Origin of the sequence: Nocardioides sp. J9 (assembly GCF_007829375.1) — a bacterium.
Lineage (GTDB): Bacteria > Actinomycetota > Actinomycetes > Propionibacteriales > Nocardioidaceae > Nocardioides.
On the sequence record NZ_VLJQ01000001.1, the window covers coordinates 114,632 to 167,224 of the forward strand.

At 73.0% G+C, this 52,593-nt stretch carries 50 protein-coding genes and 2 tRNA genes (1 of these 52 running past the window's edge); 30 read left to right on the forward strand and 22 right to left on the reverse strand.

Annotated elements, in window-relative coordinates; genetic code table 11:
* A protein-coding gene (locus L615_RS00500; RefSeq protein ID WP_145723740.1) for an alpha/beta fold hydrolase crosses the window boundary here: on the forward strand, window positions 1-676 show its 3' portion. 257 nt of this gene lie to the left of the window's left edge; only the last 676 of its 933 coding nucleotides appear in the window; the start codon falls outside the window, past its left edge; the stop codon is at window positions 674-676.
* Here the strand turns inward: L615_RS00500 and L615_RS00505 are convergent.
* Window positions 661-1,332 (reverse strand): heme oxygenase (biliverdin-producing), encoded by a 672-nt coding sequence (locus tag L615_RS00505; RefSeq protein ID WP_261376509.1) that lies wholly within the window; start codon window positions 1,330-1,332, stop codon window positions 661-663. The two genes, L615_RS00500 and L615_RS00505, sit on opposite strands and share 16 nt — an antisense overlap.
* Before the next feature lie 181 nt (window positions 1,333-1,513).
* Here L615_RS00505 and L615_RS00510 point away from each other — a divergent pair, with 181 nt between their 5' ends.
* The 6 genes from L615_RS00510 (at window position 1,514) to L615_RS00535 (ending at window position 8,530) form a co-directional block, all read left to right on the forward strand.
* Window positions 1,514-2,578 (forward strand): hemin ABC transporter substrate-binding protein, encoded by a 1,065-nt coding sequence (locus L615_RS00510; protein ID WP_145723741.1) that lies wholly within the window; start codon window positions 1,514-1,516, stop codon window positions 2,576-2,578.
* A gap of 92 nt (window positions 2,579-2,670) precedes the next feature.
* A complete protein-coding gene (locus L615_RS00515) occupies window positions 2,671-3,690 on the forward strand; it encodes a FecCD family ABC transporter permease (RefSeq protein WP_396954677.1) in 1,020 nt (339 codons plus the stop codon).
* Window positions 3,687-4,502: a heme ABC transporter ATP-binding protein gene (locus tag L615_RS00520; protein ID WP_051485326.1), complete on the forward strand. Its 816-nt coding sequence runs from the start codon at window positions 3,687-3,689 to the stop codon at window positions 4,500-4,502. The genes L615_RS00515 and L615_RS00520 overlap by 4 nt, the downstream gene beginning before the upstream one ends.
* The gene (locus tag L615_RS00525) at window positions 4,499-5,641 is read left to right on the forward strand and encodes a hypothetical protein (protein WP_145723743.1); all 1,143 of its coding nucleotides are present in this window, start codon (window positions 4,499-4,501) and stop codon (window positions 5,639-5,641) included. The genes L615_RS00520 and L615_RS00525 overlap by 4 nt, the downstream gene beginning before the upstream one ends.
* Complete coding sequence (locus L615_RS00530) at window positions 5,631-7,064, forward strand: PT domain-containing protein (RefSeq protein ID WP_145723744.1); 1,434 nt, start codon at window positions 5,631-5,633, stop codon at window positions 7,062-7,064. The genes L615_RS00525 and L615_RS00530 overlap by 11 nt, the downstream gene beginning before the upstream one ends.
* 41 nt (window positions 7,065-7,105) lie before the next feature.
* On the forward strand, window positions 7,106-8,530 hold the full coding sequence (locus tag L615_RS00535; protein WP_145723745.1) for an HtaA domain-containing protein: 1,425 nt from the start codon (window positions 7,106-7,108) through the stop codon (window positions 8,528-8,530).
* Between the two features lie 46 nt (window positions 8,531-8,576).
* Here L615_RS00535 and L615_RS00540 read toward each other — a convergent pair whose 3' ends face one another.
* From L615_RS00540 to L615_RS00560, 5 genes are all read right to left on the reverse strand, one after another.
* Window positions 8,577-9,152 (reverse strand): TetR/AcrR family transcriptional regulator, encoded by a 576-nt coding sequence (locus L615_RS00540; RefSeq protein ID WP_145723746.1) that lies wholly within the window; start codon window positions 9,150-9,152, stop codon window positions 8,577-8,579.
* A 109-nt stretch (window positions 9,153-9,261) separates the two neighbouring features.
* A complete protein-coding gene (locus L615_RS00545; RefSeq protein ID WP_028653943.1) occupies window positions 9,262-10,086 on the reverse strand; it encodes a purine-nucleoside phosphorylase in 825 nt (274 codons plus the stop codon).
* Between the two features lie 37 nt (window positions 10,087-10,123).
* Entirely contained in the window at window positions 10,124-11,707 is a 1,584-nt protein-coding gene (locus L615_RS00550) for a serine/threonine protein kinase (RefSeq protein ID WP_145723747.1), read from the reverse strand.
* Between the two features lie 54 nt (window positions 11,708-11,761).
* Entirely contained in the window at window positions 11,762-12,214 is a 453-nt protein-coding gene (locus L615_RS00555; protein WP_028653944.1) for a gamma-glutamylcyclotransferase family protein, read from the reverse strand.
* An 89-nt stretch (window positions 12,215-12,303) separates the two neighbouring features.
* A complete protein-coding gene (locus tag L615_RS00560; protein ID WP_186449656.1) occupies window positions 12,304-13,494 on the reverse strand; it encodes a S8 family peptidase in 1,191 nt (396 codons plus the stop codon).
* Window positions 13,495-13,611: 117 nt separating this feature from the next.
* On the opposite strand from L615_RS00560, the gene lpdA reads away from it, so the two are divergent.
* The 16 genes from lpdA to clpX all read left to right on the forward strand — a co-directional run bounded on the left by lpdA (window position 13,612) and on the right by clpX (window position 27,502).
* Window positions 13,612-15,012, forward strand: a complete 1,401-nt coding sequence (gene lpdA / locus L615_RS00565) for a dihydrolipoyl dehydrogenase (RefSeq protein WP_145723748.1) — start codon at window positions 13,612-13,614, stop codon at window positions 15,010-15,012.
* A 119-nt stretch (window positions 15,013-15,131) separates the two neighbouring features.
* Complete coding sequence (locus L615_RS00570; RefSeq protein WP_145723749.1) at window positions 15,132-15,872, forward strand: hypothetical protein; 741 nt, start codon at window positions 15,132-15,134, stop codon at window positions 15,870-15,872.
* A gap of 43 nt (window positions 15,873-15,915) precedes the next feature.
* Window positions 15,916-17,283: an NAD(P)H-quinone dehydrogenase gene (locus L615_RS00575; protein ID WP_145723750.1), complete on the forward strand. Its 1,368-nt coding sequence runs from the start codon at window positions 15,916-15,918 to the stop codon at window positions 17,281-17,283.
* Window positions 17,284-17,362: 79 nt separating this feature from the next.
* Complete coding sequence (locus L615_RS00580; protein ID WP_028653948.1) at window positions 17,363-17,866, forward strand: ribose-5-phosphate isomerase; 504 nt, start codon at window positions 17,363-17,365, stop codon at window positions 17,864-17,866.
* On the forward strand, window positions 17,866-18,723 hold the full coding sequence (locus L615_RS00585; protein ID WP_028653949.1) for an Fpg/Nei family DNA glycosylase: 858 nt from the start codon (window positions 17,866-17,868) through the stop codon (window positions 18,721-18,723). The genes L615_RS00580 and L615_RS00585 overlap by 1 nt, the downstream gene beginning before the upstream one ends.
* Window positions 18,720-19,769, forward strand: a complete 1,050-nt coding sequence (locus tag L615_RS00590; protein WP_145723751.1) for a PP2C family protein-serine/threonine phosphatase — start codon at window positions 18,720-18,722, stop codon at window positions 19,767-19,769. Before L615_RS00585 ends, L615_RS00590 begins: the two co-directional genes overlap by 4 nt.
* Before the next feature lie 111 nt (window positions 19,770-19,880).
* Window positions 19,881-19,951: transfer RNA gene (locus L615_RS00595), tRNA-Gly, on the forward strand.
* Window positions 19,952-19,989: 38 nt separating this feature from the next.
* Window positions 19,990-20,065, forward strand: a tRNA-Pro gene (locus tag L615_RS00600).
* Between the two features lie 163 nt (window positions 20,066-20,228).
* On the forward strand, window positions 20,229-20,978 hold the full coding sequence (locus L615_RS00605) for an Ig-like domain-containing protein (RefSeq protein WP_186449657.1): 750 nt from the start codon (window positions 20,229-20,231) through the stop codon (window positions 20,976-20,978).
* Window positions 20,979-21,102: 124 nt separating this feature from the next.
* Window positions 21,103-22,506 (forward strand): trigger factor, encoded by a 1,404-nt coding sequence (gene tig, locus L615_RS00610; RefSeq protein WP_145723752.1) that lies wholly within the window; start codon window positions 21,103-21,105, stop codon window positions 22,504-22,506.
* A 63-nt stretch (window positions 22,507-22,569) separates the two neighbouring features.
* The gene (locus L615_RS00615; RefSeq protein ID WP_036516328.1) at window positions 22,570-23,748 is read left to right on the forward strand and encodes a hypothetical protein; all 1,179 of its coding nucleotides are present in this window, start codon (window positions 22,570-22,572) and stop codon (window positions 23,746-23,748) included.
* 55 nt (window positions 23,749-23,803) lie between these two features.
* Entirely contained in the window at window positions 23,804-24,154 is a 351-nt protein-coding gene (locus L615_RS00620) for a hypothetical protein (protein ID WP_028653952.1), read from the forward strand.
* A gap of 89 nt (window positions 24,155-24,243) precedes the next feature.
* Window positions 24,244-24,726, forward strand: a complete 483-nt coding sequence (locus tag L615_RS00625; protein ID WP_145723753.1) for an SRPBCC family protein — start codon at window positions 24,244-24,246, stop codon at window positions 24,724-24,726.
* A gap of 131 nt (window positions 24,727-24,857) precedes the next feature.
* On the forward strand, window positions 24,858-25,463 hold the full coding sequence (locus tag L615_RS00630) for an ATP-dependent Clp protease proteolytic subunit (RefSeq protein ID WP_051485336.1): 606 nt from the start codon (window positions 24,858-24,860) through the stop codon (window positions 25,461-25,463).
* A gap of 15 nt (window positions 25,464-25,478) precedes the next feature.
* On the forward strand, window positions 25,479-26,084 hold the full coding sequence (locus tag L615_RS00635) for an ATP-dependent Clp protease proteolytic subunit (protein WP_028653955.1): 606 nt from the start codon (window positions 25,479-25,481) through the stop codon (window positions 26,082-26,084).
* A 137-nt stretch (window positions 26,085-26,221) separates the two neighbouring features.
* Window positions 26,222-27,502 carry an ATP-dependent Clp protease ATP-binding subunit ClpX gene (gene clpX / locus L615_RS00640; RefSeq protein WP_145723754.1) on the forward strand — a complete coding sequence of 427 codons (1,281 nt, stop codon included), beginning with the start codon at window positions 26,222-26,224 and terminating at the stop codon, window positions 27,500-27,502.
* A 559-nt stretch (window positions 27,503-28,061) separates the two neighbouring features.
* On the opposite strand, the gene L615_RS00645 is transcribed toward clpX, so the two are convergent.
* Both L615_RS00645 and valS read right to left on the reverse strand, forming a co-directional pair.
* Window positions 28,062-28,280, reverse strand: a complete 219-nt coding sequence (locus L615_RS00645; protein ID WP_028653957.1) for an amphi-Trp domain-containing protein — start codon at window positions 28,278-28,280, stop codon at window positions 28,062-28,064.
* 10 nt (window positions 28,281-28,290) lie between these two features.
* On the reverse strand, window positions 28,291-30,909 hold the full coding sequence (gene valS, locus L615_RS00650; protein WP_145723755.1) for a valine--tRNA ligase: 2,619 nt from the start codon (window positions 30,907-30,909) through the stop codon (window positions 28,291-28,293).
* Between the two features lie 59 nt (window positions 30,910-30,968).
* Between valS and L615_RS00655 the strand changes: the two genes are divergently transcribed.
* A complete protein-coding gene (locus L615_RS00655; protein ID WP_145723756.1) occupies window positions 30,969-32,120 on the forward strand; it encodes a SpoIID/LytB domain-containing protein in 1,152 nt (383 codons plus the stop codon).
* Window positions 32,121-32,150: 30 nt separating this feature from the next.
* Window positions 32,151-33,338, forward strand: coding sequence for a calcium-binding protein (locus tag L615_RS00660; RefSeq protein ID WP_145723757.1), 1,188 nt, complete (start codon window positions 32,151-32,153; stop codon window positions 33,336-33,338).
* Here the strand turns inward: L615_RS00660 and L615_RS00665 are convergent.
* Entirely contained in the window at window positions 33,278-34,495 is a 1,218-nt protein-coding gene (locus L615_RS00665; RefSeq protein ID WP_145723758.1) for a benzoate/H(+) symporter BenE family transporter, read from the reverse strand. The two genes, L615_RS00660 and L615_RS00665, sit on opposite strands and share 61 nt — an antisense overlap.
* Window positions 34,496-34,572: 77 nt before the next feature.
* Between L615_RS00665 and L615_RS00670 the strand changes: the two genes are divergently transcribed.
* Window positions 34,573-35,103 (forward strand): helix-turn-helix domain-containing protein, encoded by a 531-nt coding sequence (locus L615_RS00670; protein WP_028653960.1) that lies wholly within the window; start codon window positions 34,573-34,575, stop codon window positions 35,101-35,103.
* 347 nt (window positions 35,104-35,450) lie between these two features.
* Here L615_RS00670 and L615_RS00675 read toward each other — a convergent pair whose 3' ends face one another.
* Both L615_RS00675 and L615_RS00680 read right to left on the reverse strand, forming a co-directional pair.
* The gene (locus L615_RS00675) at window positions 35,451-35,735 is read right to left on the reverse strand and encodes a DUF4873 domain-containing protein (protein ID WP_145723759.1); all 285 of its coding nucleotides are present in this window, start codon (window positions 35,733-35,735) and stop codon (window positions 35,451-35,453) included.
* On the reverse strand, window positions 35,732-36,418 hold the full coding sequence (locus L615_RS00680; RefSeq protein ID WP_186449658.1) for a TetR/AcrR family transcriptional regulator: 687 nt from the start codon (window positions 36,416-36,418) through the stop codon (window positions 35,732-35,734). The genes L615_RS00675 and L615_RS00680 overlap by 4 nt, the downstream gene beginning before the upstream one ends.
* Window positions 36,419-36,472: 54 nt before the next feature.
* Between L615_RS00680 and L615_RS00685 the strand changes: the two genes are divergently transcribed.
* Window positions 36,473-37,378: a diiron oxygenase gene (locus L615_RS00685; protein WP_051485339.1), complete on the forward strand. Its 906-nt coding sequence runs from the start codon at window positions 36,473-36,475 to the stop codon at window positions 37,376-37,378.
* A gap of 27 nt (window positions 37,379-37,405) precedes the next feature.
* Here the strand turns inward: L615_RS00685 and L615_RS00690 are convergent, their stop codons facing one another.
* The 4 genes from L615_RS00690 to L615_RS00710 all read right to left on the reverse strand — a co-directional run bounded on the left by L615_RS00690 (window position 37,406) and on the right by L615_RS00710 (window position 41,827).
* A complete protein-coding gene (locus L615_RS00690; protein ID WP_145723761.1) occupies window positions 37,406-37,834 on the reverse strand; it encodes a type II toxin-antitoxin system PemK/MazF family toxin in 429 nt (142 codons plus the stop codon).
* A complete protein-coding gene (locus tag L615_RS00695; protein WP_036516330.1) occupies window positions 37,831-39,246 on the reverse strand; it encodes a PH domain-containing protein in 1,416 nt (471 codons plus the stop codon). Before L615_RS00695 ends, L615_RS00690 begins: the two co-directional genes overlap by 4 nt.
* A gap of 197 nt (window positions 39,247-39,443) precedes the next feature.
* Entirely contained in the window at window positions 39,444-39,929 is a 486-nt protein-coding gene (locus L615_RS00705; RefSeq protein WP_145723764.1) for a PH domain-containing protein, read from the reverse strand.
* 131 nt (window positions 39,930-40,060) lie between these two features.
* Window positions 40,061-41,827: an acetyl/propionyl/methylcrotonyl-CoA carboxylase subunit alpha gene (locus L615_RS00710; RefSeq protein ID WP_396954679.1), complete on the reverse strand. Its 1,767-nt coding sequence runs from the start codon at window positions 41,825-41,827 to the stop codon at window positions 40,061-40,063.
* A gap of 300 nt (window positions 41,828-42,127) precedes the next feature.
* On the opposite strand from L615_RS00710, the gene L615_RS00715 reads away from it, so the two are divergent.
* On the forward strand, window positions 42,128-43,327 hold the full coding sequence (locus tag L615_RS00715) for an acyl-CoA dehydrogenase family protein (protein WP_036516331.1): 1,200 nt from the start codon (window positions 42,128-42,130) through the stop codon (window positions 43,325-43,327).
* A gap of 23 nt (window positions 43,328-43,350) precedes the next feature.
* On the opposite strand, the gene L615_RS00720 is transcribed toward L615_RS00715, so the two are convergent.
* The 5 genes from L615_RS00720 to L615_RS00740 are packed head-to-tail and all read right to left on the reverse strand — an operon-like array spanning window position 43,351 to window position 49,020.
* Window positions 43,351-44,664 (reverse strand): hypothetical protein, encoded by a 1,314-nt coding sequence (locus tag L615_RS00720; protein ID WP_145723766.1) that lies wholly within the window; start codon window positions 44,662-44,664, stop codon window positions 43,351-43,353.
* Entirely contained in the window at window positions 44,640-45,239 is a 600-nt protein-coding gene (locus L615_RS00725) for a nucleoside triphosphate pyrophosphatase (protein WP_028653970.1), read from the reverse strand. Before L615_RS00725 ends, L615_RS00720 begins: the two co-directional genes overlap by 25 nt.
* 41 nt (window positions 45,240-45,280) lie before the next feature.
* The gene (locus L615_RS00730; RefSeq protein ID WP_261376510.1) at window positions 45,281-46,366 is read right to left on the reverse strand and encodes a DNA glycosylase AlkZ-like family protein; all 1,086 of its coding nucleotides are present in this window, start codon (window positions 46,364-46,366) and stop codon (window positions 45,281-45,283) included.
* 7 nt (window positions 46,367-46,373) lie between these two features.
* Window positions 46,374-48,044 (reverse strand): DUF885 domain-containing protein, encoded by a 1,671-nt coding sequence (locus L615_RS00735; RefSeq protein ID WP_145723767.1) that lies wholly within the window; start codon window positions 48,042-48,044, stop codon window positions 46,374-46,376.
* Window positions 48,045-48,054: 10 nt separating this feature from the next.
* Entirely contained in the window at window positions 48,055-49,020 is a 966-nt protein-coding gene (locus tag L615_RS00740) for a YafY family protein (protein ID WP_145723768.1), read from the reverse strand.
* A 108-nt stretch (window positions 49,021-49,128) separates the two neighbouring features.
* On the opposite strand from L615_RS00740, the gene L615_RS00745 reads away from it, so the two are divergent.
* Complete coding sequence (locus tag L615_RS00745; protein ID WP_145723769.1) at window positions 49,129-50,244, forward strand: epoxide hydrolase family protein; 1,116 nt, start codon at window positions 49,129-49,131, stop codon at window positions 50,242-50,244.
* A 111-nt stretch (window positions 50,245-50,355) separates the two neighbouring features.
* Here the strand turns inward: L615_RS00745 and L615_RS00750 are convergent, their stop codons facing one another.
* Entirely contained in the window at window positions 50,356-50,628 is a 273-nt protein-coding gene (locus tag L615_RS00750; RefSeq protein WP_145723770.1) for an acyl-CoA carboxylase epsilon subunit, read from the reverse strand.
* The gene (locus tag L615_RS00755) at window positions 50,625-52,229 is read right to left on the reverse strand and encodes an acyl-CoA carboxylase subunit beta (protein ID WP_028653976.1); all 1,605 of its coding nucleotides are present in this window, start codon (window positions 52,227-52,229) and stop codon (window positions 50,625-50,627) included. The genes L615_RS00750 and L615_RS00755 overlap by 4 nt, the downstream gene beginning before the upstream one ends.
* 70 nt (window positions 52,230-52,299) lie before the next feature.
* On the opposite strand from L615_RS00755, the gene L615_RS23970 reads away from it, so the two are divergent.
* The coding region (locus L615_RS23970) for a biotin--[acetyl-CoA-carboxylase] ligase (protein WP_396954671.1) at window positions 52,300-52,593 on the forward strand (294 nt) is incomplete at its 3' end.

The following is a 52,593-nucleotide window of genomic DNA, read 5'->3' on the forward strand; positions in this document are numbered from 1 at the left end:
CGCCGTCGACGCCGCGCGGAGGCTGCCCGGCGTCGACCCGGACCGCGTCGTGCTGTGGGGCGCCTCGCTGGGCGGCGGGCACGTCGTCTCCGCCGCGGCCGGGCGCACCGACGTCGCGGCGGTCGTGTCCGTCGTACCCATGGTGGACGGGGTGGCCGCCGCCCGGCTGGCGGCGAAGCACCACGCCCCGGCGCAGCTGCTCGCCTCCACCAGTCGCGGTGTGGCCAGCGCGCTGCGCCGCCGGGCCGGCCGCGGCCCGGCGATGATCCCGGTCGTGGCGCGGCCGGGGGAGCCGGGCGCCCTCACCCTCCCCGGCGCCTACGAGGACTACCTCGCCATCGCCGGCCCGACGTGGCGCAACGAGGTCGCCGCCGACGTCGTGCTCGAGCTCGGGACCCGCGCACCCCTCAAGGCGGCGGCGCGGCTGGGGGAGCAGGGTGTCCCGTGGCTGGTGCAGGTCGCCGACTTCGACCGGAGCGCCCCGCCGCACGCGGCGATGAAGGCTGCCGTCGCCGGTCGGGCCGAGGTCCGCCACTACCCGGGCGACCACTTCGACCTGTTCGCCGGCAAGCCCTTCCACGAGCCGGCCGTGCAGCACGCGCTGCACTTCCTGCGCCGGGCGCTCGGCCTCGCGCCCGCCGCTGCGCCGACGTCCGGGGCTCAGGCGGTCCGGTAGTCGTCCAGGTCCTGGCCCAGCTCGACGAACAGCGCCTGGTTGAGCGCGAAGACGGCCCTGACCTCGTCGACGACCCGCGCGACCTCGTCCTGCGAGAGCGGCAGTGCGTCGAGGGCGGCGCGGTAGGTGTCCTTGAAGAGCTTGGGCTTGGGGATCCCGGTGAACTCGTAGAACGCCGTGCCCCGGCCCTCGGGGATGTCGTAGGTGCGGCGCAGGATGCGGCCGATCACCTGGCCGCCCGAGAGGTCGCCGAGGTAGCGGGTGTAGTGGTGTGCGACGAGGGCGCCGGTCCACTCGGCGGAGGCGATGCGCTCGGCGTACGCCGTCGCGGCGGGGGACTCGATGGCGTCGGCGTCGACGCCCGGCGCCCAGTGGGCGAGGTCGGCGTCGATCGCAGCGAGGCGCTCGAGCGCCGGGTCGTGCAGGGGAGCGATGAGCTCGTCGTCGGCGTGCTCCGCGACGGCCTTCTCGAGCGCCGCGTAGATCCGCCGCAGGCGAAGGAGCAGGTCGGTGTGGGCCTGCGAGGTGAGCCTGCCCTCGAGCAGCTCGGCCATGAAGGACGAGTTCTCCGCGGCCTCGTGCTCGCTGCGCGAGCCCTCCCGCATGGCGACCGACAGCGGGACGGCGGCGGTCGGGGTCTCGGTCACAACGGTCACGTGCGCTCCTGCAGTCGGGAAGGTGTTGACAGATTGTCAGCAAGTTTGTGACAGGTTGTCAAGAAGAATCCTTGGATAGGCTATCCTAAGTAAGGATGTGCTACCTTCCTGCACGCCGGCCTCGGGACCCCGGCGAGCAAGCCTGCTGGCGTGAGCCCTGTCGCTGAGGAGCGAACCCTTCATGACCCACCCCCCGGTCCGTGGTGCGCGGGCGCTCGTCCCGCTGGTCGTCGCCGTGCTGGTGCTCGCGCTGGCCGGGTGCGGGCTGTCCGCGCCGGACTCGGGCAACGGCGGGGACCGGGAGGCCGGCAAGGCCGCGCCGCGCCTCGCCGACGTCGAGCCGGCGGTCGAGCCCGTCGCCTCGCCCACCCCGGAGCTGCCCGTCACCGTCACCGACAACCAGGGCACCGAGGTGACGGTGGAGGACGCCAGCCGGATCCTCGCCCTCGACGTCTACGGCACCCTCGCCCGCACCGTGTTCGAGCTCGGCCTGGGCGACAACGTCGTCGGCCGCGACACGACCACCCAGTTCGCCGAGGCCGCCGACCTGCCGCTCGTCACCCAGAACGGCCACGACCTCTCCGCCGAGGCGATCCTCGAGCTCGACCCCACCGTGATCCTCACCGACACCTCGCTGGGCCCGTGGAACGTCGTGCTGCAGATGCGCGAGATCGGCATCCCCGTCGTGGTGCTCGACTCCCACCGCGGCCTGGGCAACGTCGACTCCCTGATCACCGACGTCGCCGAGGCGCTCGGGGTGCCGGAGGCGGGCCGGGCGCTGGTCGAGCGCACCAGCGCGGAGGTCGACGAGGTCCGCGCGGTGCTGGAGGAGGTCGCGCCCGAGGACGTGACCGACCAGCTGCGCGCCGTCTTCCTCTACGTCCGCGGCCAGGCCGGCGTCTACTACATGTTCGGCGCCGAGTCCGGTGCCGAGGGCCTGATCGACGCCCTCGGCCTGTACGACGTCGCCGCCGAGATCGACTGGAGCGGGATGAAGCCCGTCACCGACGAGGCGATCATCGCCGCCCAGCCCGACGTCGTCCTGATGATGAGTGGCGGCCTCGAGTCCGTGGACGGCGTGCCCGGCCTGCTCGAGCGGCTGCCCGCCCTGGCCAACACCCCGGCCGGCGAGCGCGAGCGGTTCGTCGACATGGAGGACTCGCAGATCCTCGGCTTCGGACCGCAGACGGCCGAGGTGCTCAACGCCCTCGGTGTCGCCATCTACGCACCCGAGGCGCTGAGGTGAGCGCCGCGCCCGGCACCCTGCCCGAGGCCCCCGGCGCCCGCCAGCGCGAGGCCGGTACGCGCGGCAGCTGGCGCACCAGCCTCACCAACCGCGTGGGCCTGGTCTCCACCCTCGCTGTCCTGCTGGTCGTCGCGGTCGTGCTCGGTGCCGGCCAGGGCCAGATGCAGATCCCCGCCTCGGAGGTGCTCGGCTCGGTGCTGCACCGCCTGGGCCTCGACGTCGGCCCGCTGCCCAGCCACCCCCGTGGCGAGGGCACCCTCTGGGACGTCCGGTTCCCGCGCGTCGTGCTCGCCGTGCTGGTCGGGGCCTCGCTGGCCACTGCCGGTGCGGTGATGCAGGGCGTGTTCGGCAACCCGCTGGCCGAGCCCGGCGTCGTCGGCGTCGCCTCCGGCGCCTCGGTCGCCGCCGGTGCGGTCCTCGTCTTCCACATCTCCTTCCTGGGCTCCTGGACGATCGCGTTCGCCGCGTTCCTCGGTGGCCTCGCCGCCACCACGCTGGTCTACCTGCTCTCCCGCGCGGGCGGCCGCACCGAGGTGGTCACCCTGGTGCTGACCGGCGTCGCGATGAACGCGATGACCTCGGCCGCGCTGGCCTTCCTCATGTTCCTCGGCGACCAGCAGGCCCGCGAGGAGATCGTCTTCTGGACCCTCGGCAGCCTCAACGGCACCCGCTGGGAGGCCGTCGCGGTGGTCGCACCACTCGCCGCCGTCGGCATCGTCGCCGCCCTGCTGCTGGCCCGCTCGCTCGACCTGCTCGCACTCGGCGACCGCGCTGCCTTCCACGTCGGCCTCGACGTCGAGCGGCTGCGGATGCTCGCCATCGTCGTGGTCGCCGTGCTCACCGCCGCCGCGGTCGCCTTCGCCGGGACCATCGCCTTCGTCGGCCTCGTCGTGCCGCACCTGGTGCGGATGATCGCCGGCCCCGGCCACCGGCTGCTGATCCCGGCCAGCGCGCTCGGCGGCGCGGTGCTGCTGACCTTCGCCGACCTGTGGGCGCGCACCGCGATCGACAACGCCGACCTGCCGATCGGCATGCTCACCGCGCTGGTCGGCGGTCCCTTCTTCTTCTGGCTCATCCGGCGCTCGCGCCGCTCCGCGGGAGGCTGGGCATGAGCGCGATCGAGGCACGTGGCATCGAGGTCGTCCTCGGTGGGAACCAGGTCCTGCGCGGCGTCGACCTGGCCGTCGAGCCCGGTGAGCTGGTCGCGCTGGTCGGACCGAACGGCGCCGGCAAGTCCACGCTGCTCTCGGTGCTCTCCGGTGACGTCGCCGCCACCGCGGGCAGCGTCGACCTCGACGGCCGACCGCTGGCGTCGTACTCGGCCCGGGCGGCGGCACGCCAGCGCGCGGTGCAGCTGCAGCACCAGGGCCTGGCCTTCGGCTTCCGCGTCCACGACGTCGTGATGATGGGCCGCAGCCCGTGGTACCGCACCCCCCGGTCGGCCGACGACGAGGACGTGGTGGCGGACGCGATGCGCCGCACCGACGTCGGCCACATGGCCGAGCGCTCCTTCCCGACGCTGTCGGGCGGGGAGCAGGCGCGCACGTCGTTCGCCCGCGCGCTGGCCCAGCAGACCCCAGTGCTGCTGCTCGACGAACCCACCGCGGCGATGGACATCCGGCACCAGGAGGCGGTGCTCGAGGTCGCCCGGACCCTGGCGCGCGAGGGAGTCGCGGTGGTCGTCGTGCTGCACGACCTGTCGCTGGCCGCGGCCTACGCCGACCGGATCTGCGTGCTGAGCTCCGGCACCGTGCGCGCCGAGGGCCCGCCCGCCGAGGTGCTCACCTCGTCCCTGCTCACCGACGTCTACCAACACCCCGTGGAGGTGCTCGTGCACGACGGCTACCCGGTGGTGGTGCCGGTCCGGCGCCGCAGCCCCGAGAACCCGGTCGGTGGACCCGTCGTCGAGGAGGCGCTGCGATGACCGCCCGCCGTCCCGCCCGGCTCGCCGCGCTGGCCCTCGTGCTGGCGCTCGTGGGCCTGTCCGGCCTCGCCCCGGTCCCGGCTGCGCACGCCGCGGCCCGGGTGACGGTCGTCAACGACCAGGGCAGCGCCGCCATCGACCCGACGTACGCCACCCGGCTCAGGGTCAGCGGGCGTGGCTTCCAGTCGGTGCGCGGCGGCCACGGCGGCATCTACGTCTTCTTCGGCACCGTCAGCGGCCAGTGGCGGCCCAGCAAGGGCGGCTCGACCGGCGAGAACTACTTCTACGTGCCGGACAGCGAGTCGAGGGACAACGCCGGCCACCAGGCCTACGTCGCCTTCCCCGGCTCCGACACCGCGGGCTCGGCCAACGGCGGTGTCGTGACCGCGGACGGCCGCTGGTCGACGACCATCAACGTCCCCGGTGCGACCTTCCGGTCGGTCGACCGCAAGGGGAAGATCCGGACCATCGACTGCCGCAAGGTGACCTGCGGGATCATCACGGTCGGCGCCCACGGCGTCGCCAACGACGCCAACGAGACCTTCACCCCGGTCGCCGTCCGGGACCTGTACGGCGGGAGTGCGCCCTCGGGCACCAGTCGCACCGGTCCCGACGACGTCGCGACCCCGGACGCGGCCGTGGAGGCTGCCGAGGACGCCGCCCGGACGGGGAAGCCCGCGAAGCGGGTGAAGCCGGTGCTGTCCGTCGACCGCCGCGCCGCCGTCGCCGGACGGGTGCTGTCCTTCACCGCCCGCGGCCTGCCTGCGGGCGCCCAGGTCTCCGCCGTGCTCGACGACGGCGTGGTCGCCGCCGGCCCGTTCCTCGTCGGCGACGCCGGCCAGGTCACGGGGGTGCTGACCCTGCCGCTCGACCTCGGCTCCGGCACCCACGAGCTGCGGCTGTTCGGCCTCGACGCCGGCGCGGGCGCCGACGGCGAGGACGCCCCCGTCGTGCGGTTCGCGGTGGCCGCGGCCGACGACACCGCGCCGGCTGCCGCCGAGACCACCGACGCGGACGACGAGGTGGCAGCCGACCGGCTCGGCATCGCCTTCTTCGTGCTCGCCGCGCTGGTCCTGCTCGGTGCCGTGGCGCGCCTCGTCCTGGTCGCGCGGCCGCGGAGGTCCGCCGATGCGGCCTGAGACCTCGCCGACGACCATCGTGCGGCGCGCGCTCGCCGCGGTCCTGGCCGTGCTCGGCCTCGTCGCCTGCGCCATCGGGATGGCCTCCGTCGGGGCCGGTGCCGCCGTCGCTGACGAGCCGGTCGCGGAGGCGGCGAGCACGACGCAGCCGACGCAGCCGACGCAGCCGACCCAGCCGTCGGAGCCGTCGGCGACCGCGGACCCCACGGGCGATCCGGACGCGACGGACGACCCCTCCGTGCAGCCGTCGGACGACCCGACCCAGGACCCGAGCGACGAGCCGACCGACGAGCCCAGCTCCCCGCCCGTCGATGGCGTGGAGCACCTGACGAGCGCCGTGCTGCGCTGGGGCCTCAACAACGAGTCCAACACTGCGGCGTACAACCCCGGCACCTACAACTTCCTCGTCGCCGGCCGGATCCCCGACCCCGGCAAGGGTGGCCAGCTCATGCCGGCGTCGCGCTGGAAGCAGAAGGTCGGCAACGTCGCGGTGGAGAAGTGGGACGCCGCGAGGAAGGCCTGGCGACGGGCCACCTGGACGGGCCTGCGCACCGACAGTGGCGGCAAGGACCTGCGCATCGGGACCCCCAGCGAGCACCAGCTGGTCTTCTCGCGTGGCACCGGCACGCTCGACCGCGCCGCCGGCACGGCCCGCATCGCCTGGGACGGCGACGCCACCGTCGTCTACTACTCCGGCGTCAGCTTCTTCTACCTCTCCGACCCCGTCCTCACCATCGCCGAGGGACGCGGGACCCTGACCGCGACCCTCGGGGGCTTCGGGTCGTCCCAGGCAGACATGTCCCTCTGGCTGCCGCTGCCCGAGACCGAGGTCACCGTCGCCACGCTCTCGGACGTCCGTCTGGTCGGTGACGGCTTCACGGTGACGCCGGACTACCGCGGCGTCGCCGTCGAGCTGGAGACAGGCACCCAGAAGCGCGACGCGAAGGGGTGGGGCGCCTTTCCCCAGGGCTGGGTGAGCTTCATGGAGAAGGTCGGCACCGCGAGCTTCTGGTACACCAGCGGGGGTTTCGCCGACCCCAACAAGGAGCCCCTGCCCGTGACCGTGGCGTGGCGTGCCGACCGGGCCGTGGCACCGACGCCCGCGCCGACGGCAACGGCACCCGCCGAGGTCGAGAACAGCGCGCCCCCGCCCCCCGGCACCGGTGAGGTTCCGTTCGCCGTGGGCGGCCCCCCGGTCGGCAGCGGCGCACTACCTCCGGTCGCGCCGGCGGCGGCGCCCGGCGCGCAGGCCGGGTCGCTGCTGGCGCGCCCCGAGCCCCACGTGGCCCTGCAGCCGATGTCCGCCCCGGTGGCTGCACCCGCCGACCGTGCCTGGACGTGGTGGGGCGGCGGCGCGCTGCTCCTCCTCGCCGCGGCCGCGCTCCTCGTCCCCGGACCGCTCCCGGTCCGGGGACGTCCCTGAACCCCGTCTCGACGACGAGAACCCCAAGAAAGGGAGATCCCATGTCCACTCTCACCCCACGGCGTCGCTCCCGGCTGCGTGCCGGTGTCGCCGCGGCGGCGGCCGCAGGCCTCACCGCTGCTGGTCTGAGCCTCGTCCCCGGCCTCACGGCCCCGGCCCAGGCCTCCGCCGCCAGTCCGGAGCTGACCTGGAAGGTCTCCGGGTGGTTCGACAGCCACCTGGGTACCCACAGCTGGACCGGTGGCGTCACCGAGAGCGAGGACGGCGTGCTGACCTTCCGCGGCGGTGAGCGCCGCCTGGTCGAGGGCGTCGAGCAGGTCGAGTACGACGGCTCGGTGACGGGTGCCTTCGTGTACGGGGGCACGCGACACTACTCGGTCACGATCGCCGATCCGGTGGTCGTGATCGACGGCGCGGAGGGCGCGATCAAGGCGACCGTGTCCGCGACCGTCAACGAGGAGCCGGACACCCCCGCAGCGCAGGTCACGCTGACCACGTTCGACGCGAGCGCGGCGACCGGGACGCCGGGAGAGGGTCTCGAGTCCCTCGTCGCCACCCCGCGCTGGGCTGACGTCCTGCAGGCGGCGGACGCGCCGGAGGGCCTGCTCGACGCTGACAAGCCGCTCGAGGGCAAGTCCTGGGACATCTCGCTGCTGTCCCACCTGCCGAAGAGCCTGCGGGCGCACTTCCACAAGACCTCGACCTCGGCGAGCCAGGAGACGAAGGCGCCGGCCGAGTTCACCGCCGAGGTCCCGGACACCTACACGGTCGACTCCAACGTCACCGTGACCACGACCTCGCAGGGCACCTCGGGCGCCACGATCCGCGCCACGGGCACCGGCTTCGTCCCGCCGGTGATCGGCGACTTCGGCATCTACGTCGTGGTCGGCGTGGCCGGTGGCCGGCCTGAGGGTCAGTCCGCAGCAGAGGGCATCGAGAACTCCGTCGCTGCGGGCTGGCTGGCGAAGACGCCCACCCCGGGTGCCACGGGTCACCTGGACAACGGTGCCTTCACGCTCGACCTGAGCCTGCCCGCCAAGAAGCTGGTCAAGGGCAAGAAGTACGCCGTCTACACGTTCCCCGCCCACTCCGGGCCGCGGACCTACGAGACCGAGACCCCGATCTCGATCAGCTGGGACAAGGTGTTCCCGAAGGCCGCGACCACCGCGAAGATCAGGGTCGTCAAGGCCCCGACGACCAAGGCGAGGGGCAAGATCGTCGTCACGGTCAAGGGTGGCGCGAAGAAGCCCTCGGGCAAGGTGCGGGTCACCTACGGCGGCGGTCGCCTCAACGGCAAGGTCGTCAAGGTCGCGAAGAACGTGCGCCTGAACTCCCAGGGCGCCGTCACGGTGGTCCTGCCGAAGTCGGCCAGGGGCAAGCGCACCGTCAAGGTGCGCTACCTCGGCGACAGCACGCACAAGGCCAGCGCGACGGTCGCGAGGACGATCACCGTCAAGAAGAGGTGAGCCGTCGGGTCGGTCCCCGCGCAGCGGGGACCGGCTCAGGCCAGCCTCACGCGCCCGGGCCCCCGGCGCCGACCGCCCGCAGCACGAACGACTCGATCGCTGCCGGCGGCAGGTGCCGGGGGCTCAGGCACGCGTGGACCAGCGACAGCGTGGAGTCGAGGTCGTCGAAGACCATCTGACCGCCGTCGCGGCCGCGCTCGAGGATGCCGCGCAGCACGCCCTCGACCGCGACCACGTGGTCGCGGATCTCCAGGCGGGCGGTGGGGGAGAGCACGCCGTACAGCGCGGGGCCGAAGCCCATGTGGAACTTCTCGCCCGCGGCGAGGTGGTGGCGCACGTAGGTGCGCAGCTGCTGCACCGGGTCGTCGGACCCGGCGAGCGCCGCCTTCAGCTCGGACATGTAGGCCTGCGTCTCGTGCGTGGCGAACGCGACGAGCACGGACTCCTTGTCCGGGAAGTGGTGGTAGATCGCGGTGCGCCCGATGCCGGCGCGCTCGGCGATGTTGCGCATGGTGATGGCATCGAAGCTGCCCTCCACCATGAGCTCGGCGAACGCCTCGAAGATGCGTCGCTGCAGCTGCTCGCGATGAGCGCTGAGCGTCTCTCCCTCGATGCGTGGCACGTGTCGAAGCGTAGCGCCGGCGTCCACGGCACCCGTGGTCGTGCGTCGCTGCCGCCGCTGCCCGTCGCCCGCCAGGGCGACCGCGGGGTGCTTCCCGTCCGGGTGCGGGTCAGATGCGGGGCACGACCCGGCCGAGCAGGTCGCCCATCCGGGTGGCGGCGGCACGACCGGCCTCGAGCACCTCGGCGTGGTCGAGCGGGGCGTCGCTGATCCCGGCAGCGAGGTTGGTGACCAGGCTGATGCCCAGCACCTCCATGCCGGCTTCGCGGGCCGCGATCGCCTCGAGCGTGGTGCTCATCCCGACCAGGTGGCCGCCGAGGATGCCGGCCATCCGGACCTCGGCGGGCGTCTCGTAGTGGGGGCCGGGGAACTGCACGTAGACGCCCTCGTCGAGGCCCGGCTCGACCTCGCGGCACAGCTCGCGCAACCGCGAGGAGTAGAGGTCGGTGAGGTCGACGAACTTCGCGCCGACGATCGGGGACCGGCCGGTCAGGTTGATGTGGTCGCTGATCAGCACCGGGGTGCCCGGGGTCCACGTCTCCTTCAGCCCGCCGCAACCGTTGGTGAGCACGATCGCCCGGCAGCCTGCGGCCGCCGCGGTGCGCACGCCGTGCACCACGGCCGCGACGCCGTGACCCTCGTAGTAGTGGGTGCGGCTCAGGAAGGCCAGCAGGTGCCGGTCGCCGTCCTCGCCGGGGAGCCGGATCGAGCGGACCTTGCCGGAGTGCCCGACGACCGCCGACGCCGCGAAGCCGGGCAGGTCGGTCACGTCGATCTCGGTGGTGTTCTCACCGGTCGGGTCCAGCGCCTCGGCGGCCGGCAGCCAGCCGGAGCCCAGGACGAGCGCGACGTCGTGGCGGGCGACGCCGGTCAGCTCGGCGAGGCGGGCGGCGGCCTCATCGGCGAGGGCGTACGGCGTGGGGGAGTCGGTCACGGCGCGAGACTACTCGCCGCAGCGAGGGCCGGTCCGCTCACCACGTGGCGACGACGGACTCGGGGACGTAGCCGTGCCGCACCCGCTGCGGGTGGTTGCCGACCTCGAGGTAGGCGAGCTCCTCGCCGGTGCGGGTGGAGAGCACCGCGACGGCGTCGTCGTCGGACAGCGAGACCCAGCAGGTGTCGTCGAGACCCTCGGTCGACCAGTACGGCTTGCCGTAGCCGTGGCCGGTCGTCTCCTCGTCGAAGTACGTCGCCTCGCCGGTCTCGGCGTCGACCAGGGCTGCGTAGTCGTCCATCGTGCCGGCGACGCACAGCGTTCGCCCGTCGCCGCTGATCGCGATGCCGTGGTGCGCGGAGTCGTTGACGTAGGCCTCACGCATCATCGTCGGCACGCGGTTCTCCAGCTCGACGACGTCGACGACGGCGCCCTTCGCGGGCTCCGGCATCCCGCCGAGGGTGTAGTCGGTCGTGCCGTTGAGGTCGGCCGCCTCGGTGTCGAACACGACGTAGCCGTGCAGGAAGGACACCTGCAGGTAGAGCAGCCGGCCGTCCGGGTGCACCGCGACCGGGCGGACCGCGCTGCTCATGCCGGGGTGGCCGGCCTCGGCGAGCTCCTTGCCCAGGTCCCAGCGCTGGAGGACCTCGAAGGTCCCGGCATCGACGTACTGCATCCACCGGTCGGCCTTCACGGCCGCCTCGAGCTTCGACCACGGCAGCGTGCCGAGCAGCTTGTCGAGGCTGAGCAGGTTGACGAGATTGCCGAGGTTGCCGAGGTTGCCGAGGCCCGGCAGGCCACCGAGGAGGCCGCCCAGGTTCAGCTTGTCCAGCGGCAGCCCGAGGAGGTCCCCGTCGGCGGGGTCGAGGTCGTCGAGCGGCGTGTAGACGCGGCCGATCGAGGCGTGCAGGATCCGCTCGCCGTCCTCGGTGTAGTTGCTCTCGTGCGGCGTCTCCCCGGAGGGGAAGGTGCGCAGCCGGTCGCCGACGCGGACCGACTTCCCGTCGAGGGTGCCGTCGATCATCGAGTACTCGATGACCTGGCGGGCGGTGGAGTCGGAGACCAGCAGGCGGGTGCCGTCGTTGGAGACCTGCATGTGGTCGGTGCGGTAGCCGTCCATCTGCTGCTCGCGCACGATCGAGTCGGTGCGGCCGGCGGTCGCCCTGGCGATGTCGATCCAGACCACGTCGGCGAAGCTCGGCCGGGAGACGGCGAGGTACTTGCCGTCCATCGTGGTGAACATGTCGTCGACGTACTGGTTGTGGCCCTGGCCCGGCCCGGCGTTGATCGCGAGGTAGAACACCAGCGCCACCGGGTCACGCAGGATCCGGTTGGTCTCCTCGGCCTTGTCGGGGATGAGGTCCACCCCGCGCTTGAGCACCTCGAGGGTGCGGGCGTCGACGATGCTCGCGGTGCCGTCCCAGTTGTTGCCGACCCACATCACCGAGCGCTGGCCCTCCCCGGCCGGGCGCAGCGCGACGGGCAGGTCGAGGGCCGCGTCGTCCTCGTGGACCCGGGCCTCCTCGGGCACCGGCGAGGTGCCGCAGGCGGCGAGGGCGACGGCGGTGAGGCCACCGGCCACCGCGGTCAGGACACGGGTGAGGCGGGACGTGGTGCGCACGAACGTGACAACGATTCAGGTTCCCCCGAGGTCACGCCCCCGGGGTGGCCGGCGTCACAGCCCGGTCGAGCGGCAGGCGCGTCGGCGCAGCGCCTCGACGTAGTCGGCCGGGGCGTCGGCGGCCTCGGCCGCGTCCGCGATCACGCCGAGGTACGACGCCGAGGGCAGCCCTCCCTCGTAGGCGTCGAGCACGTAGGTCCACGCCACGATCTCGCCGACCATCGTCGAGACCCGCACCTTCGTCTTGCGGTAGAGGCCGGAGTCGGCCGACTCCCACTGGTCCAGGTGCGGCTCGTCGAGCGGGCTGACGTCGTACACGGCGACGAACACGGCGGTCGTCGGGTCCTGCACGATCGTGGCGAGCGCGCCGTCCCAGCCGTGCTCCTCGCCGCCGAAGGTCAGCCGCCAGCCGGTGAGCCAGCCCGTCGTGCGCATCGGCGAGTGCGGGCACCGCTCGGCCATCCGGAGCGGATCGAGGTTGGTGCCGTAGGCGGCGTACGACGTCACCGGGTCAGGTTAGTGCGTCGGCCGGACGATCCCGGGAAGCACGACGCCTCCCGCCCGGGGAGGGCAGGAGGCGTCGTGCCGGTGGCGCGTCAGGCGCCGGTGTAGAGCAGGTGGTTCTCCGGGGTGGCGGGGGAGCAGATGATCAGCAGGATGCAGCTGCGAGCCGTGCCGCTGATCTTGTTCTTCGTCGTGGCGGCGAGGATCGCGTTGCCGACCGCGCTCGGCGACGCCGACGGGTGCGACTGCAGGTAGAGCGCCGCGGCGCCGGCGACGTGCGGGGAGGCCATCGACGTGCCGCTGATGGTGCGGTTGCCGTTGGACAGCCACGCCGAGGTGATGTCGACGCCGGGGGCGAACAGGTCGACGCAGGTGCCACGGTTGCTGAAGCTGGCACGGGCGTCGTTGCGGTCGCTCGCGGCGACCGTCAGCGCGGCGGGCACGCGGGCGGGCGACTTCGAGCACGCGTCGGTGTTCTCGTTGCCGGCCGCGACCGCCATCGTCACGCCGTCGGCGATGACGCGGCTGACCGCGGCGTCGAGGGTGCTGGACGCCCCGCCGCCGAGGCTCATGTTCGCCACGGCGGGCTTGCCCGCCTGGTGGTGGGAGACGACCCAGTCGAGGCCGGCGATGACGGCCGAGGTCGCACCTGAGCCGTTGCAGTCGAGGACCCGGACGCCGATCAGGCGCGCGCTCTTGGCGAGGCCGTAGGTGCCACCGCCGATCGTGCCGGCGACGTGGGTGCCGTGGCCGTTGCAGTCGGTGGCGTCGCTGTCATTGTCGATCTTGTCGGTGCCGGAGGTCGCGCGGCCCTGGAAGTCCGGGTGCGAGGTGAGGATGCCGGTGTCGACGACGTAGACGTCGACGCCGGAGCCGGTGGCGCCGTACGAGTAGGCGTTGTCGAGCGGCAGGTTGCGCTGGTCGACGCGGTCCTGCCCCCAGCTCGGCGTGGGCGTCTGGGTGTCGCTGATCCGCATCGGGCGGTCGAGCTCGACCGCCTTGACCCGCGCGTCGCCGCGCAGGATCGAGAGCAGGGAGTCGGTCAGCGTGGCGGCGAACCCGTTGACGACGTTGTCGTAGACCTGCGTGACGTCGCCGCCCTTGCGGGTGACGAGCGCGTTGGCGGTGGCGCGGGCGTCGGCGCCCGGCTGGAGGGTGACGATCACGTCGAGCAGGCCGGCCGCCTCCGCCTTCGCGGGGGCGGCCTGGGCGGCCGTCGGGACGTGGGTGAGGCCCGCGAGCGCGAGCGCGCAGGCAGCAAGGAATCCGAGAATCCGAGACATGAAGGGAGCACTCCTGTGTCGTGGCGACGGCCCGGTCGGCCGTCGTACCCATGAGTAGGAGGCACTCTGCACCAACGTGATGTGAGACACAAGCACACCCCCGACTAGGCTGGCGCCGTGACCCACTTCGATGTCCTCGTCCTCGGTGCCGGCCCCGGTGGGTACGTCGCCGCGATCCGCGCCGCCCAGCTCGGCAAGTCCGTTGCCGTGATCGAGAAGCAGTACTGGGGCGGGGTGTGCCTCAACGTCGGCTGCATCCCGTCGAAGGCCCTGCTGAAGAACGCCGAGCTCGCGCACACGCTGACGCACGAGAAGGCGAAGTTCGGCATCGAGGGCGACGCGACGATGGCCTACGGCCCGACCCACAAGCGGTCGCGCCAGGTGAGCGCCGGCATCGTCAAGGGCGTCCACTACCTGATGAAGAAGAACAAGATCACCGAGATCGACGGCTGGGGCACCTTCACCGGCCCGAAGACGATCACCGTCGAGGGCGGCGACGGCTCGACGACCGAGTACACCGCCGACGACGTGATCATCGCCGCCGGTGCGACCGTGCGCACCGTCCCGGGCGTCGAGGTCAACGGCAAGAACATCGTCAGCTACGAGGAGCAGATCCTCGACGAGAACCTCCCGTCGTCGATCATCATCGGCGGCTCGGGCGCGATCGGCGTCGAGTTCGCCTACGTGATGAAGAACTTCGGCGTCGACGTCACGATCGTCGAGTTCCTCGACCGGATGGTGCCGACCGAGGACGCCGACGTGTCCAAGGAGCTCGCCAAGCACTACAAGAAGCTCGGCGTGAAGGTGATGACCTCGACCGCCGTCAAGGGCGTCGAGGACACCGGCTCCGGCGTCAAGGTCCGCGTCGCCCCGGCCGACGGCGGCGACGAGCAGGTGCTCGAGGCCGACAAGTTCCTCGCCGCGTTCGGCTTCGCGCCGCGCGTCGACGGCTACGGCCTGGACAAGGCCGGCGTCGAGCTCACCGACCGCGGCGCGATCGCGATCGACGACTACTGCCGCACCAACGTCGACGGCGTCTACGCCATCGGTGACGTCACCGGGAAGATGATGCTCGCCCACGTCGCCGAGGCGATGGGCATCGTCGCCGCCGAGACCCTCGCCGGCGCCGAGACCATGCCGGTCGACTACGACTTCATCCCGCGCGCCACCTACTGCCAGCCGCAGATCGGCTCGTTCGGCTACAGCGAGCAGCAGGCGAAGGACAAGGGGTACGACGTCAAGACCGCGTCGTTCCCGTTCTCGGCCAACGGCAAGGCCCAGGGCCTCGGCGAGGCCGTCGGCTTCGTCAAGATCGTCGCGGACGCGGAGTACAACGAGATCCTCGGCGCCCACATGATCGGCCCCGACGTGACCGAGCTGCTCCCCGCGCTGACCCTGGCCCAGAAGTGGGACCTCACCGCCGACGAGGTGGGCCGCAACGTCTTCGCCCACCCGACGCTGTCCGAGGCGGTCAAGGAGGCGATCCACGGGATCGCCGGCCACATGATCAACCTCTGACCAGCCTCTGGACCAGCCTCTGGCGAGCCCGGTCGCAGCCACGACCGAGGACCTTCGGCCCCGTCGGTTGAGTAGGGGGACTCACGCGCGCGTGGGTCCCCCTGCGCGACTGTTCAGGCATGAAGGATCTTCGCCGGGTCGTCGTCACCCTCGTCATCGGTTCGTTCTCGCTCGCCGCGCTGCTCGGCATCGCCGCCCTGCTCGGGGGAGGTGAGTTCACCGAGACGCAGGGGCGCGTGCTGCTGACGACGGTCGTCGTGGGCGTCGAGTCCACCGTCGTCCTGTGCCTGCTGGCCCTCGCCGGGCACCGGTTCTTCCCGGTCTCCGTGGTCGGCGGCCTCGCCTCCGTCGTCGCCACCGGCGCCGCGCTCACCCTCACCTGGGCCGACTTCGCGTGGGACTCCGGCGCGTGGGACACGCTCTGGAAGACCTTCGGCGTCAGCGGCGTCGTCGCCGGCACCGCCGCCCAGCTCGCCCTCCTGGTCGCGCTCACCCTGCGCCCGGGCCGGGCCGCGGGCACCCTGGGCCTCTTGCTCGCCGGCACCGCCGCGGCCGCCGCCGTCGTCGCCACGATGGTGGTCGTCCCGATCCTCGGGGAGTCCGACCCCGGCGGCACCTACTGGCGCACCTTCGGCGTCCTCGCGATCCTCGACGTCCTCGGCAGCGTGGTGCTCACCGCGCTCGGCGCCTTCGGCCGGGCCCGCGTCCCGCGCCCGACCGACGCTGCGGCGACGCCGGCCGAGCCGCTGGCGCTCACCCCCGACCTGCAGGAGCGGGTGGCGTCGTACGCCCGCAGCCGGGGGACGACGCCGGAGCGGGTCCTGGCGGCCGCGGTCGACCGCTACCTTGCGGCCTCCTGACGCGGGACCGGCGGCGCGCGGCGCGGCTGCAAGAATGGCGGGCATGACCCGCGTGGTGATCATCGGTGGAGGACCCGGCGGCTACGAGTCGGCGCTCGTCGCGGCGCAGCTCGGCGCGGAGGTGGTCGTGGTCGACTCCGACGGGATCGGCGGGTCCGCGGTCCTCACCGACTGCGTGCCCAGCAAGACCCTCATCGCCACCGCCGAGGTGATGACCGAGATGTCCGGCGCCAACGAGCTCGGCATCATCGCCGAGCCGCCGCGGATCGACCTCGGCCGGATCAACCAGCGGGTCAAGGCGCTCGCGCTGCGCCAGTCCGCCGACATCGAGCGCCGCCTGGCCCGCGAGGGCGTGCAGGTCGTGCGCGGGCGCGGCCGGCTCGACGGGCCGGGGCGCGTGGTCGCCACCGGGGACGACGGCACCGAGACGTCGTACGACGCCGACGCGGTCCTGCTGGCCACGGGCGCCTCGCCCCGCACGCTGCCCTCGGCCCAGCCCGACGGGGAGCGGATCCTCACCTGGGAGCAGGTCTACGACCTCGACGAGCTGCCGGAGCACCTCATCGTCGTCGGCTCCGGCGTGACGGGCGCCGAGTTCGCCAGCGCCTACCAGGCCCTCGGCATCCCGGTCACCCTCGTCTCCTCGCGCGACCGCGTGCTGCCCGGCGAGGACGCCGACGCCTCCCTCGTCCTCGAGGAGGTCGCGAAGCGGCGCGGCATGACGGTCCTCGGCAAGTCCCGGATGGAGTCGGTGACCCGTGACGGTGACGTCGTCGCCGTGCGCCTCACCGACGGTCGCGAGGTCACGGGCTCGCACTGCATCCTCGCCCTCGGCTCGGTCCCGAACACCGAGGGCATCGGGCTGGAGGAGGCCGGCGTGATCCTCAAGGACGGCGGCTTCGTCAACGTCGACCGCGTCTCGCGCACCTCCGCCCGCGGGGTGTACGCCGCCGGCGACTGCACCGGCGTCTTCATGCTCGCCTCCGTCGCCGCCATGCAGGGCCGGATCGCGATGTACCACTTCCTCGGCGACGCGGTGGCGCCGCTGGACCTGAAGAAGGTCGCCTCCAACGTGTTCACCGCCCCCGAGATCGCCACGGTGGGCTGGACGCAGAACGCGATCGACGCCGGCGAGATCGAGGCGGCCTCGATCATGCTCCCGCTGCGCGGCAACCCGCGCGCCAAGATGCAGGGCGTCGCGGACGGCTTCGTGAAGCTCTTCTGCCGCCCCGGCACCCGCATCGTCGTCGGGGGAGTGGTGGTCGGCCCGCGCGCGAGCGAACTGATCCACCCGGTCTCGCTCGCGGTCGCCGAGTCGCTGACCGCCGACCAGGTGGCGCAGGCGTTCACCGTCTACCCGTCGATGAGCGGCTCGGTCGCGGAGGCGGCGCGTCGCCTGCACCAGCACTGACCTCGCAGCACCGGGCACCACTGTCCACGACCTCCGGCCACTTCCGCCGGCACCGGGACGTGGTGAGAGAATCGGGGCCATGCGCGTGCACCTCGGCTGCGACCACGCCGGCCTCGAGCTCAAGTCCCACCTCATCGGCTGGCTGACCGAGCACGGCTACGAGCCGGTCGACCACGGTCCGTTCACCTACGACGCCCTCGACGACTACCCGGTGTTCTGCCTGCGGGCGGCCGAGGGCGTCCGTGCCGACCGCGAGGCCGGCCTCGACAGCCTCGGCGTCGTCATCGGCGGCTCCGGCAACGGCGAGCAGATCGCCGCCAACAAGGTGAAGGGCATCCGGGCCGCGCTGGCCTGGTCGGAGGAGACCGCGAGCCTGGCCCGCGAGCACAACAACGCGCAGGTCGTCGCCGTCGGCGGCCGGATGCACACCCTGGACGAGATGACCCGCCTGGTCGAGGTCTTCCTCACCACGCCCTTCCCGGGCGACGAGCGGCACGTGCGCCGGATCGGCCAGATGGAGTCCTACGAGACGACCGGCGAGCTCCCGCCGCTGCCCGAGAGCGCCCTCGGGCACGAGGCCTGATGCCCGAGGGGCACACCCTCCACCGCCTGGCCGACCAGCTGACCGCCGTCTTCGGCGGCCACCTCGTCCGTGCCGGCAGTCCCCAGGGACGCTTCGAGGCCGGGGCCGGGCAGGTCGACGGCACCCGGCTCCTCGACGCCGACGCGTGGGGCAAGCAGCTGTTCATCCGCTTCGAGGCCGACCGGCTCGTCCACGTCCACCTCGGGCTCTACGGCCTCTTCGACGTGTACGACGACGTCGACTCCGTGCCCGACCCGGTCGGCCAGGTGCGGCTGCGGCTGGTGCGTCCGGAGGCCGAGCGGCCCGCGGCGTACGCGGACCTGCGCGGCGCCACCCGCTGCGAGCTCGTCACGCCGGCCGAGCGGGACGCGGTCGTGGCGCGGATCGGCCCCGACCCCTTGCGCGAGGACGCCGACCCGGACCGGGCGTGGCAGCGGATCTCCCGCAGCAGCGCCCCCATCGGCACCCTGCTGATGGACCAGTCGGTGCTCGCCGGGGTCGGCAACGTCTACCGCGCCGAGGTGCTCTTCCGCCACCGCATCCACCCGCTGCGACCCGGCAACACGATGCGGGTCTCGCAGTGGCGCGCGATCTGGGACGATCTGGTCGTGCTGATGCAGGAGGGCGTGCGCACCGGGCGGATCGACACCGTCCGCCCCGCCCACCTGCCCGAGGCGATGGGCCGGCCCCCGCGGGTCGACGACCACGGCGGCGAGGTCTACGTCTACCGGCGGGCCGGCCAGCCGTGCCACGTGTGCGCGCGGCCGGTGCGCACCGAGGTCCTCGGCGGGCGCAACCTCTTCTGGTGCGCCCGCTGCCAGCCGGCCTTCCGCAGCCGCGCAACGGGGCGCCGATGAGGCGCGGGCGGCGCTGGCTGACGTCGGACCGCGGCACGGCGCTGCTGCTCGGCGGGTTCTCGACGGCCGTGCTCGTGCTGATGGCCGTGCTGCCCGACGACGTGCCGCTCGCACTGGTCTTCCTGCCGATCGTCCTGGCCGTGCTGCTGCTCGGCAACAGCGTGCTGCCCTGGTACGCCACGTGGATGCTCGCGGCCCTCACCGTCGCGGCCTTCCTGCAGGACTCCTGGTCGGCGCGCACGATCGTCGGCCTCGTCGTCATGTACGCCGTCACGCTCGTCGTGCTCGTCGTGACCGTGCGCCGCCGCGGCGGCCTCGGCGTCGCCCGGCAGCGGGGCGAGTCGATGCTGGTCGACCTGCGCGACCGGATCCTCGCCCAGGGCGAGATCCCGCAGCTGCCGTCGTCGTGGCTCGTCGAGTCCGCGCTCTCCTCGGCCGGTGGCTCGGCATTCGCCGGTGACTTCTTCGTCGCGACGGGGAGCGACCACGGCCGCCGCATCGACCTCGTGGTCGTCGACGTGTCCGGCAAGGGGGAGGCCGCGGGCACCCGCGCCCTGCAGCTGTCCGGCGCGATGGGCGGCCTGCTCGGCGCGCTGCCGCCGGACCGGTTCCTCCCGGCGGCGAACGGCTACCTGCTCCAGCGTGCGTGGGAGGAGGGCTTCGCGACCGCGGTGCACGTCTCGATCGACCTCGCGACCGGGCTCTTCGAGCTCCGCAGCGCCGGGCACCCACCCGCCGTCCAGCGCCACGCCGGTTCCGGCCGGTGGGAGGTGCTGCGCGCCGACGGTCCGGTGCTGGGCATCGTCGAGGACGTGGAGTACAACGCCTGCCACGGCCGGCTCGACCCCGGCGACAGCCTGCTCCTCTACACCGACGGCATGGTCGAGGAGCCCCGGCGCGACATCGAGCTCGGCATCGACCACATGATGGGGGCGGCCGAGTCCCTGCTGCGCCGCTCCTGGGACGGGTTGACCGGCCGGCTGGTCGGCGCCGTCGGCTCGCCGGACGACGACCGCGCGCTGCTGCTGGTGCACCGCCGGCCCTGAAGCCCAGCAGCGGGGTCCGGGGCGGACGCACCGCCCGCGGCCCGGTTGGGGCGCCGTGCGCGCGGTGTGGCACGATTGCCTCTGCTCGGAGGGCCGTCGGCCCCCGCGCACGGGGATGTAGCTCAATGGTAGAGCCCCAGTCTTCCAAACTGGCTACGCGGGTTCGATTCCCGTCATCCCCTCGGAGTGCGGCCGTGCGCAGCGTCGGCAGGGCGCACGACGGGGCGTAGCGTAGTGGCTAGCGCGCCTGCTTTGGGAGCAGGAGATCGCAGGTTCGAGTCCTGTCGCCCCGACCACCGCCTGCCTCGCGCCCCCGCAGGGGCAGCCGCCCGCGTCACGCCGGACCACCCGGACGAACGGACCCACCGGCCCGACCCGCCGGATCCGCGGTTTCCCGCCCACGCCGCCGCGCGCGCCGCTACGGTGCGGTCCGGGGAGGCCGTTGAGAGGACCCTGCCTGTGCACCCACGCCACCTGCTCCGCGCCGTGCTCGCCACGCTGACCGCGCTCCTGCTGACCGGCCTGGCTGCCGGGTCGCCGCTCGCCGTACCCGCAGGTGCGGCCGGGGAGCCCGCGACGACCACCACGCTCGTGGTCTCCGGCGGCACCAGCTACGGCGTCGACATCGTGCTCACCGCGCACGTCACCAGCGAGGCCGGCGTGCCCGTCGGCACCGTCACCTTCAGCATCGACGGCGGCGAGGTGCTCGCCGAGGACGTCCCGGTCGACGCCTCGGGCACGGCGTCCGCCACCGTGCCGGCCGACTACGTCGCCCTCGCCCGCTACCGGGCGGCCTTCACCGGCGACGGGTTCGGCGACAGCGAGGCCGCCGAGTTCACCTACGTCCCCCGGGCGGCCGTCCGGCTCGACGCGGAGCCCACCGTCCTGCGGACCAGCGGCGTCGGCAGCCCGCTCACCCTCACCCTGGCCGCCTGGGTGCGCCGGGCCGACGACGGCCGGCCGGTCGCGGGGGAGCCGGTCACCTTCAAGATCCTCGGCGGCCAGCCCGACCTGTTCTCGATGAACGGCGGCACGGTCGTGTGCGACGCCGTGACCGACGCGCGCGGCTACGCCACCTGCGGCGGCAAGGCCACGCTCGCAGCGGTGCTCTCGCTGCTCACCGGGGGAGCGTGGGTGAGCCACCCGCGCCTCGGCGGCTACGAGTTCACCTCCGCGAAGGTGCCCGTCATCGGTCCCGGGGCCGGCTGAGGCCCGTTCGCCTGTCGTCGTCAGTTCGGTGGGCCCCCGGGCCCGGCGGTAGTGTGGGCCAGTCCCGGCGCGGTGAGTCCTGCCTGCGCCCATCGCACCACCCACTGACAGTAGGAGAACACCTGTGAAGAGCGCCGTCGAGACCTTGAGCCCGACCCGGGCCAAGCTGACCGTCGAGGTGCCCTTCGAGGAGCTCAAGCCGAGCCTCGACGCGGCGTACCAGAAGATCGCGAAGCAGATCAACGTCCCCGGCTTCCGCCGTGGCAAGGTCCCGCCGCAGGTGATCGACCGCCAGGTCGGCCGCGGCCTCGTGCTCGACGAGGCCGTCAACGACGTGCTGCCCAAGGCGTACGTCGAGGCGCTCCAGGAGAACAACCTGACCCCGCTGGCCCAGCCGGAGATCGAGGTCACGAAGTTCGAGGACAACAAGGGCCTCGAGTTCACCGCCGAGGTCGACGTCAAGCCCGAGATCGACCTGCCGTCGTACGAGGGCCTGACGGCCTCCGTCGACGACGTCGAGGTCAGCGACGAGGACGTCGCCGAGCAGGTCGACGCCCTCCGCCAGCGCTTCGGCACCCTGATCGACGTCGAGCGCCCGGTCCAGGACGGCGACTTCGTCGTCATCGACCTGGTCGCCCGCCACGACGGCGAGGTCGTCGAGGGTGCGGAGATCTCCGGCTTCTCCTACCAGGTCGGCAAGGGCGGCATGGTCGACGGCCTCGACGAGGCGCTTGTCGGCATGTCCGTGGACGAGGAGAAGGTCTTCACGACCCAGCTCGTCAGCGGCGACCTCGTCGGCCAGGACGTCGAGGTCTCCGTCAAGGTCACCCAGGTCCAGGAGCAGGAGCTCCCCGAGCTGGACGACGACTTCGCCCAGGAGGCGTCCGAGTTCGACACCCTCGACGAGCTGCGCGCCGACGTGCGCGAGCGGCTGGTCCGCGGCAAGCGCCTCGAGCAGGCCGCCGCCGCCCGGGACGCCGTCCTCGAGGCGCTGCTGGAGAAGGTCGAGGTCCCGCTGCCCGAGACGATGGTGACCGAGGAGCTCAACGCCCGCCGCGCCAGCCTCGAGCAGCAGCTGCAGTTCTCCGGCCTGACCCTCGAGAAGTACCTCGAGGACGAGAAGCAGACGCAGGAGGAGTTCGAGGCCGACCTCGAGCGCCGCGTCCGTGACGCCGTTGCTGCCCAGTTCCTCCTCGACGAGATCGCCGACAAGGAGGAGATGGGCGTCGACCAGGGTGAGCTGACCCAGTACATGATCCGCCGCGCCCAGCAGTCCGGCCAGGACCCGCAGGAGTTCGTCAACCACATGTTCGAGCACAACCACGTGCCGGACCTGATCCAGGAGATCCGTCGCGGCAAGGCCCTCCAGCTGCTCGTCGAGGGCGCTGAGGTCAAGGACGGCTCCGGCAACGTCGTGGAGCTGAAGAACCTCCAGGCCGACGGCAGCATCGGTGAGCCCCAGGAGGAGGCCGACGAGGCCGCCGACGAGGCGCCCGAGGCTGCTGCCGAGGAGACCACCGAGGCCTGAGCCTCGCCGGACTACCCCGTTGGGTGCACAACTGTGCACTCAACGGGGTAGTCTCACTTTTCCATGAGGCCCGAACCGACCCTCGTCGACGCTGCGGCGCTGGCCACCGCCGTCCTCGACGACCTGGTCCTCGCGACCGCGCGCGACACCCACACCGCCGTCTCGCGACGCGTCCACGGCCTCGTGGGGCTCGGCCTCGGCCCGGTGGGCAGGCCCGCCGAGGTGGTGCACCGCGGCATCGCCGCGACCGTGTACGGCGCCCTGGGGCTCTCGCTGCGCGGCGCCAGCGCCGGCCTCGCCCGGCTCGCCGAGGCCGGCGTGGGGCCCGGCCTCGAGGACGGCCCGCGGGGGCGCTTCGTCAGCTCGGCCGTCAACGGCCTGATCGGCGAGGAGCTGCGCCGCGACCGGCCGCGGCTCGCGATCGAGATGGGCGTGCGCCGCGACGGCCGCGACGTCGTCCTCACCCCCGACGGCGTGGCTGCGGCGTTCCCGGCCGCCACTGGCCGCCTCGTGGTCTTCCTGCACGGCCTGTGCGAGACCGAGGACTACTGGCGCCGGCACCGCGACCGGGTCGGCGCGACGTACGGCGAGACGCTGGCCGGCCGGGGCTGGACGCCGGTCTACCTGCGCGCCAACACCGGCCTCGCCCTGCGCGAGAACGGCGTCGTCCTCGCCTCCCTGCTCCAGCGGCTCGTGGACGCCTGGCCGGTCGAGGTCGAGCAGGTCGCGCTCGTCGGGCACTCCCTGGGCGGCCTGGTCATGCGCGCGTCCTCCGCCGTCGTCGCGGACGGCGACGCCCCGGCTGCGTGGACCCGGCTGGTCAGCGACGTCGTCACCCTCGGCACCCCGCACCTCGGCTCGTGGTTCGCCGTCAGTGCCGACCACGCCAGCCGGGGCATGGCCCGCCTGCCCGAGGTCGCCGCCTTCGGACGGATCATCGACCGCCAGGCGCCCGGCATCCGCGACCTCGTCGAGGGCCTCGCGCAGGACGTCCCGCCGCTGCCGCACGCCCGCTACCGCCTCGTCACCGCCACGCTCACCCGCTCGCCGCGCCACCCCGTCGCGAGCACGATCGGCGACCTGCTCGTCACGCCGCGCTCGGCGACCGGGCGCGACCGGCGCGGCACCGAGCTCTTCCCGGGCGCCGAGGTGCTCCACCTCGGCCGCACCGACCACTTCGGGCTGCTCAACCACCCCGACGTGCACACCGCGCTGGTCCGCTGGCTGGCCGAACCCGTGTGACCGGTTGAGCCGTCGTACTCAGGCACCGGGGTCACCGCGCCGCGAGGCTGGACCCATGACCGTGCCTGCGACCGCCGCCCCTGCCCGCTCCGCCAGCCCGACCCGCACCGGCGCCCTGGTGACCGCCGGCGTGGCGCTCGTGATCGCCCTGCTGGAGACGGCCTTCGGCGCCTGGTGCTGGATGGAGACCGAGGCGGCGTCGGTGACCAACGACGACCCCCTGGTCGGGATCGGCTTCCTCATCGCCCTCTTCATCGGCGTCCCCGGCCTCGTGGGCCTGCTCCTCGCGGTGCTCGGCTGGGTGTTCGCCCGGCACGTCGCCGGCCTGGTCCTCGCGATCCTCGCGGCCGTCGTGGTGAGCGCACCGCTGCTGTTCCTGCTCGGCACCGGCTCCCTCGCCTACTGACCGGCTGCTCCCGACCACCGGTGCAGACCGGGTACGTCGCCACCCGGACGCCCCTGCCGCCGGTCGGCGTCGTGCTGCAGGATGAGGGCATGGCGACACCGAACGCGGCCCGCGAGCTCCGCGCCGAGGCCGACATCGACGCTCCTGCCGACCACGTGTGGGCACTGCTCACCGACTTCGCGCAGATGGCCCGCTGGAGCCCCGAGACGGTCCGGATGGTGCCGCTCAAGCCCGGCGGCCTCCGGGTGGGGCAGTGGTACCTCGGCATCAACCGCCGCAAGGCCGTCGTCTGGCCGACCCGCTCCGTGGTCGCCGACGTCGTCCCCGCCCGCCGCCTGGTCTGGGACACGCCGTCGAGCGGCGCCCAGTGGGTCTGGGAGATCGAGCCGGTCGCGGGCGACCCGAGCCGCACCCACGTCGTGCACCGCCGACCGGTGCCCCGCCACCTCAGCCTCGGCAGTCGCATCGTCGCCCCGCTGCTGCTCGGCGGCACCGAGGCGCACGCCGACGAGCTCGAGCAGGGCATGGCCACCACCGTCGCCGGCCTCAAGGCCGCCGCCGAGGGCACCTGATCCGACAACACCGGCCCGGGGCGTTTCCGCCGTCGGCGAACAGCGGCGTCCAACGCGTGGATCTGCCGGTGCGGGCGGCTAGTGTCACTGACGTGACTCAGAATCTTCCCGGTGGCCACGGTGGCCATGAGATGAACGGTGCCGCGGGGATGAACTTCCTCGACGACAACATCTACAGCCGGCTGCTGCGTGAGCGGATCGTGTTCCTCGGGTCCGAGGTCCGCGACCAGAACGCCAACGCGATCTGCGCCCAGCTCCTGCTGCTGTCCGCGGAGGACCCGGAGGCGGACATCTTCCTCCACATCAACAGCCCCGGTGGCTCCGTGGACGCCGGCATGGCGATCTACGACACCATGAATTACATCCCCAACGACGTCGCCACGGTCGGCATGGGCCTGGCCGCCTCGATGGGCCAGTTCCTGCTGTGCGCCGGCGCAAAGGGCAAGCGCTACGCGCTCCCGCACGCGCGGATCATGATGCACCAGCCGTCGTCCGGCATGGGCGGCTCGGCCTCGGACATCAAGATCCAGGCCCAGCAGTCGCTGCACATCAAGAAGGTGCTGCTCGAGCTCATCGCCGAGCACACCGGCCAGAGCGTCGAGCAGGTCACCGAGGACGCTGACCGCGACCGCTGGTTCACCGCCCAGGAGGCGCTGGAGTACGGCCTGGTCGACCAGGTCATCAAGAGCGCGAAGGAAGCCTCCGACGAGGGCCGGCCGGCCCACAAGAAGGACTGACGGGAAGGACCGGGCATGAACTACTACATCCCGCAGTGGGAAGAGCGCACGTCGTACGGCTTCCGTCGCATCGACCCCTACGCCAAGCTGTTCGAGGACCGCATCATCTACCTCGGCACGCCGATCTCCGACGACGTCGCGAACGCCGTCATCGCGCAGCTGCTGTGCCTGCAGTCGATGAACCCCGACCAGGACATCAGCATCTACATCAACAGCCCCGGTGGCTCGTTCACCGCGCTGACCGCGATCTACGACACGATCCAGTTCATCAAGCCGGACGTGCAGACCGTGTGCATCGGCCAGGCCGCCTCGGCCGCCGCGATCCTGCTCGCCGCCGGTGCGCGGGGCAAGCGCCTCGCCCTGCCGAACAGCCGGATCCTGATCCACCAGCCCTACACCGAGGGCACCTTCGGCCAGACCTCCGACATCGAGATCCAGGCCAACGAGATCCTCCGCATGCGCGAGATGCTGGAGAAGATGATCAGCGACCACTCCGGCAAGCCGATCGACGAGGTCAGCAAGGACATCGAGCGCGACAAGATCCTGACCGCCCAGGGTGCCGTCGAGTACGGCCTGATCGACTCGATCCTCGAGTCGCTCAAGACCCCCGCACTGGTCTGATCCGGACCAGACCTGCCGATAGAAGACGACGGACCATTCGATGAGCTCCCCGAACCGGTACCGGTACCCCCCGTGTCACGCTGCACTTGCGGCGCCACAGGGGGTACCGTCGGGGAGTTCACATGTGAGGAGGACCCGTGGCACGCATCGGTGACGGTGGCGACCTGTTGAAGTGCTCGTTCTGCGGAAAGAGCCAGAAGCAGGTCAAGAAGCTCATCGCTGGTCCGGGTGTCTACATCTGCGACGAGTGCATCGACCTCTGCAACGAGATCATCGAGGAGGAGCTCGCCGAGGGCTCCGACGTCGACCTCGCAGAGCTCCCCAAGCCCAAGGAGATCTTCGAGTTCCTGAACTCGTACGTCATCGGGCAGGAGCAGGCCAAGAAGTCCCTCGCGGTCGCGGTCTACAACCACTACAAGCGGGTCCAGGCCGGCGTGCAGCCGGTCTCCGGCAAGCACAGCAAGGACGAGGCGGTCGAGGTCGCCAAGTCCAACATCCTCGTGATCGGGCCGACCGGCTGTGGCAAGACCTACCTCGCCCAGACCCTGGCCCGGATGCTCAACGTCCCCTTCGCCATCGCGGACGCCACCGCCCTCACCGAGGCCGGTTACGTGGGCGAGGACGTCGAGAACATCCTCCTCAAGCTGATCCAGGCCGCTGACTACGACGTCAAGAAGGCCGAGACCGGCATCATCTACATCGACGAGATCGACAAGGTCGCCCGCAAGGCCGAGAACCCGTCGATCACCCGCGACGTCTCCGGTGAGGGCGTCCAGCAGGCGCTGCTGAAGATCATCGAGGGCACCACCGCCTCGGTCCCGCCGCAGGGCGGCCGCAAGCACCCGCACCAGGAGTTCATCCAGATCGACACCACGAACATCCTGTTCGTGGTGGGCGGCGCCTTCGCCGGCCTCGAGCACATCATCGAGCAGCGCGTCGGCAAGAAGTCCCTCGGCTTCACCGCCGAGCCGCGCGGCGAGGCCGAGCGCGCCGCCGAGGACCTGCTCGCCCAGGTCCGCCCGGAGGACCTCACCAAGTTCGGCCTGATCCCCGAGTTCATCGGCCCCCTGCCGCTCATCGCGAGCGTCAGCCCGCTGGACCAGCAGGCCCTCGTCCAGATCCTCACCGAGCCCCGCAACGCCCTGGTCAAGCAGTACAAGAAGCTGTTCGACCTCGACGGCGTCGAGCTCGAGTTCACCGACGACGCCATCGCCGCCATCGCCGACAAGGCCCTCGAGCGCGGCACCGGCGCCCGCGGACTGCGCGCCATCATCGAGGAGGTCCTCCTCCACGTGATGTACGACGTCCCGAGCCGCGGCGACGTGGAGAAGGTCGTCGTCACCCGCGAGGTCGTCGACGACGACGTCGCGCCGACCCTCGTGCTGCGCGAGACGAAGCCGAAGAAGAAGTCGGCCTGAGTTGAATTGCGCGAGCGTGTCGCCTGTCGACACCAGCCGCACGGGCACTCGCTGCGCTCGGCCCGCGGGCAGGTGTCGACGCGCCTTCGGCGCGGGCGCCACGCTGCCGCGCCGCAGTTGGCTTGCGTAGGTCCAGCCTTGGCCTGGCGGCAAGCCTGCGTCGGTTCGCGCGAGCGTGTCGCCTGACCGGCGTCTGACTGCGCGAGCGTGTCGCCTGTCGACACCAGCCGCACGGGCACTCGCTGCGCTCGGCCCGCGGGCCGTCTGATTACGCGAGCGTGTCGCCTGATCCGCGTCTGATGGCGCGAGCGCCGCGGTTGGCTTGCGTAGGCCGCGCCGCCGCCTGGCGGCAAGCCTGAGTCAGGGGGCGCGAGCGTGCCGCAGGTGGCTCGCGTAGGYCCAGCCGTGGCTTGGCGGCAAGCCAGAGCGGTGTCTCGTGGCTTGCCTGAGTGCTCCCTGACGGCGTACGCCGAGTGCACCGCGTGGGCGCGAGCCGCCCCCTCCGGAACGGATAGGGGCGACGCGGTCAGGAGGGTGGTGCCGGCCCGGGGGCGGGGGGTCACCAGGTGAGCTCGATCTCCAGCTCGTTGTCCTCGCCGATCTCGAGCTCGACCTTCAGCTCGACCTCGTCGGGGATGCGGACGGTGACCTGCTTGCCGCCGCGGACGAACTCGACGGAGTTGTTCCGGGCGAGCATGTCGGCCAGCGCGCGCAGGCGGGCGGCAGCCTCCTCGCGGCGCAGGGTACGGGTGTCGTCGATCTCGAACAGCTCACTCATGGGCGAGACCCTACTCAGCGGGCTCCTCGGCGATCTCGGCGGTCACGCTCAGCTCGGTGGCCTGCTCGTCGACGGTGAAGACCAGGTCGCCGACGATCTTGCCGGCAGCGACGAGGTCCGCGGAGGCGGCCTCGGCGTTGCGGACGGCCTGCTCGGGGCCGGTGACCTCGACCCGCGCGAGCGGGGTCTTCATGTTGACCTTGGCCTGCGACTTGGCGCCACGGATGCCGGCCAGCGCGGTGGCGACCGCGTCGATCGCGCTGCCGTCGGAGGCGGCGGCGGAGCCGAGCTCGGCGACCGTCGGCCAGGCGGCGCGGTGGACCGAGCCCTCCTGCCACCACGACCAGACCTCCTCGGTCACGTAGGGCAGGAAGGGCGCGAGCAGGCGCAGCTGGACCTGCAGCGCACCGGCGAGCGTGGCCCGGGCGGAGTCGGACGCGTCACCCTGGTCGGCGTACGCACGCTCCTTGACCAGCTCGAGGTAGTCGTCGCAGAACTCCCAGAAGAACTTCTCGGTGACCTCGAGGGCGGTCGTGTAGTCGTAGGCCTCGAAGGCCTCCGTCGCCTTGTTGACCACGGTGGCGAGCCGGCCGAGCAGGGCGGTGTCGACGGGCTGGCTGACCCGGGCCGGGCTGAACTCGGTCGCACCGACGCTGCCGAGGACGAACTTCGACGCGTTGAGGACCTTCATCGCCAGCCGGCGGCCGACCTTCATCTGCTTCTCGTCGAACGGCGAGTCGAGGCCCGGCCGCGCGATGGCGGCGCGCCAGCGGACCGCGTCGGCGCCGTACTTGTCGAGGATCTCGTCGGGGACGACGACGTTGCCCTTCGACTTCGACATCTTCTTGCGGTCCGGGTCGACGATGAAGCCGGAGATCATCGCGTGCGACCACGGCGCGACGCCGTTCTCGAAGTGGGCGCGGACGACGCGGCTGAACAGCCAGGTCCGGATGATGTCGTGGGCCTGGGTGGCCAGGTCCATCGGGAAGACCCGCGACCACAGGTCGGGGTCGGACTCCCAGCCGCCCGCGATCTGCGGGGTGAGCGAGGAGGTCGCCCAGGTGTCCATCACGTCGGGGTCGCCGATGAAGCCGCCCGGCTTGCCGCGCTGGTCCTCGGTGTAGCCGGTCGGGGCCTGGGTCGACGGGTCGACCGGCAGCTCGGCCTCGGTCGGGAGCAGCAGGCGGCCGTAGTCGGGCTCGCCCTCCTCGTCGAGGGGGTACCAGACCGGGAACGGGATGCCGAAGAAGCGCTGGCGCGAGATCAGCCAGTCGCCGTTGAGGCCGCCGACCCAGTTGTCGTAGCGGTGCTTCATGTGCGGCGGCAGCCACTGGATCTCCGCGCCGCGGGCGAGCATCTGGTCGCGGACGTCGGCGTCGCGGCCACCGTTGCGGACGTACCACTGACGGGTGGAGACGATCTCGAGAGGCTTGTCGCCCTTCTCGTAGAAGTTCGCCATCCGCTGGGTCGGCTTCGGGTCGCCGTCGAGGTCACCGGACTCCTTGAGCTTGGCGACCATCGCCTCGCGGGCGGAGTGGACGGTCTTGCCCTTGAGGTCCTCGTACGCCGCCGCGGCCTGCTCCGAGGACAGCCACTCCGGCGTCTCGCGGGAGAACCGGCCGTCGCGGCCGATGACCGTGCGGACCGGCAGCTGCAGCTCGCGCCACCACTGGACGTCGGTGAGGTCGCCGAAGGTGCAGCACATGGCGATGCCCGCGCCCTTGTCCATCTCCGCGGCCGGGTGGGCCAGGACCGGGATCTCGACGCCGAAGACGGGCGAGGTGACGCTCTGGCCGAACAGGTCGGCGTACCGCTCGTCGTCGGGGTGCGCGATCAGGGCGACGGCGCTGGCGATCAGCTCCGGACGGGTGGTCTCGACGTGGACCGGCGTGCCGTCGGCCTTGTGGTAGGCGACGCGGTGGTAGGCGCCGGGGTAGTCACGCGCCTCGAGCTCGGCCTGGGCGACGGCCGTCTGGAAGGTGACGTCCCACAGCGTGGGGGCCTCCTGCAGGTAGGCCTCGCCGCGCGACAGGTTGCGCAGGAACGCGCGCTGGCTGACGGTCTGGGCGTGCTCGCCGATCGTCGTGTAGGTGATCTTCCAGTCGACGCTGAGGCCGAGCGTGCGCCACAGCGCCTCGAAGATCTTCTCGTCCTCCTCGACCAGCTTCTCGCAGAGCTCGATGAAGTTCGGCCGGCTGATCGGGACCTGGCGCTTCGGGTCCGGCTTCTCGGGGGGCGTGAAGTCCGGGTCGTACGGCAGCGACGGGTCGCAACGGACGCCGAAGTAGTTCTGGACGCGGCGCTCGGTCGGCAGGCCGTTGTCGTCCCAGCCCATCGGGTAGAAGACGGACTTGCCCTGCATCCGCTGGAAGCGGGCGATCAGGTCGGTGTGCGTGTAGGAGAAGACGTGGCCGACGTGCAGGCTGCCGCTGACGGTCGGCGGCGGGGTGTCGATGGCGTAGACGTTCTCCCGCGGCTGCGTGCGGTCGAAGCCGTAGGTGTCCTCGGCCTTCCACCGCTCGGCCCACTTCTTCTCCAGCCCCTCCAGGGCCGGCTTGTCCGGTACGACGACAGCGCGGGTGTCCGTGCTGGTCGGGTCCGGGGTCTGCTGGCTCTCGAGGTCGGTCATGGACATGAATCCTAGTTTGCGACTGCGGAGACCCTTGAACCACGGGTTATCGTCGGACGATGCGCCTGCCCGCCCGCGCCCTCCTGGCCGCCCTCGCGACCGTCCTCCCGCTGGCGGTGGTACCGGTCGCGACGAGCTCTCCAGCCGCCGCTGCACCGACCTCCTGGTCGCTCGAGGGCTACGGCAACGGGCACGGCCGCGGCATGTCCCAGTGGGGTGCCGAAGGGGCCGCGTCGAAGGGCCTGACCTACCGGCAGATCCTCGCCTTCTACTACCCGGGCACGTCGGTCGGCACCGCCAAGGGCGCCGTCCGGGTGCTGCTCACCGCCGCCACCCGGCCGGGGCTGGTGATCGACCACCGCAAGGGGCTGACCGTGCGCTCGACACGCACCGGGACGTCGTACCCCCTGGAGCAGAAGGACGCCTGGCGCTGGCGGCTCTCCGGCTCGGCCGACAACTCCACGACCGTGGTGTCGGTGCGCGGCAAGGACACCGGCTGGACCGTGGTGCGCCGCATCCCCGGTGAGGCCGAGTTCATGGCGACCTCGATGAGGCTCTACCTCGGCTCGGGGGCGAAGGTCTACCGCGGCCGGCTGCGCTCGGCGGCTGTCGACGGCAAGCGCGTCGTCGTGAACGTGCTGAGCATGGACAACTACCTCAAGGGCGTCGTGCCGCTCGAGGTCTACCCGACCTGGCACCGCGCGGCCCTGCGGGCGCAGGCCGTCGCGGCCCGCACCTACGCCGCCTTCGAGCGGGACGCCGGCGGCCGCGGCCACTTCGACGTCTACGACACCACCCAGTCGCAGGTGTACGGCGGGGTCGGGGCCGAGGTGTCGTCGACGACCGCTGCGGTCGCCGCGACCGCCGGCGAGGTCCGCACCTACGGCGGGAAGCCGGCATTCACCCAGTTCAGCTCCAGCAACGGCGGCTGGACGGTGGCCGGGACGCAGGCCTACCTGAAGGCGAAGCAGGACACCTACGACCCGCTGCGCCCGTGGACCGACACGGTCACCGCTGCCGAGGTGCAGCGGGCCTGGCCCGCGGTCGGCACGGTCACGGGTCTCGCGGTCACCGAGCGCGACGGTAACGGCCGCTACGGCGGGCGCGCGCTGAGCGTGCGGATCACCGGCACGAAGAAGACGCTGACGGTCGACGGCTCCGACTTCCGCTCGCGGATGGGGCTGTTCTCCACCCTGTTCCGGTTCGTGTAACGGCCGGGGCCGCTCGCGACAGGTAGGGGTGTGCGTACCTCGCCCCTCGTCGTACCGGTCCTGCTGGCCGGGCTCCCGCTCGCCCTCTCCGGCGTCGTCGGCATCGCCGCGCCGGCATCGGCGCTCCCGCCGACCTGCCACGGCCTCACCGCGACCATCGTCGGCACCGACGGCGACGACGACCTCGACGGCACGCCGCTCGCCGACGTCGTCTGGCTCGGCCCGGGTGACGACGTCTTCCGTGGCGGCGCGGGCGACGACGTGGTGTGCGGCGGCGGCGGTCGCGACACGCTGTCCGGCGGCTACGGCAACGACCTGCTCGACGGCCAGGGCGGCGCCGACCGGATCCCCGGCGGGCCCGGCAACGACCGCCTGCTCGGTGGCGGCGGCGCCGACGCCCTGAACGGTGGCGCCGGGGACGACGTCATCGACGGTGGGGCCGGCGACGACCTGCTGACCTACCTGACCTCGCTGCACCCGGTCACCGTCGACGGGGCGGCCGGGACGGTCGACGGAGACGGCCACGACACCTACACCCGCGTGGAGACCGTGCAGGGCACGGCGGACGCCGACACGATGGTCGGCGGACCCGGGCGCGACCGCTTCGTCGGCGTCGCGGGCGCGGACACGATCATCGGCAACGGCGGTGACGACGTCCTCGTCGCCGGAGGCGGCACGACGATCGGTGGCGCCGGCGACGACCTGCTGATCGTGCAGCGGGGGACCGCCCGGGGTGGTCCCGGGCGCGACGTGCTCCAGCTCTCGCGTGGTGCCCGCGGCCACGGCGGCGCGGACGACGACGAGATCCGGCTCCGGGACGGCCGGTCGGTCGCGTGGGGTGTCGGTGGCGACGACACCTTCGTCGTGCGGTCCGTCCACGCCCGGCCCACCGTCGACGGTGGCGCCGGTGACGACGCGATCAGCTTCCAGGGCTTCGCCCGCGGCGTGAGCGTCGACCTCGCGCGCGGGAAGGCCCGCTGGGGCAAGCGCGGCGTCGCGGCGCTGCGCTCGGTCAGCATCGCCCTCGGCTCCGCGCACCGCGACGTGCTGGCGGGTTCGGGGCGCAACGAGTACCTCTCCGGCGGTCCCGGCGCCGACCGCCTCCTCGGTCTGGGCGGCACCGACATCCTCGAGGGCGGCCGGGGCCGCGATGTCGCCTACGGCGGTGGCGGCGCCGACATCTGCTCGGCCGAGGTCCGGCGCGGCTGCGAGGTCTGAGCCTCCGCGTCCGGTCGACGCAGCACCGCCCGGCAGCCCAGGCCGACGACCAGCGCCCAGAACGCGGCGCCGATGCCCAGCACGGTGACCCCGGACGCGGCCACCACGAGCGTCGCGGCGGCGGCCTCCCTCTCGAGCGGGTCGGCCAGCGCCTCCGCGAGCGCCCCACCCAGCGTGCCGAGCAGGGCCAGGCCAGCCGCGGCCTGCATCAACCCGTCCTCCGCGGCCGCGACCATCGCGGCCAGGGCGCTGCTGGCGACCGCCAGGACGAGGTAGGTCACCGACGCGCTGACCGCGGCGACCCAGCGGCGGCTGCGGTCGGGTCCGGCCGCCGGACCGGCCGCGAGGGCGGCGCTGATCGCCGCGAGGTTGATCGCGTGGCCACCGGTCGGCGCGCCCACCACCGTGCCGATGCCGGTGACCGCCAGCGTCTCCCGCCACGGCACGCGGTAGCCGAAGGTCCCCATGACGGCCACACCCGGCACGTTCTGCGAGGCCATCGTGACGACGTACAGCGGGACGGCGACGCCGACCAGGGCCGGCACCGACCAGTGCGGCGTCGTCCAGGCCAGCGTCGGGGCGAGGGCAGCGGCGTCGACGTGGGCTGTCGCCAGCACGATCCCGAGCGCGACGGCCAGGGACGCGGGCACCGCCCACCGCGGTGCGAGGCGCAGCAGCACCAGCCAGGTCAGGACGACCGGCGCGACCGCCTCCGGGGCGTCGACGAGGGCGGTGACCGGCGCGATGCACAGGGGGAGCAGGACGCCCGCCAGCATCGCCCGGGCCAGGCTCGGCGGGATCGCCGCGACCAGGTCGCCGAGCCGTGGCACCAGCGCGGTGAGCACGATGAGCACACCGGTGGCGACGAACGCCCCGACCGCCGCCGGCCAGCCGCCGGTGACGCCCGTGGCGGACGCGAGCAGGGCGGCGCCCGGCGTCGACCAGGCCAGCACGACCGGGGTGCGGTGGCGCACCGAGAGCCACAGCATCCCGGCGGCCTGGGTGACCAGCAGCGTGAGCAGGCCGGACGCGGCCTGGTCGGGGGAGGCGCCGACCGCGGTCAGCCCGGCGAGGACGACCACGAAGGAGCTGCTGAAGCCCACGACCGCCGTGACCACGCCGGCCAGCACCGGCCCGTGGGTAGTCTCCTCGGACACGCCGCCTCCTCGTCCGCCCTGCCGGCGGTCACCCGCGCGGCGTTCTGTATACGGAACACTCTACGAGGGCGGCGGCGATGGCGCGAGCGGATTCACCCGGGGCGGGCGTGGGCGCCCGGATCCGGGCGCTGCGCGAGGCGCGCGGCCTGTCCCTGTCCGGCCTCGCCGCGGAGGCCGGCATCGGCAAGGGCTCGCTCTCGGAGCTGGAGACGGGGCGGCGCAACCCCACGCTCGACACGCTCTACGCGGTGGCCCGCCCGCTCGGCGTCCCCCTCGCCGCGCTGCTCGACGACCACGACGGCGCGGTCGTGTCGGGGGAGGGCATCGTCGCGACGCGCGTCCGCGTGGTCCGCGAGCCCGGCCGCACCACCGAGGTCTACCTGCTGCGCCTGGCCCCCGGCGCCGAGCGCCGCTCGCCCGCCCACGTGAGCGGCGTGGAGGAGCAGCTCGTCGTGCTCTCCGGGACCGGCGAGGTGGAGTACGACGACCGCCGCCTCCCGTTCGGGTCCGGCGACCACGTCCGCTTCCCCGCCGACCGCCCCCACGCCTACCGCGCCGCCCCCGACTCCGGCGTCGAGGCCGTCAACGTCATCGTCACCCCCGCCTGACCCGCCCCCTCGCCACGACGAGGTGCGTGTTGTGGCGCCGCGAGGTGTGAGGAATGGTGCCGCGAGGTGTGAGGGATGGTGCCGCGAGGTGTGAGGGATGGTGCCGCGAGGTGTGAGGAATGGCGGCGCGAGGTGTGAGGGATGGCGGCGCCCGCGACGTCGGCGCGCGGCGTCGTACCGCCACGACCGACACCTCGGACCGCCACGACCGACACTTCGCGCCACCACAAGGCGCACCTCGCGCAGCCAGAACACGCACTTCGCGGCGCGAACCGTCACACTTCCCGGGGCGAAGTGTCACACCTCGCGGGGCGGAGGGGCGTGCGTCGTGGTGGGGGAGCGGTGGGTCAGAAGGGCGGGGTGCCGGTGCCGGTGAGGCGGTAGCGGCCCCAGGTGTCCTTGTCGGAGAGGCGCGCGGTGGCGTGGCCGTGCGGGGTGCGCAGGACGACCTCGGTGCCGCTGCGGGCGTCGTCGACGGGGGTGCCGGGGGTGAGGCGGCCGTACCAGTGGAAGCGGCCGTCGAGGGGCTGGAAGGCGCCGCGCAGGGTGACGGTGACGTCGTGGGCGGCGCCGTCGAGGTCGACGGTCGCGGGGCCGTCGTAGGCCTCGCGGGGCTCGTGGACGAGGGTCACTGCTCGGCCTCGCGGCGCAGCGGGCGGACGTTGTCGTCCCCGCCCGGGTCAAGGGCGGAGAGGTCGACGCCGTGCTCGGCGGCCGCGCCGGAGAGGGCGTGCCAGATGAACTCGCCGAGGTACGACGCCGCAGCGGCCCGCGACATCGTGCGCCGCTCGAGCCACCACTGGCCCACCGAGCTGCCCAGGCCGACGATCGCGTGCGCCCACGGCTCGGCCGCGCCGGCGTCGCCGCCGAGCACCCGCAGCGCGTCGCCGAGCAGGCGGGTGAGCTTCGCGGCGATCTGGTCCTTGCCCGGCGCGAGCGGGTCGCCGCCCGCGTGCTGGCGGGTGAGCAGCAGGAACGCCTGCGGGTGCTCGGCGATGGTGTCGAGGTAGGCCTGGACACCCGCCGTGACCCGGTCGCGGGCGGGGGCGGGCACCAGCACCGACGCCATGACCCGCTCCAGCACGAGGTCGGTGCCCCAGGCGCCGACCGCGGCGTGCAGCTCGGACTTGTCGGTGAAGTAGCGGTAGAGGACCGGCTTGGAGACGCCGGCCTCGGCGGCGATGTCGGCGACCGACGCGTCCGGGCCGAGCCGGTCGATCGCGCGGATCGCGGCCTGCACGAAGTCGGCACGGCGGCCGGCGCGGTGCTCGTCCCAGCGGGTGGTGCGTCCGTCGCTCTTGACGTGGGGGGGCATGCGAACGACGATACACGTTACCGGTAGTAACATCTATCTGCGGAGGGCCGCCCGATGACGCTGACCGACCCCGCCCCGACCGACGGTGCCGAGGCGCTCGCCGCCCGGCTGCTGCGCTCGAGCGCTCGCCAGTCCTACGACCCCGACGTCGACCTCGACTGGGGCGCGCCGCCCGTTCCGGGCCTGTGGTGGATGCAGCCGGAGCGGATGTCGCTCCACGGCACCCCGCTGTGGCGCCGGCTGAGCGAGGAGCAGCAGCGCGAGCTGTCCCTGCACGAGGTCGCGAGCATGGTCAGCGTCGGCATCTGGTTCGAGCTCGTGCTCATGCAGGTCCTGCTGCGCGACACCTACGACGCCGACCCGCGCTCGGCGCGCACCCAGTTCATGCTCACCGAGGTCGGCGACGAGACCCGGCACACGGTGATGTTCGGCCGCGCCATCGAGGCGATGGGCGTGCCGGCGTACGGGCCGCGCCGGGTCCCGAAGCAGCTGGCGCGCCTGGGCCAGGTCGCCCTGCGCGGCCCGAGCGCGTACGCCGGCATCCTCATCGGCGAGGAGCCGGTCGACCGCTGGCAGCGCGACCTGATGCGCGACGAGCGGGTCCAGCCGCTGGCCCGGATGATCGCCCGGATCCACGTCACCGAGGAGGCGCGGCACGTCGCCTTCGCCCGCGACGAGCTCGCCGCCGCGGTGCGCGGAATGGGCCGCACGCAGCTGCGCTGGCACCAGGCGCTGACGGCGCAGGTCGCGTTCGTGACCATGCGCTCGCTGGTCCACCCCGAGGTGTACGCCGCCGTGGGCCTCGACCCGGCCGAGGCGCGGCGCCAGGCGCTGGGCAACGAGGCCTACCGCGAGACGATCGCGTGGATGGGGGAGAAGGTCGTGCCGGTCCTCGAGGAGGCCGGCATGGTCAGCCCGCGCGACCGCAAGACCTGGCGGGCGTCCTTCCTGCTCCGGTGACCGCTTGCCGGCCGGTGATCGGCCGGGTCAGGACACGAACGGGCGTCGCGCCTCGATCACCGCGGCGTAGACCTCCGGCGCGAGCGCGGCGCCCTCGCGCCGCACCGTCGCGGCGGGGATGACCAGCAGCCGGTTGAGCCGGACCTCGCTGGGCCGCCCTCGCGGGTCCCAGGCGCCGCTGCCGACGTCCATCCAGTACCGGCCGACGGACGCCTCCTGCGCGGCGTCGCGGTCGTGGTCCTTGCTGGTCATCACCAGGCAGCGCACCATCTCCTGCCCGTCGGCGGCCGTCTCCGTGCCGATCACCAGCACCGGCCGGTCCTTGCCCTGGCTCGGGTCGTCCTCGTAGGGCACCCACGCCCACACGACCTCGCCCGGGTCCGGCTCGCCGTCACGCTCGGGCGCGTAGGTGCCGTCGGGGGTGCTGGTCGGTCCGGTGCTGGTCGGTTCGGTCATCGTTCCTCCAGGAACTCGTCGAGCAGGCCGGGGGTGGCGGCCTGGGCGAGGGCGAGCGCGTCGTCCTCGGGGACGTCGAGGGCGCGGACCTGGCCGTCGCCGCCGGCCGTCGTGGCGGCGACCGTGACCAGCCCGGCACGGCGCTGGAACCAGGTGGCGCGCAGGTTCCACCCGATCACGTGCTCGTCGGCCAGCGCGGCGCGGCGGCGCAGCAGCGAGCCGGAACGGGCGACGACGTGCCCCGCGAGGTGCGCGTGCCCCAGGGAGCGGGCCCGGTCCGCGGCGAGCGCCAGCGCGACCAGCACGACGAGCGCGGCCAGCACGAGCAGCCCGGCCGGGGCGCCGGCGGCGACGGCGACCACGACGGCGGCCACGAGGGGCAGCGAGCCGATCAGGGCGCGGGTGAACCGGCGGGTGGTCGCGGCGCGGCCGTGGCTGCGCAACAGGCCGGACGCCGGCTCGGGCGCGCCGAGCACGGACGCCGCTGCCGCGACGACGGTGTCGCGCGGTGCCGGCGGGAGGAGCACGGTCGAGGCCTGCTGGCTGCCGGTGAGCCCGGTGACGATGGCGGTGAGCCGGCGCCCGCGGGCCAGGCGGAGCGCCGCGGGTTCGGCGATGCTGACGCCGGCGAGGCGGACGACGTCGATGCTGGTCTCGCGGTGGGTGAGCAGCCCGCGGGCCACGTGCCAGGTGGACTCCTGGCGGGTCAGCGTGAAGCCCCCGTTGAGCACGAGGTACCCGGCCACCGCGAGCGCCGCGACGAGGACGAGCGCGCCGGCGGCCAGGGCGGCACCGAGGGCCGGGGAGAAGAAGTCGAGGTCCTCCTCGTCGATCCGGAGCTCGACCGACTCGAGCAGGGGCGCGGCCGTGCCGAGCACGGCACCGGTCGCCACCAGCACCGCACTGCTGAACGGCGCGTACCAGAGCCACCGCGGGGAGAAGCGCGCCACGACCCGCTCGGGTACGACGTCCGTCGTACCTGCTGCGCCGTCGGGCCCGGGCTCGCCGGTGGCCACGGAGAGCAGCCGGCCGCGCAGGGCGGCGGCCTGCTCGCGGGGCAGGGCGTCGAGCAGCAGACGGTCGTCCTCGCCGGTGGCGACGCTGCCCGTGCCGATGACCGTCGTGGCGAGGCCGAGCACGCGGTGGATCGGGGACGCGGTGAGGTCGACGGTGCGCACCCGGTCGACCGGGGTGGACAGGGTGTGGCGGTGCAGCAGGCCACGGCGCAGCTCGACGCGCGCCGGTGTCACGCGGTAGGTCGTGGTCAGGTAGCGCAGCACGCCGAAGCCGACCGGGAAGCCCACGCCGAGCAGCGCCCACGGGCCGGTGCCGGACGCCCCGCCGGCGACCAGCAGGCCGATGAGGACGGGCAGGAACTTCACCAGCTCGGTGATCGGGTGCACCAGCAGCATCCGCGGGTCGAGGCGCTGCCACGCCGGCTCGTCCGGTCCGGCCGGCGCGTCCGGTGCCGGGGCCCAGTCCTGCGGCGGCGGTTGCCCGGGGCCGGGTGGTGGGGGCGGCCAGGCGCCCGGCGGCGGTGGTGGCGGGTACGGTCCCGGTGGGGGCGGCGGAGGCGAGCCGGGCGGGGGAGTCCCGGTCGGGTCCGTGCTCACGTCGCGTCGCCCTCCACGAGGTCGGCCTTGCGGGTGAGCTCGTCGACGAGGGAGAGGGCGACGGCCTGGTCGAGGCCGTCGATCTGCAATGGCCCGGCGGCCGAGGCGGTGGTCACCGTGACCGTGGCGAGCCCGAACAGCCGCGCCAGCGGGCCCTGCGCGAAGTCGACGGTCTGCACCCGCGACATCGGCGCGATCCGCCGCTCGCGGGCCCACCAGCCGCGTTGCGTGTAGACCGCGGTCGGGGACACCTCCCAGCGGTGGACCTGGTAGCGCCACAGCGGCACGATCGTGGCCAGGCCGGCGCACACGAGGACGAGCAGGCCCACCAGGGCCCAGCGCAGCGCGCCGCCGGGCAGCCAGAACAGGGCGGCGACGACGCCGACCGCGATCGTGAAGGTGGCCTCGGCGGSCGCCYCGAGCTGCCACAGGGTGCGGGCCCGGGGACTCACCCGGTGGGCGGGATCACGCAGCTGGCTCACGGCGCCACCCTACGGAACAACCCCCACCGGCCAGGGCCGGTGGGGGTTGTCGACGTCTTCTTGCGCTTGGTGGCCGTTGCAAACGTCATCAAGCGCGGGAATCCCCGCTCAGCCGGGGATTCCTGCAGCCGTCACTTGATCTCGGCGACGACCTCACCGTTGCCGACGGTGGCGCCGACCTCGGCCGAGAGGCCGGTGATCGTGCCGGCCTTGTGGGCCTTGAGCGGCTGCTCCATCTTCATCGCCTCGATGACCACGACGACGTCGCCCTCGGTGACCTCCTGGCCCTCCTCGACGGCGACCTTGACGATGGTGCCCTGCATCGGCGAGGTGACGGAGTCACCGGACGCGGCGGCGCCGGCCTTCTTGCCACCGGCGCGCTTCGGCTTCTTGGCGCCGGCCACGGCACCGCCGCCGAGGCCCGCGAGGCCGGCCGGGAGGGCGACCTCGATGCGCTTGCCGCCGACCTCGACGACGACCTTCTGCTTCTCGCCGGCCTCCTCGGCCTCACCGACGTTGCCCTGGTAGGGCTCGATGGTGTTGTCGAAGTCGGTCTCGATCCACGTGGTGTAGACGTCGAAGGAGCCCTCGCCGGTCGGGTTGGACGACGCCACCCAGGCGGGGTCGTTGACGATGACCTCGTGGAAGGTGATCGCGGTCGGCATGCCGTCGACCTCGAACTCCGAGAGGGCGCGGCGCGAGCGCTCGATGGCCTGCGTGCGGTCCTTGCCGGTGACGATGAGCTTGGCGATGAGCGAGTCGAACGCGCCCGGGATGGTCTCGCCGTTCTCGTAGCCGCCGTCGACGCGGATGCCGGGGCCCTGCGGCGGGTTCCACGCGGTGAGCGTGCCCGGGGCGGGCATGAAGTTGTTGCCGCCGTCCTCGGCGTTGATGCGGAACTCGATGGAGTGGCCGCGGACTTCCGGGTCGTCGTACCCGAGCTCCTCGCCGGCCGCGATGCGGAACATCTCGCGCACCAGGTCGATGCCGGTGACCTCCTCGGAGACGCAGTGCTCGACCTGGAGGCGGGTGTTGACCTCGAGGAAGGAGATGGTGCCGTCGGCGGCCACGAGGAACTCGCAGGTGCCGGCGCCGACGTAGCCGGCCTCGCGCAGGATCGCCTTCGAGGACTCGTAGAGGCGCTGGTTCTGCTCGTCGGTCAGGAACGGCGCGGGGGCCTCCTCGACCAGCTTCTGGTGGCGGCGCTGCAGCGAGCAGTCGCGGGTGGAGACGACCACGACGTTGCCGTACTTGTCGGCCAGGCACTGGGTCTCGACGTGGCGCGGCTTGTCGAGGAACTTCTCGACGAGGCACTCGCCGCGACCGAACGCGGCGACCGCCTCGCGCACGGCGGACTCGTAGAGCTCGGGGATCTCCTCGAGGGTGCGCGCGACCTTGAGGCCGCGGCCACCACCGCCGAAGACCGCCTTGATGGCGACCGGCAGGCCGTGCTCCTCGGCGAACGCGACGACCTCGTCGGCGTCCTTGACCGGGTCCTTGAGGCCCGGGGCGAGCGGAGCGCCGGCGGCGAGCGCGATCTGCTTGGCCTTGGCCTTGTCGCCGAGGCCGTCGATCGCCTCGGGGGAGGGGCCGATCCAGGTCAGCCCGGCGTCGATGACGGCCTGGGCGAACTGGGCGTTCTCGGCGAGGAAGCCGTAGCCCGGGTGCACCGAGTCGGCGCCGGAGCGCTTGGCGACGTCGATGATCTTGTCGATCACGAGGTAGGAGTCGGCCGGGGTCGAGCCCTCGAGGGAGTAGGCCTCGTCGGCCAGGCGCACGAACAGAGCGTTGGCGTCGGGCTCGGCGTACACGGCGACGCTGCCGATGCCGGCGTCCTTCGCGGCACGGATGACCCGTACGGCGATCTCGCCGCGGTTGGCGACGAGGACCTTCTGCAACGGCTTGGTCTCAGGCACGCTGAACTCTCCTGCTCGGGGGCGTATCGACTGGCGTAACAACTGTTGTGCGAACTGCCCGGGCAGTCTAGGGGCAGGGTCGTCCCGGACCGCTCGCGGTCCGTCCTGAGAACAGCACGCGAGCCGCCGCCGGGGCCGCCCGGGGCCGATCCCCGCGTCACTCGCCGCCAGGGAACCACGGGAGTGTGGCGAAGGCCACGCCCGGGTGGTCCCGGCCCGCCGTCGTACCGCACCACCTTCGGGGGTTAACAAACGTTAACCTCGGGCCGTAGGATGGCCCGCATGACCCAGTTCGAGCTGTCGCGCGAGCACGAGGAGTTCCGGCGCACCGTCCGGGACTTCGCCGAGGCCACCATCAAGCCCCACGTCGCCGGGTGGGACAAGGCCCACCACTTCCCGACCGACGTCGTCCAGAAGATGGGCGACCTCGGGCTGTTCGGGCTCACCGCCCCCGAGGAGTACGGCGGCGCCGGGATCGACCCGGCCGACGGCCCGTTCACCTCGCTGTGCCTGGCCATCGAGGAGCTCGGCCGCGTCGACCAGTCGATGGGGATCACCCTCGAGGCCGGTGTCGGCCTGGGCATCAACCCGATCCTCACCTACGGCTCGGACGAGCAGAAGCAGCAGTGGCTGCCCGACCTCGTGTCCGGCCAGCGCCTCGCCGGCTTTGGCCTCACCGAGCCGGGCGCCGGCTCCGACGCGGGTGCCACCAAGACCCGCGCCGAGCTCGAGAACGGCGAGTGGATCGTCAACGGCGGCAAGCAGTTCATCACCAACTCCGGCTCCGACATCACCTCCGTGGTCACCGTGACCGCGCGCACCGGTGTCGCCGAGAACGGCCGCCCGGAGATCTCCGCGATCATGGTCCCGGCCGGCACGCCGGGCTTCGTCGCCGAGCCGGCCTACGACAAGCTCGGCTGGCACATCTCCGACACCCACCCGCTGACGTTCACCGACTGCCGGGTGCCCGAGGGCAACCTGCTCGGCGAGCGTGGTCGCGGCTACGCCCAGTTCCTGGCCACCCTCGACGACGGCCGCGTCGCCATCGCGGCGCTGGCCGTCGGCCTCATCCAGGCCTGCGTCGACGTGTGCGTGGAGTACTCCCTGGACCGCCAGACGATGGGCGGCCCGATCGGGCGCAAGCAGGGTGTGGCCTTCCAGGTCGCCGACCTCGAGGTCATGCTGCACGCCTCGCGGATGCTGACCTACCGCGCCGCGGCGATGAAGGACGCGATGCTCGGTGGCCGCGGCCCGTCGATGAAGGAGTTCAAGCAGGCCGCGTCGGTCGCCAAGCTCTACACCAGCGAGTCCGCGGTCACCGCGACCCGGATCGCCACGCAGGTCTTCGGCGGCTACGGCTTCATGGAGGAGTACCCCGTCGCCCGCTTCTACCGCGACGCCAAGATCCTCGAGATCGGCGAGGGCACCTCCGAGGTGCAGCGGATGCTCATCGCCCGCGGCCTCGGCCTGCCGGTCGAGTAACCCGCACCAGCCCCGCACCAGTCTCAGCCACGGCGGCGCCGCAGCCAGAGCAGGCCCACGACGGCCAGCCCGGTTGCGAGCGCCGCGACGGCCAGCCCCCGCCCGCCCAGCGGTACGACGGAGTCGTCGTCCGCTGCGGCGGGCGGTCGCGCGTCCGGCCCCTGCGGCGCCGGCTCCGGCAGCGTGCCGTCGACCAGGCGCGAGCCAGCCTCGGGGGCGGGCAGGGTGGACGGGGTGTAGGCGGGGACGCCGTCGCCAGGCTCGCCGGTGGTGCGCAGCGTGAGCGTCGCGGCCACCCGCACGCCGCGCAGCTGCGCACCTGCGGCATCGCCCGCGGACCACCGGACCAGCACGTGGTGGACGCCCGCGAGCGAGGCGCTGGTGAGGGTGCTGTCGTAGGAGTCGCGGTGCGCGTAGGCCACGACCTGGGACTGCGCGCCGGTGCGGAGCCGGCCACCGCGGACGCCCCGCGTCCGCCAGTCGGCCGGCCGGTCGGCCGACCCCTCCGCGAGGGGCACCGCGCTGGTGCCGAGCAACGGCGTGACGACCTCGACGCTGATGCCGCCGGGGTCGGGCGCACCCGCCGGGAGCCGGGCGTCGAGCTGGGCCTGCAGCGACTGGTCCCAGCCCAGCGGCACGGCGAGCACGGCGGTGCGGCCGGGCCGCAGGACCAGCCGGTGGCTGCCGTCGGTGACGACGGGGGCGTTGGTCGGCGTGGTGCCCGCGGCGACGGGACGCGCCCGGCCCGGCTCGAGCGGCTCCCATTCCGGCGCCGCCGGAGCGGGGAGCAGGCCGAGGTTGTGCTCGGACACCGCCGGCTCCTCGAAGACCCGCACCTCCACCGCCCGGCCCGCGTCGGCCGGGTCGGCGGGGGCGCCGACGGTGAGGAAGAGCTCGTCGGCCGTCGCGCAGGGGTGGTCGCCGACGTCGGTCCAGGTCGAGGTGGCGGCGAGCAGCACCGGGGCCCGCTCGCCGAGGGTCGGCCGGAACACGCCGCCACTGCCGCAGCCGCGGTCGCCCGGCGTCGTACCGACCTCGATGCGCAGGCCGGTCCCGACGGAGTCGCCGGCGCCGACGTACATCGCGGCCACGTGGAAGGTGCTGCCGGGCGCGGTCCGCGGCAGCCGGTAGGTGCGCACGCCGTGCGCGGGCAGGCGGTCGAGGTAGCGGCCGGTCGCCAGCTCCGGTGCGTCCGCAGCGTCGCGCGCCGGGCTGCCGCTCACGGCGGTCCCGGCCAGCGGCGGTCCGGGCTCGTCGGCGGCGGCCGGGGCGAGCAGGCCCGGCGCGAGCGCCAGTGCGACCGCGAGCGCGGTCAGCGCGCCCAGAGATCGGTCCACGAGTGCCCGAGCTCCCGGACCAGGTCGCGGAGCAGGGGGAGGCTGACGCCGACGACGTTGTGGTGGTCGCCCTCGATGCCGCGCACGAACGCGCCGCCGAGGCCGTCGACGGTGAACGCGCCGGCGACGTGCAGCGGCTCGCCGGTCGCGACGTAGGCCGCGACCTCGTCGTCGTCCACCTCGGCGAAGTGGACGGTGGTCGAGGCGGTCGCGGCGACCTCGCGGTCGGTGGCGACGTCGCGCAGGCAGTGGCCGCTGTGCAGCACGCCGGAGCGGCCGCGCATCGCCTGCCACCGTGCCGTGGCCTCCTCGGGAGTGCCGGGCTTGCCCAGCGGCTCGCCGTCGAGCTCCAGCACCGAGTCGCAGCCCAGCACCACGGCGTCGGCGGGCACCTCGCCACCACCGGCGACGGCGCGGCACTTCAGCTGCGCCAGCCGCAGCGCCAGCTCGGCCGGCGGCACGCCGGAGACCTGGGACTCGTCGACGCCGGAGACCACGACCTGCGGGTCCAGGCCCGCGCTGCGCAAGGTCGCCAGGCGGGCGGGGGAGGCGGAGGCGAGCACGAGGGTCGGCACGCGCCCACCCTAACGACGCCGCCGGTGCGTCCCGGCGGGGATCAGCCCCGCACGACCTCGAGGCCGAGCCACGCGGCCAGCGCGTCGACCTCGGCCTCCACGGCGTCGCCGACCTCCGGGTCCCACGGGAAGTCCTCGTGGACCGCGTGCACCCGCAGCACCCCCGCCTTGCGGTCGGCCTTCGCGTCGAGCTTCCCGACCAGCCGGTCGTCGTGCAGGATCGGCAGCGCGAAGTAGCCCCAGCGCCGCTTCGCCGCGGGCTTGTACATCTCCAGCACGTACTCGAACCCGAACAGGTCGAGCGCGCGGTCCCGGTCGCTGACCAGGCGGTCGAAGGGCGAGAGCAGGGCGCAGCGGCCCTCGAACGGCTCGTCCGCCGCGGCGAGCGCGTCGGGGTCAGCGCGCCACGCGCCGGCCACACCCGCGACCGTGACCTCCTCGCCGGCCCCGCCGGCGCCGACCTGCTCCCCGCCGCTGTCCTTCGACGACGCCCGGGCGATGCCGAGCGAGGCGAGGCGGCGCTGCTCCAGCGCGGCCCGCGCCTCGTCGGGCGGCGGGACCACGAGGTCGGCGGGGTAGACGCGCTCGGCGAGGTCGTAGACCCGCAGGCGGCCCCGCCGCCCGCTCACCGCGACGTCGCCGAGGACGGTGAGCAGCTCGAGCATCCGGTTGACGTTCTTGTCGTTGTTCCACCCGCTCGACGCCCACGGCACCTGGCAGGTGTCGGGGACCCCGGGCGCCGTCTGAGGGCCCTCGGCCGCGAGCCGGGCCACCACGTCGGCGCGGAAGCCGGCGTTGGCGGCCAGCCACTCGTGCACGCTCGGGTGGAGGTCGCCCGGCATCGTCGCGAGCAGGAGGCCGACGTCGTCGACCGGCCGCACCCAGGACCAGTGCTCGACCAGCGAGCGCTCGGCCTCGAGGGCGAACGTGAGGTCGGAGCGCTCGTAGTCGCCACCCAGCCGGGACCACAGCACGAGGTCGACGTTCGGCGCGACGGCCGCCGTCGGGTCGACCTGCAGGACGAACAGCTCGTCGACGGCCTCCGGCACGGACCGGCCGCGCCGGCCGTCGAGCAGCTGGGCGCGCAGCGCCATCCGCCGCGCGACCTCCGGCTCGAGGGTGGTCACGACCCGGTCAGATCCGGGCGAGCGCGGCCCGCAGCGGGTCGAGCCCGAGCGCGCCGAGGTCCAGCGCCGCGGTGTGGAAGGCCTTGAGGTCGAAGGAGCTGCCGTGCCGGGCCTGCGCCTCCGCCCGGGCGTCCAGCCAGATCCGCTCGCCGACCTTGTACGACGGCGCCTGGCCCGGCCAGCCGAGGTAGCGGTTCACCTCGAAGCGCAGCGACCCGTCGTCCATCCGCGAGTGCGCCCGCATGAACTCGAGGACGAGGTCGGCGTTCCACGTCTCGCCGGGACGCCACCCGAACGGGTTGTCGGCCGGCACGGTCAGGCCGAGGTGGACGCCGATGTCGACGATCACCCGCGCGGCCCGGAAGCCCTGCATGTCGAGGAACCCCAGCCGGTCGCCCGGGTCCTCGAAGTAGCCGAGCTCGTCCATCAGCCGCTCGGCGTACAGCGCCCAGCCCTCGCCGTGCCCGCTGACCCAGCACAGCAGCCGCTGCCAGCGGTTGAGCAGCTCGGCGCGGTGCACGACCTGCGCGCACTGCAGGTGGTGGCCCGGCACGCCCTCGTGGAAGACGGTCGTGGTCTCGCGCCACGTGGAGAAGCGCTCGTGGTCGTCGGTGAAGGAGAACCACATGGTGCCGGGGCGCGAGAAGTCCTCCGACGGCGGCGTGTACCACGCGCCGCCGTCGTTGACCGGCGCCACCTTGCACGCCAGGGTGCGGATCGGCTCGGCGATGTCGAAGTGGACGCCGTCGAACGCCGTCAGGATCTCGTCGGACTTCGCCTGCATCCACGCCTGGAAGGCCTCGCGGCTGCCGCAGTCGCGCGCCGGGTCGGCGTCGAGGGCCGCGACGGCATCGGCGACGGACCCGCCGCTGACGATGCGCTGCGCGGTGGCCGCCATGTCGGCCTCGATCCGCACGAGCTCCTCCCAGCCCCAGCGGTAGGTCTCCTCGAGGTCGATCTCCGCGCCGAGGAAGTAGCGCGACGCCAGCGAGTAGGCCTCGCGGCCGACGCCGTCGACCTCGCGGCCACGCGGCTGGAGCTCGGTCTCGACGAAGCGGCCGAAGTCGGCGTACGCCGCCGAGGCCTGCTCGGCCGCCCGGGTCAGCGAGTGGCGGACCGGCTCGGGGGCGTCGGCCACGACGCGCAGGAAGTAGTCGCCGGCGCCGCCCTCCTGGCCGGTCCAGCCGCGGACCAGGGTCACCACCTCGGCGTACTGACGGCGGGCGGAGACCCGCCCCGCCCCCGCCTCCTCGAGCAGGGTGGTGCGGTAGCCCTCCAGCGCCGCGGGGATCTTGGCCATCCGGCTGCCGATCGCGTCCCAGTCGTCGGCCGTCTCGGTCGGCATCAGGTCGAAGACCTCGCGCATCGCGTGCGCGGCGCTGCTGATCACGGAGAACTCGCTGCGCTCGACCCCGGCGTCGGCGCGGGCGACGATCAGCCCGACCCGCTCCAGGAAGGCGTCCTTCGCCACCTGCTCCCGCTCGTCGACCGGCTCGATCGCCTCGACCTCCGCCAGCGCCCGGCGGTGCAGCTCCTCGCGCGCGGCGTAGCCGTCGGGGGAGAGGTCGGGCAGCTCGCCGTCGTGGCCGGCGATGCCGCTGAAGGTCGCGGTGAGCGGGTCGAGGGCGGCGATGTCCTCGACGAATTGGTCGGTGCGGGCGTCCACGAGTCGCGTCATGGCCCTGACCCTAGGAGGTGGAACCGACGACCGCACCGCTATATCGCTCGGCCAGGACGCGCAGGTGCTCGACCAGCTCCGCCGGGCTCTCGACGGTGAAGTCGAGGCCGAGCATCCCGATCCACACCGCGACCACCTCCAGGCTGTCGCCGCCCGTCACGAGCACGCACCGCCCGTCCGCTCGGGGTTCGACCACGCCGACGGCGGGGTTGATCCGGGCGAGCACCTCCCCGGACGGGGCGTCGATGACCAGCCGGGCGTGCACCGCCCAGCCGGTGCGCGCCACCTCCCGCACGACGAGGTCGGTGAGGTCGCCGGGCAGCGGGGCAGGCGAGAAGCTGCGGCCACCGGGCAGGCGCAGGGTCAGCCAGTCGACGCGGTACGGCGACCACGTGTCCGTCGCGGGGTCGCGACCGACCACGAACCACCGCCGCTGCCAGGCGACCAGCCGGTAGGGCTCGACCTCGACCCGGGCCTCGTCGGGCCCGTAGAAGGCCCGCAGGCCGCGGTGGTCGCGGATCGCGTCGGCGATCTCCGCGAGCACGCCGGCGTCGACCTCGGGGTCCTCGACGTTGGAGTCGGTGTTGACCGGACCGGCCTCGGTCGCGTCGCGCAGGGCGGTGACCCGCCGGCGCAGCCGGTCGGGCAGCACGTGCTCGAGCTTGGTGAGGGCGCGAGCACCGCTCTCCTCGAAGCCGGAGACGCCGGTGAGGGTGCGCAGCCCGACCGCGACCGCGACCGCCTCCTCGTCGTCGAGCAGCAGGGGCGGCAGCTTGGCGCCGGCCCCCAGCCGGTAGTGGCCGGCCCGGCCGCGGATGCCGTCGACCGGGTAGCCGAGCTCGCGCAGGCGCGCCACGTCGTTGCGCACGGTGCGCGCGGTGACGTCGAGCCGGGCGGCGAGCTCGGGGGCGGTCCACTCCACCCGCGACTGGAGCAGGCCGAGCAGGTCGAGGAGGCGTCCGGAAGTCGTGCGCACATCGTTGTTCTATCAGGAACGAACCGTTCCGCAATGGCTTCTACCGTCGGAGACAGGAAGCAGGACACCCCCGGAATCCCCCGGAACCAACCAGGAAGAGGCACCGCCATGACCGAGCAGATCACCCCCTTCAGCATCGACGTCCCGCAGGCCGACCTCGACGACCTCCGCGAGCGCCTGGCCCGCACCCGCTTCGCCCCGGAGGTGCCGGGCGACTCGTGGGAGTACGGCACCCCGGCGTCGTACCTGCGCTCGATGGTCGCGCAGCGGCAGGACTTCGACTGGCGTGCTGTCGAGGCGCGGATCAACGCCCGTCCCGGCTTCGTGACCGAGGTCGACGGGCAGCGGATCCACTTCCTGCACGTGCGCTCGCAGCACGAGGACGCCACGCCGCTGCTCCTCGCGCACAGCTACCCCGGCTCGCTGCTCGACTTCCTCGACATGATCGACCCGCTGGTCGACCCCGAGGCGCACGGCGGTCGCGCGGAGGACGCCTTCCACGTCGTGGTCCCGTCGATGCCGGGCTTCGGCTGGTCGACGCCGGTCGTCGACACCGGCTGGACGATGAAGCGGGTCGCCGCGGCGTACGACGTGCTGATGCGCCGCCTGGGCTACGACTCCTACGGCGTCCACGGCAGCGACGGCGGCGCGATGGTCGGCCGCGAGCTGGCGGTCGCGAACCCCGACGGCTTCCGCGGCGCGCACGTGCTGCAGCTCTTCTCCTTCCCCTCCGGTGACCCGGCCGAGTTCGAGGGCTTCGGCCCGAAGGAGTACGCCGCGCTCGAGCACATGCAGTGGTTCCAGTCCGTCGGCGGCTACAACCAGATGAACGGCACCCGGCCGCAGACGGTCGCCGCCGCGCTCGCGGACTCGCCGGTCGGCACGCTGGCCTACAGCGAGCTCTTCGAGAGCTTCGGCAACGGCACCAGCCTGGTCACCGCCGAGCAGGTGCTCGCCCAGGCGACGCTGTACTGGCTGACCAACMCCTACGGCTCGGCCGCGCGCTACCACTACGAGGAGCAGCACGCCGGCGCCGAGCCCGTGGTCAGCGAGGGCCGGATCGGGGTGGCGGTGTTCAAGGACGACTTCCAGACGATCCGCAGCCTGGCCGAGCGGGACAACAAGGGCATCGAGCACTGGAGCGAGCACCCGCGCGGCGGCCACTACGCCGCGCTGGAGGTCCCGCACGACGTCGTCGCGGACCTGCGGGTGTTCTTCGCCTGAGGCGGGGCGCAGGTCCCACAAAGCAGCAGCGCCCGGCCGGGAGGCCGGGCGCTGCTGTCGTCGATCCGTGGAGCAGTGGATCCGTGGGTCCGTGCGTTCGGTCGCGGATGCTCAGCGCGGCAGGCCGCTGGAGCGCCACGCACCCCGCCCGTGGGGGAGTCCCCGACCCGGGGTGCTCCGCACCTGGCGGGCCGGGTGGGCCCACTCCGAGCGCGGCGGCTCCGGCGCGGGGGCGSCMCCGCCGACGGCGGCGAGGACCGCGACGATCGCGGCCACCTCCTCCGGCGTGGTGTGCGGCGTGATGATGCGCAGCACCGGCTGGGCCGGCTCGGGAGCCGGCTGCTCTGCCTGCCCGGCCTGCCCGGCCGTCTCCTGCTCGCTCACAGCGGGATGTTCCCGTGCTTCTTCGGCGGCAGCGTCTCGCGCTTGGTGCGCAGCAGGCGCAGCGCCTTGACGACCTCGGCGCGGGTCTCGTGCGGCTTGATCACGCCGTCCACGTAGCCGCGCTCGGCCGCGATGTAGGGGTTCGCGAGCGTGGTCTCGTACTCGTCGATCAGCTCGGCACGCTTCGCCTCGACGTCGCCGCCGGCCTTCTCGACCTCGGCCAGGGTGCGCCGGTGGATGATGTTCGCCGCGCCCTGCGAGCCCATCACCGCGATCTGGCCGGTGGGCCAGGACAGGTTGATGTCGGCACCGAGGTGCTTGGAGCCCATCACGTCGTACGCGCCGCCGTAGGCCTTGCGGGTGATGATCGTGACCAGCGGCACGGTCGCCTCGGCGTAGGCGTAGATCAGCTTCGCGCCGCGGCGGATGATGCCGAGGTGCTCCTGGTCGACGCCCGGCAGGAAGCCCGGGACGTCGACGAAGGTCAGCACCGGGATGTTGAACGCGTCGCAGAAGCGCACGAAGCGCGCCGCCTTCTCGGAGGCGTCGATGTCGAGGGTGCCGGCGAACTGCATCGGCTGGTTCGCGACGATGCCGACCGGGCGACCCTCGACGCGGCCGTAGCCGGTGATGATGTTCGGGGCGAACAGCGCCTGGACCTCGAGGAAGTCCGCGTCGTCGACGATCGTGGTGATCACGTCGTGCATGTCGTACGGCTGGTTCGGCGAGTCCGGGATGATCGTGTCCAGCGCGAGGTCCTCGGCCGTGGGCTCGAGGTCGACCGGCTCGTCGTACGACGGTGCCTCGTCCAGGTTGTTCTGCGGCAGGTAGGACAGCAGCGCCTTCACGTACTCGATGGCGTCCTCCTCGTCGGAGGCCATGTAGTGCGCGTTGCCGGACTTGGTGTTGTGGGCCCGGGCGCCGCCGAGCTCCTCCATGGTGACGTCCTCGCCGGTGACCGTCTTGATGACGTCCGGGCCGGTGATGAACATCGCCGAGGTCTGGTCGACCATCACCGTGAAGTCGGTGACGGCGGGGGAGTAGACGTGGCCGCCCGCGCAGTTGCCCATGATCATCGAGATCTGCGGGATGACGCCCGAGGCGTGCACGTTGCGGCGGAAGATCTCGCCGTACAGGCCGAGCGAGACGACGCCCTCCTGGATGCGGGCGCCGGCGCCCTCGTTGATGCCGATGATCGGGCAGCCGGACTTGATCGCCAGGTCCATGACCTTGGTGATCTTCTCGCCGTAGACCTCGCCGAGCGAGCCGCCGAAGACGGTGAAGTCCTGCGAGAACACGCAGACCTGGCGGCCGTCGATGGTGCCGTAGCCGGTGATGACGCCGTCGCCGTACGGACGGGTCTTCTCGAGGCCGAAGGCGGTCGAGCGGTGGCGGGCGAACTCGTCGAGCTCGACGAACGAGCCCTCGTCGAAGAGCAGCTCGATGCGCTCCCGGGCGGTCTTGCGACCCTTGGCGTGCTGCTTCTCCTGCGCCTTCGCGGCGGGAGCGTGCACGGCCTCGTCGGTCCGGCGGTCCAGGTCGGCGAGCTTGCCGGCCGTGGTGTGGATGTCGATCTCTGCCGGCTGCGGCTGGGCGGTCACAACGTTGCCTCCTCGTTCTACGGCGCCCCCGGGGTTTCCTCGCGGCGCCTGCTGCGACAGGGTAGTGCCCGTGACTCTCGGCTCGAACCAGCACCCAGAGCGTGGACCACTCGACGGCGACCGGCTGGAGGCTGCGTTCGCGCTGACGCCCGGCGCGACGCTCGAGCTGCTGCCCGAGGCCCCCTCGACCAACGAGGTCGCCGCGGATCGCGCCCGCGCCGGTGCGCCGGAGGGGCTGGTCGTCGTCGCCGACCACCAGGCCGCCGGACGCGGCCGGCTGGACCGGACGTGGCAGACGCCACCCGGCACCGCGGTCACCTTCTCCCTCGTGCTGCGGCCCACCGTGCCCCCGGCCTCGTGGCCG

What these genes read in the sequence shown, in the direction of transcription:
- L615_RS00630 (WP_051485336.1), top strand. Translation starts at nt 24,858, where the DNA reads ATGAACGGTGCCGCGGGGATGAACTTCCTCGACGACAACATCTACAGC.
- L615_RS00680 (WP_186449658.1), bottom strand. Translation starts at nt 36,418, where the DNA reads ATGCCCCCCCACGTCAAGAGCGACGGACGCACCACCCGCTGGGACGAG.
- L615_RS00695 (WP_036516330.1), bottom strand. Translation starts at nt 39,246, where the DNA reads ATGCTGCTGGTGCACCCGATCACCGAGCTGGTGAAGTTCCTGCCCGTC.
- L615_RS00670 (WP_028653960.1), top strand. Translation starts at nt 34,573, where the DNA reads ATGGCGCGAGCGGATTCACCCGGGGCGGGCGTGGGCGCCCGGATCCGG.
- L615_RS00625 (WP_145723753.1), top strand. Translation starts at nt 24,244, where the DNA reads ATGGCGACACCGAACGCGGCCCGCGAGCTCCGCGCCGAGGCCGACATC.
- L615_RS00620 (WP_028653952.1), top strand. Translation starts at nt 23,804, where the DNA reads ATGACCGTGCCTGCGACCGCCGCCCCTGCCCGCTCCGCCAGCCCGACC.
- valS (WP_145723755.1), bottom strand. Translation starts at nt 30,909, where the DNA reads ATGACCGACCTCGAGAGCCAGCAGACCCCGGACCCGACCAGCACGGAC.
- L615_RS00655 (WP_145723756.1), top strand. Translation starts at nt 30,969, where the DNA reads ATGCGCCTGCCCGCCCGCGCCCTCCTGGCCGCCCTCGCGACCGTCCTC.
- L615_RS00615 (WP_036516328.1), top strand. Translation starts at nt 22,570, where the DNA reads ATGAGGCCCGAACCGACCCTCGTCGACGCTGCGGCGCTGGCCACCGCC.
- L615_RS00735 (WP_145723767.1), bottom strand. Translation starts at nt 48,044, where the DNA reads ATGACGCGACTCGTGGACGCCCGCACCGACCAATTCGTCGAGGACATC.
- L615_RS00585 (WP_028653949.1), top strand. Translation starts at nt 17,866, where the DNA reads ATGCCCGAGGGGCACACCCTCCACCGCCTGGCCGACCAGCTGACCGCC.
- L615_RS00510 (WP_145723741.1), top strand. Translation starts at nt 1,514, where the DNA reads ATGACCCACCCCCCGGTCCGTGGTGCGCGGGCGCTCGTCCCGCTGGTC.
- L615_RS00525 (WP_145723743.1), top strand. Translation starts at nt 4,499, where the DNA reads ATGACCGCCCGCCGTCCCGCCCGGCTCGCCGCGCTGGCCCTCGTGCTG.
- L615_RS00520 (WP_051485326.1), top strand. Translation starts at nt 3,687, where the DNA reads ATGAGCGCGATCGAGGCACGTGGCATCGAGGTCGTCCTCGGTGGGAAC.
- L615_RS00575 (WP_145723750.1), top strand. Translation starts at nt 15,916, where the DNA reads ATGACCCGCGTGGTGATCATCGGTGGAGGACCCGGCGGCTACGAGTCG.
- L615_RS00570 (WP_145723749.1), top strand. Translation starts at nt 15,132, where the DNA reads ATGAAGGATCTTCGCCGGGTCGTCGTCACCCTCGTCATCGGTTCGTTC.
- L615_RS00590 (WP_145723751.1), top strand. Translation starts at nt 18,720, where the DNA reads ATGAGGCGCGGGCGGCGCTGGCTGACGTCGGACCGCGGCACGGCGCTG.
- L615_RS00530 (WP_145723744.1), top strand. Translation starts at nt 5,631, where the DNA reads ATGCGGCCTGAGACCTCGCCGACGACCATCGTGCGGCGCGCGCTCGCC.
- L615_RS00690 (WP_145723761.1), bottom strand. Translation starts at nt 37,834, where the DNA reads ATGACCGAACCGACCAGCACCGGACCGACCAGCACCCCCGACGGCACC.
- L615_RS00645 (WP_028653957.1), bottom strand. Translation starts at nt 28,280, where the DNA reads ATGAGTGAGCTGTTCGAGATCGACGACACCCGTACCCTGCGCCGCGAG.
- L615_RS00535 (WP_145723745.1), top strand. Translation starts at nt 7,106, where the DNA reads ATGTCCACTCTCACCCCACGGCGTCGCTCCCGGCTGCGTGCCGGTGTC.
- L615_RS00560 (WP_186449656.1), bottom strand. Translation starts at nt 13,494, where the DNA reads ATGTCTCGGATTCTCGGATTCCTTGCTGCCTGCGCGCTCGCGCTCGCG.
- L615_RS00715 (WP_036516331.1), top strand. Translation starts at nt 42,128, where the DNA reads ATGACCCAGTTCGAGCTGTCGCGCGAGCACGAGGAGTTCCGGCGCACC.
- L615_RS00580 (WP_028653948.1), top strand. Translation starts at nt 17,363, where the DNA reads ATGCGCGTGCACCTCGGCTGCGACCACGCCGGCCTCGAGCTCAAGTCC.
- L615_RS00635 (WP_028653955.1), top strand. Translation starts at nt 25,479, where the DNA reads ATGAACTACTACATCCCGCAGTGGGAAGAGCGCACGTCGTACGGCTTC.
- L615_RS00685 (WP_051485339.1), top strand. Translation starts at nt 36,473, where the DNA reads ATGACGCTGACCGACCCCGCCCCGACCGACGGTGCCGAGGCGCTCGCC.